The 57,671-nt window shown below is 63.3% G+C and carries 46 protein-coding genes and 1 pseudogene (1 of these 47 cut by a window edge); 9 read left to right on the top strand and 38 right to left on the bottom strand.

Annotated elements, in window-relative coordinates; translation table 11 throughout:
- The 6 genes from pstA to rpsA all read right to left on the bottom strand — a co-directional run.
- Window positions 1-817, bottom strand: the 5' portion of a protein-coding gene (gene pstA / locus CAP13_RS02960) for a phosphate ABC transporter permease PstA (RefSeq protein ID WP_245798874.1). Its footprint begins 191 nt before the window's first position; 817 of the gene's 1,008 nt are visible here — the first part of the coding sequence; the start codon lies at window positions 815-817; its stop codon lies beyond the left edge, outside the window.
- On the bottom strand, window positions 810-1,718 hold the full coding sequence (gene pstC / locus CAP13_RS02955; RefSeq protein ID WP_085830154.1) for a phosphate ABC transporter permease subunit PstC: 909 nt from the start codon (window positions 1,716-1,718) through the stop codon (window positions 810-812). The genes pstA and pstC overlap by 8 nt, the downstream gene beginning before the upstream one ends.
- A 1-nt stretch (window position 1,719) precedes the next feature.
- Window positions 1,720-2,661, bottom strand: a complete 942-nt coding sequence (locus CAP13_RS02950) for a phosphate ABC transporter substrate-binding protein (RefSeq protein WP_085830153.1) — start codon at window positions 2,659-2,661, stop codon at window positions 1,720-1,722.
- 224 nt (window positions 2,662-2,885) lie between these two features.
- Entirely contained in the window at window positions 2,886-4,319 is a 1,434-nt protein-coding gene (locus CAP13_RS02945; protein WP_085830152.1) for a Sapep family Mn(2+)-dependent dipeptidase, read from the bottom strand.
- Window positions 4,320-4,361: 42 nt separating this feature from the next.
- Window positions 4,362-5,021 (bottom strand): HAD family hydrolase, encoded by a 660-nt coding sequence (locus CAP13_RS02940; protein ID WP_085830151.1) that lies wholly within the window; start codon window positions 5,019-5,021, stop codon window positions 4,362-4,364.
- Between the two features lie 124 nt (window positions 5,022-5,145).
- A complete protein-coding gene (gene rpsA, locus CAP13_RS02935; RefSeq protein ID WP_085830150.1) occupies window positions 5,146-6,312 on the bottom strand; it encodes a 30S ribosomal protein S1 in 1,167 nt (388 codons plus the stop codon).
- 292 nt (window positions 6,313-6,604) lie between these two features.
- Here rpsA and CAP13_RS02930 point away from each other — a divergent pair, with 292 nt between their 5' ends.
- The gene (locus CAP13_RS02930; protein WP_085830149.1) at window positions 6,605-7,339 is read left to right on the top strand and encodes an HAD family hydrolase; all 735 of its coding nucleotides are present in this window, start codon (window positions 6,605-6,607) and stop codon (window positions 7,337-7,339) included.
- A gap of 170 nt (window positions 7,340-7,509) precedes the next feature.
- Here CAP13_RS02930 and ndk read toward each other — a convergent pair whose 3' ends face one another.
- From ndk to CAP13_RS02910, 4 genes are all read right to left on the bottom strand, one after another.
- Complete coding sequence (gene ndk, locus CAP13_RS02925; protein WP_085830148.1) at window positions 7,510-7,917, bottom strand: nucleoside-diphosphate kinase; 408 nt, start codon at window positions 7,915-7,917, stop codon at window positions 7,510-7,512.
- Between the two features lie 163 nt (window positions 7,918-8,080).
- Entirely contained in the window at window positions 8,081-9,478 is a 1,398-nt protein-coding gene (gene argH / locus CAP13_RS02920; RefSeq protein ID WP_085830147.1) for an argininosuccinate lyase, read from the bottom strand.
- Between the two features lie 70 nt (window positions 9,479-9,548).
- The gene (locus CAP13_RS02915; protein WP_085830146.1) at window positions 9,549-9,746 is read right to left on the bottom strand and encodes a hypothetical protein; all 198 of its coding nucleotides are present in this window, start codon (window positions 9,744-9,746) and stop codon (window positions 9,549-9,551) included.
- 44 nt (window positions 9,747-9,790) lie between these two features.
- Window positions 9,791-11,116, bottom strand: coding sequence for an argininosuccinate synthase (locus CAP13_RS02910; protein WP_085830145.1), 1,326 nt, complete (start codon window positions 11,114-11,116; stop codon window positions 9,791-9,793).
- 4 nt (window positions 11,117-11,120) lie between these two features.
- Between CAP13_RS02910 and CAP13_RS09845 the strand changes: the two genes are divergently transcribed.
- Window positions 11,121-11,357, top strand: a complete 237-nt coding sequence (locus CAP13_RS09845; protein WP_179184907.1) for a hypothetical protein — start codon at window positions 11,121-11,123, stop codon at window positions 11,355-11,357.
- 535 nt (window positions 11,358-11,892) lie between these two features.
- On the opposite strand, the gene CAP13_RS02905 is transcribed toward CAP13_RS09845, so the two are convergent.
- The 11 genes from CAP13_RS02905 to CAP13_RS02855 all read right to left on the bottom strand — a co-directional run bounded on the left by CAP13_RS02905 (window position 11,893) and on the right by CAP13_RS02855 (window position 23,301).
- Window positions 11,893-12,903 (bottom strand): LacI family DNA-binding transcriptional regulator, encoded by a 1,011-nt coding sequence (locus CAP13_RS02905; protein ID WP_085830144.1) that lies wholly within the window; start codon window positions 12,901-12,903, stop codon window positions 11,893-11,895.
- 187 nt (window positions 12,904-13,090) lie between these two features.
- Entirely contained in the window at window positions 13,091-14,020 is a 930-nt protein-coding gene (locus tag CAP13_RS02900) for a DUF7916 family protein (RefSeq protein WP_085830143.1), read from the bottom strand.
- A gap of 89 nt (window positions 14,021-14,109) precedes the next feature.
- A complete protein-coding gene (locus CAP13_RS02895) occupies window positions 14,110-15,477 on the bottom strand; it encodes a PTS transporter subunit EIIC (protein WP_085830142.1) in 1,368 nt (455 codons plus the stop codon).
- Between the two features lie 303 nt (window positions 15,478-15,780).
- On the bottom strand, window positions 15,781-16,248 hold the full coding sequence (gene rpiB / locus CAP13_RS02890) for a ribose 5-phosphate isomerase B (RefSeq protein ID WP_085830141.1): 468 nt from the start codon (window positions 16,246-16,248) through the stop codon (window positions 15,781-15,783).
- Between the two features lies 1 nt (window position 16,249).
- On the bottom strand, window positions 16,250-16,903 hold the full coding sequence (locus CAP13_RS02885; RefSeq protein ID WP_085830140.1) for a ribulose-phosphate 3-epimerase: 654 nt from the start codon (window positions 16,901-16,903) through the stop codon (window positions 16,250-16,252).
- A 211-nt stretch (window positions 16,904-17,114) separates the two neighbouring features.
- Complete coding sequence (locus CAP13_RS02880; RefSeq protein WP_085830139.1) at window positions 17,115-18,062, bottom strand: DUF7916 family protein; 948 nt, start codon at window positions 18,060-18,062, stop codon at window positions 17,115-17,117.
- A gap of 171 nt (window positions 18,063-18,233) precedes the next feature.
- Window positions 18,234-19,694: a glycoside hydrolase family 1 protein gene (locus CAP13_RS02875; RefSeq protein ID WP_085830138.1), complete on the bottom strand. Its 1,461-nt coding sequence runs from the start codon at window positions 19,692-19,694 to the stop codon at window positions 18,234-18,236.
- A 52-nt stretch (window positions 19,695-19,746) separates the two neighbouring features.
- On the bottom strand, window positions 19,747-21,234 hold the full coding sequence (locus CAP13_RS02870) for a glycoside hydrolase family 1 protein (protein ID WP_085830137.1): 1,488 nt from the start codon (window positions 21,232-21,234) through the stop codon (window positions 19,747-19,749).
- Window positions 21,235-21,280: 46 nt separating this feature from the next.
- Window positions 21,281-22,633 (bottom strand): PTS sugar transporter subunit IIC, encoded by a 1,353-nt coding sequence (locus CAP13_RS02865; protein WP_085830136.1) that lies wholly within the window; start codon window positions 22,631-22,633, stop codon window positions 21,281-21,283.
- Window positions 22,634-22,688: 55 nt separating this feature from the next.
- The gene (locus CAP13_RS02860) at window positions 22,689-23,009 is read right to left on the bottom strand and encodes a PTS sugar transporter subunit IIA (protein ID WP_085830135.1); all 321 of its coding nucleotides are present in this window, start codon (window positions 23,007-23,009) and stop codon (window positions 22,689-22,691) included.
- A complete protein-coding gene (locus CAP13_RS02855) occupies window positions 23,002-23,301 on the bottom strand; it encodes a PTS sugar transporter subunit IIB (RefSeq protein ID WP_085830134.1) in 300 nt (99 codons plus the stop codon). Before CAP13_RS02855 ends, CAP13_RS02860 begins: the two co-directional genes overlap by 8 nt.
- A 249-nt stretch (window positions 23,302-23,550) precedes the next feature.
- Between CAP13_RS02855 and CAP13_RS02850 the strand changes: the two genes are divergently transcribed.
- Window positions 23,551-24,570 (top strand): LacI family DNA-binding transcriptional regulator, encoded by a 1,020-nt coding sequence (locus tag CAP13_RS02850; RefSeq protein ID WP_179184906.1) that lies wholly within the window; start codon window positions 23,551-23,553, stop codon window positions 24,568-24,570.
- Between the two features lie 29 nt (window positions 24,571-24,599).
- On the opposite strand, the gene CAP13_RS02845 is transcribed toward CAP13_RS02850, so the two are convergent.
- The 4 genes and pseudogenes from CAP13_RS02845 to CAP13_RS02835 form a co-directional block, all read right to left on the bottom strand.
- A complete protein-coding gene (locus CAP13_RS02845) occupies window positions 24,600-25,337 on the bottom strand; it encodes a DeoR/GlpR family DNA-binding transcription regulator (protein ID WP_085830132.1) in 738 nt (245 codons plus the stop codon).
- Window positions 25,338-25,451: 114 nt separating this feature from the next.
- Window positions 25,452-26,555 carry a PTS sugar transporter subunit IIC gene (locus tag CAP13_RS02840; protein ID WP_342743207.1) on the bottom strand — a complete coding sequence of 368 codons (1,104 nt, stop codon included), beginning with the start codon at window positions 26,553-26,555 and terminating at the stop codon, window positions 25,452-25,454.
- 150 nt (window positions 26,556-26,705) lie between these two features.
- Window positions 26,706-26,762 (bottom strand): annotated as a pseudogene (locus CAP13_RS10390) (PTS transporter subunit EIIB); the annotation flags it as partial.
- 66 nt (window positions 26,763-26,828) lie between these two features.
- Complete coding sequence (locus CAP13_RS02835) at window positions 26,829-27,767, bottom strand: sugar phosphate isomerase/epimerase family protein (protein WP_085830131.1); 939 nt, start codon at window positions 27,765-27,767, stop codon at window positions 26,829-26,831.
- Between the two features lie 382 nt (window positions 27,768-28,149).
- Here CAP13_RS02835 and CAP13_RS02830 point away from each other — a divergent pair, with 382 nt between their 5' ends.
- Both CAP13_RS02830 and CAP13_RS02825 read left to right on the top strand, forming a co-directional pair.
- Window positions 28,150-28,992 carry a Cof-type HAD-IIB family hydrolase gene (locus tag CAP13_RS02830; RefSeq protein WP_085830130.1) on the top strand — a complete coding sequence of 281 codons (843 nt, stop codon included), beginning with the start codon at window positions 28,150-28,152 and terminating at the stop codon, window positions 28,990-28,992.
- A gap of 393 nt (window positions 28,993-29,385) precedes the next feature.
- A complete protein-coding gene (locus CAP13_RS02825) occupies window positions 29,386-31,602 on the top strand; it encodes a KUP/HAK/KT family potassium transporter (protein WP_085830723.1) in 2,217 nt (738 codons plus the stop codon).
- 828 nt (window positions 31,603-32,430) lie between these two features.
- Here the strand turns inward: CAP13_RS02825 and polA are convergent.
- Window positions 32,431-35,202, bottom strand: a complete 2,772-nt coding sequence (gene polA / locus CAP13_RS02820) for a DNA polymerase I (protein ID WP_085830129.1) — start codon at window positions 35,200-35,202, stop codon at window positions 32,431-32,433.
- A 165-nt stretch (window positions 35,203-35,367) separates the two neighbouring features.
- Between polA and CAP13_RS02815 the strand changes: the two genes are divergently transcribed.
- From CAP13_RS02815 to CAP13_RS02805, 3 genes are all read left to right on the top strand, one after another.
- Entirely contained in the window at window positions 35,368-36,759 is a 1,392-nt protein-coding gene (locus CAP13_RS02815) for an aminopeptidase (RefSeq protein WP_085830128.1), read from the top strand.
- A 93-nt stretch (window positions 36,760-36,852) separates the two neighbouring features.
- The gene (locus CAP13_RS02810) at window positions 36,853-37,365 is read left to right on the top strand and encodes a pyridoxamine 5'-phosphate oxidase family protein (protein WP_179184905.1); all 513 of its coding nucleotides are present in this window, start codon (window positions 36,853-36,855) and stop codon (window positions 37,363-37,365) included.
- Between the two features lie 2 nt (window positions 37,366-37,367).
- Window positions 37,368-38,216, top strand: a complete 849-nt coding sequence (locus CAP13_RS02805) for a YaaA family protein (RefSeq protein WP_245798871.1) — start codon at window positions 37,368-37,370, stop codon at window positions 38,214-38,216.
- Here CAP13_RS02805 and CAP13_RS02800 read toward each other — a convergent pair.
- From CAP13_RS02800 to uvrA, 10 genes are all read right to left on the bottom strand, one after another.
- The gene (locus CAP13_RS02800) at window positions 38,191-38,553 is read right to left on the bottom strand and encodes a GNAT family N-acetyltransferase (RefSeq protein ID WP_179184904.1); all 363 of its coding nucleotides are present in this window, start codon (window positions 38,551-38,553) and stop codon (window positions 38,191-38,193) included. The genes CAP13_RS02805 and CAP13_RS02800 overlap by 26 nt on opposite strands.
- Window positions 38,554-39,192: 639 nt before the next feature.
- Window positions 39,193-40,680, bottom strand: coding sequence for a YfcC family protein (locus CAP13_RS02795; RefSeq protein WP_085830126.1), 1,488 nt, complete (start codon window positions 40,678-40,680; stop codon window positions 39,193-39,195).
- 130 nt (window positions 40,681-40,810) lie between these two features.
- Window positions 40,811-41,908 (bottom strand): TIGR02452 family protein, encoded by a 1,098-nt coding sequence (locus CAP13_RS02790; RefSeq protein ID WP_085830125.1) that lies wholly within the window; start codon window positions 41,906-41,908, stop codon window positions 40,811-40,813.
- A 58-nt stretch (window positions 41,909-41,966) separates the two neighbouring features.
- Window positions 41,967-42,983 carry a ferrochelatase gene (gene hemH, locus CAP13_RS02785; RefSeq protein WP_179184903.1) on the bottom strand — a complete coding sequence of 339 codons (1,017 nt, stop codon included), beginning with the start codon at window positions 42,981-42,983 and terminating at the stop codon, window positions 41,967-41,969.
- Window positions 42,984-43,112: 129 nt separating this feature from the next.
- Window positions 43,113-43,895 carry an amino acid ABC transporter ATP-binding protein gene (locus tag CAP13_RS02780; RefSeq protein ID WP_085830123.1) on the bottom strand — a complete coding sequence of 261 codons (783 nt, stop codon included), beginning with the start codon at window positions 43,893-43,895 and terminating at the stop codon, window positions 43,113-43,115.
- 9 nt (window positions 43,896-43,904) lie between these two features.
- Window positions 43,905-45,272: an amino acid ABC transporter permease gene (locus CAP13_RS02775; protein WP_245798870.1), complete on the bottom strand. Its 1,368-nt coding sequence runs from the start codon at window positions 45,270-45,272 to the stop codon at window positions 43,905-43,907.
- Between the two features lie 94 nt (window positions 45,273-45,366).
- Window positions 45,367-46,197, bottom strand: coding sequence for an ABC transporter substrate-binding protein (locus CAP13_RS02770; protein ID WP_085830122.1), 831 nt, complete (start codon window positions 46,195-46,197; stop codon window positions 45,367-45,369).
- A gap of 1,218 nt (window positions 46,198-47,415) precedes the next feature.
- The gene (locus tag CAP13_RS02765; protein WP_085830121.1) at window positions 47,416-48,285 is read right to left on the bottom strand and encodes a deoxyribonuclease IV; all 870 of its coding nucleotides are present in this window, start codon (window positions 48,283-48,285) and stop codon (window positions 47,416-47,418) included.
- 203 nt (window positions 48,286-48,488) lie between these two features.
- Complete coding sequence (locus CAP13_RS02760; protein WP_425429826.1) at window positions 48,489-48,812, bottom strand: peptide chain release factor-like protein; 324 nt, start codon at window positions 48,810-48,812, stop codon at window positions 48,489-48,491.
- Window positions 48,813-49,122: 310 nt separating this feature from the next.
- The gene (gene uvrA / locus CAP13_RS02755; RefSeq protein WP_085830120.1) at window positions 49,123-52,002 is read right to left on the bottom strand and encodes an excinuclease ABC subunit UvrA; all 2,880 of its coding nucleotides are present in this window, start codon (window positions 52,000-52,002) and stop codon (window positions 49,123-49,125) included.
- 255 nt (window positions 52,003-52,257) lie between these two features.
- Between uvrA and CAP13_RS02750 the strand changes: the two genes are divergently transcribed.
- The gene (locus tag CAP13_RS02750) at window positions 52,258-54,483 is read left to right on the top strand and encodes an LTA synthase family protein (protein ID WP_085830119.1); all 2,226 of its coding nucleotides are present in this window, start codon (window positions 52,258-52,260) and stop codon (window positions 54,481-54,483) included.
- Window positions 54,484-54,503: 20 nt separating this feature from the next.
- Here the strand turns inward: CAP13_RS02750 and CAP13_RS02745 are convergent, their stop codons facing one another.
- A complete protein-coding gene (locus CAP13_RS02745) occupies window positions 54,504-56,153 on the bottom strand; it encodes an NAD(P)/FAD-dependent oxidoreductase (protein WP_085830118.1) in 1,650 nt (549 codons plus the stop codon).
- Between the two features lie 382 nt (window positions 56,154-56,535).
- The coding region (locus CAP13_RS09840; protein ID WP_179184902.1) for a BaiN/RdsA family NAD(P)/FAD-dependent oxidoreductase at window positions 56,536-57,671 on the bottom strand (1,136 nt) is incomplete at its 5' end.

The raw sequence follows: 57,671 nt of genomic DNA, 5'->3' as shown, positions 1-57,671 counted from the left end.
AGGACGGGCTCGTGAAGCCGAAGCTCAGGAAGTTGAGACTCACCGGGCTCGACATACCGGAGGTGAAAAGCAGGGCAGCGGCCTCACCGAACACGCGGCCGGCGGAGAGCACGACGCCCGTCACGATGGCCGACATAGCCGAGGGGACGAGCACGTGGACCGTGGCCTCCCAGCGCGTGAGCCCCATGGCCAGGCACGCGTCACGCTGAGCCTGGGGGACGTCTTCAAGGGCCTGCTGGATCGCGCGGACCAGGATGGGGATGTTGAACATCGTGAGCGCCACCGCACCCGAGATGATCGAGTACTTCCACCCGAAGCCGACGCTGAACACCAGGAAGCCGAACATGCCGACCACGATGGAGGGCAGGCTCGAGAGGGTTTCGACGGCGGTTGAGGCGATGCGCTTCACCGGACCGTTCGGCGCGTACTCGACCATGAAGATGGCTCCGCCGAGGGAGATGGGCACCGAGATGATCAGCGTCAGGAACAGCAGGTAGAAGGAGTCGAAGAGCTGGTAGGCTACACCGCCGGCCGTGCCGTTGGCGCGGGAGCGCTCGGTGAGGAAGCCCGGCTGCACGAGGGTGTAGGCACCCTCGATGAGGATGTAGGCGACCATGGCGACGACGATCAGCAGCACGAGGCCGATGATGGCTGTGAGCACGCCGGTCGCGAACTTATCCTGGTTGACGGCGCGACGGCGGAGCCGCTCGCGCTCGGCCGCGTCGGCGCGGGGGTCGACGACGGATGGGCTCGCGGAGGTGATCGACGGGTCGATGTCAGGTCCGCCCACCGCCGGGGTCTCAGTGGTCTCAGCCACGTTCCGTCGCCCCCTTTCTGCCTACGAAGTGAATGATCAGGATGAAGACGAGGGACATGCCCATGAGCAGCAGGCCAAGCGACCACAGGATGTCGGACTGGGGCGAGCCGTCGGCGTACACCGCCATGCTCGTCGTCAGCGTGGTAGTGATCGTGGAGGCCGAGTCGAGCAGGCCCGTGGGCATGACCTCGATACCGCCGATGACCATGCGCACGGCGAGGGTCTCGCCGAAAGCGCGGGTCATACCGAGGATGGTTGCGGTGATGAGCGAGGACTTGGCGGCATGGAGCACCACGTGCCAGATCGTCTGCCACCGCGTGCACCCGAGCGCGAGCGAGCCCTGGCGGTAGCTTGCGGGAACCGCGCGCAGGGCATCGATGGAGAAGGTGGTGATGGTTGGCAGAATCATCACGGCGAGGACGATGGAGCCGGGCAGGATGCCCAAGCCCGTGGGAGATCCGAGAACCGTCTTCATGAAACCGACGACCACATGGAAGCCGATCAAACCGAAGACGACCGACGGGATGCCCACGAGGAGCTCGACCATCGGCTGGAAGACGCGTCGGCCGAACTCGGGTTTGATCTCGACCGCAAAGATTGCCGAGCCGACGGCGATCGGCAGGGCGAGGAGCGTCGAGAGCACCATGACGGCGGACGAGGTCACGATCAGCGGCAGGGCGCCCACATAGGGCATGCCGTTCTCATTCGTGTTCTGCAGATCCCATTTGGTGCCCGCGAAAAACTCGAGTGGATTGACGCCATCTTTGAAGAACGCCGAGAGTCCTTTGCCTGCCACCATGAGGATCAAGGCAACGACCACGAGCGTCACAAGCGCAACACACGCGCCTGTGACGCTCAGACCGATCTTCTCAAGACGACGCTTTGGCATCGTCTGCGCCATATTATTTCTCCGTGACCTTACCGGAAGCGTCCTTGGTGACCTTCATCTCGGACACCGGGATGAAGCCCTGCTTCTCAACGAGCGAGCCCTGGACCTCGTCGGAGAGCATGTACTCGAGGAAGGCCGTGGTGGCCTCGTCGGCGTCCTTCGCGCAGTACATGTGCTCGGTGGCCCAGATCTTGAAGGAGTCGTCGAGGACGTTCTTGCTCTCGGGGGCCACGCCGCCGACCTTGATGGCGGTGAACTTCGTGTCGTCGAAGTGCGAGAAGTCCAGGTAGGAGATTGCGTTGTCGGTGCTGCCCATCTGAGTCTGGACGTCACCGGACTTGTCGAGCTCGGCGTCGCCCTTGAACTCGTTGGCCTCGGTGCCGAAGACGGCGGCCTCGAAGGTGGCGCGGGTGCCGGAGCCGGCCTTGCGGTTCAGGACCACGATGGTGGCGTCGTCGCCGCCGACCTCGCTCCAGTTGGTGATCGTACCGGAGAAGATGCCCTTGAGCTGCTCGAGGGTGAGGTCGTCAACGGTGACGTTCTTGGAGACGACCGGGCCCATGCCGACGACGGCGACCTCGTGGTCGACGAGGTTGGCGGCCTTGTCGGCGTCAAGCTTGGTCTCAGCGAAGACGTCGGAGTTGCCGATGGTGACGGTGCCCTCGGAGACGGCGGTCAGACCCTTGCCCGAACCGTTGCCGGAGCCGGTGATGGAGACGTCGGGGTTCTTCTCCATGAACTGCTCGGCGGCAGCCTCAACGAGACCGACGAAGGAGGAGGCGCCGTCGTAGGTCACCTCACCGGAGACGGTCGAAGCGGCAGAGGAGCCCTCGTCGGAAGTGGTGGTGCTGGTCGAGGCGCTGTTGCCGCAACCCGCAAGCCCGAGACCGGCGACGGCGGCAAGGCCACCAGCCAGACCGAGGAACTGACGACGAGAGAAAACAGACTGAGACATGATGCTCCTTTCGAGGACAGCGCACTATGCGCTTCTTCTTGAGAGCATAGGGGGTGGCCGACGAGAGGCGAGACCAGCCGGCCACCTATTACCGAGGATTGACCATTGATTACCGTTATCAAACGACAACTTTATAGTCAGCTTACATTTCCATCGTCCTGTTCGGAGATATTGGAGATCTTGTCAGCATCCCCCAAACGCCGAAGCGAGCGCTTGAGACGCTCCTAGAGATCGAGTGCGTCGAGGCGGAGGATCGCCAGGATGTAGATCTTCAGCGCCTGCCGCAGCAGGGCCTCGGAGGCGCACTCGTTCGGCCCATGCATGGGACCGCCGAAGCTCGGCAGTGCGAGCTCGCGCTCCTCGGGGCCAAATGAGACGGCCTGCTTGAAGTTTCGCGCGTACGTGCCGCCGCCGATGCTGAACGGCTCAGCAGCCTCCCCTGTGACCTCGTGATACGTGTCGAGGAGGACGCGTACGGCGGGGCTCTGTGCGGAAACCGAGAACGGGACCTTCGTGCGCGTCACCTCAAAGGCAACGCCGTGCGCCGCAGCCCGCTCGGACAGCGCTGCGGCAAGGAGATCTGCCGTCGTGCTGTCGGGGAAGCGGATATCGATCGTCTGCTCGATGCGACCGTCGTCGCGCACAGCGATCGTCCCGGCGTTGAGTGTGAGGGGCCCGAACGCATCGCTTGCGGTCGCGATGCCGGCGGCGGCACCGTCGGTGTCCGCATGCAGCACGGACAGGAGCTCGAGGAAGGCGCGCTCGCCGGCGGCCAGGAACCCCGGCCTCCCCGTCTCAACCTCCCGTAGATAGCCGACGACGAGCCCGATCGCGTTCAGCGTCCCCTCGGGAAGCGAGGCGTGGCCGCCGATGCCGCGCGCGGTGACGCGGGAGCGGCCCTCCCCCGCCGACTCTATGACGAGGCGGTCGGCGTGGGCGATGGGCGCTGGGAGCTCGGCGGCGTCGACGACGAGTTCCACCACCGACTCCCCGGGGATGGCGTTCGTCGCCGCGGCGCCGCTCCAAGAGAGGATCCGCCCGTCCTTGATCGCGTCGCTGACGAAGGTTGCACCGAACAGGCCCTTCTCAGCGTTGCAGACGGGGAACTCGGCATCCGGGGTGAACAGGAACGCAGGCTGCGGATGCCCCTCGAGGTAGTGGTGGACATCTGTCATGCCGACCTCCTCATCGCTCCCCAGCAGGGCGCGGAAGGTGTGGCGCGGCGTGATCCCGCGCCGCAGCATATACGCCCCGGCGTAGAGGGAAAGGACCGCGGGACCCTTGTCGTCGATGACACCACGCCCAAGGAGCCAGCCCTCCCGACGCCGCATGGTGAAGGGGTCGGCATCCCAACCGGGGCCGGCGGGCACGACGTCGACATGGGCGATCGTGGCGATCTGTCGGTCGCTGTCGCCGGGGATGTCGGCGATCCCCATGAAGCCCTCATCATCAGAGGTGCGGTACCCCAAACGCGCGGCGATGCCGAGCCCCGGGTCGAGGGCAGCGCGGGCGGCGGGTCCAAATGGGGCCCCGGGCGCGGCAGCGTCGGCGTCCGCAACCGAGGGATGGCTCACGAGCTCGGCGATGTCCGCGAGGACGTCATCCCAGACCTCGTCGATATACGCCTCGACATCGGCGTTCAGATCTTGGTTCTTCATAGGTTCTCCTTCACGCTGTCCGGACGACGTTGTGTGCCAAGCTTATACCCCGAGCAGGGCTGCGAGCTCGGCGGTTCCATGTGCGATGGCAGCGGCCCCTGCCCGCTCATGCTCCCCCGGGGCTGCCGCGCCGCCGTAGATGCCGATGCAGGGCATGCCAAGCTCGGCGGCACCCTCGACGTCATGGCGGCGGTCCCCCACCATCAGGGCATCCTCTGCATGCGCACCAAGGGCCTCGAGGGCGGCGGCGATGGACTCGGCCTTGGTGCTCCGCAGACCGGGCACGCGGCCGCGGATCGCGGAGAACTGGTCGAGCCCCTGCGCACGGGCCATCACCTTGGCTGTCTCCTCCATCCGGGAGGTCGCGACGGCGAGGCGACGGCCCGAAGCCTTGAGACCATCAAGCAGCTCGCGCATCCCGGGCAGAGGCGGGCAGTCCGCCGGCTTCACCGTGGCTTCAAAGATAGCCCGATACGCGGCCATGAGCTCGCAGGCTTCCTCGTACTCCACGCCCGCCACGAGCATGAAGCCCTCCTCAAGCGGCGGCCCCACCATGGGAAGCAAGTCGGCGGCCGCGGGCTCTGGATACCCGTGCTCCACCAGGGTCCGAGCGGCGGTTGAGAGAATGGCGGACTGCGTATCGACCACGGTACCGTCGAAATCGAAGATGACGACGGGACGGTCCCTGAGCTTCTCGATCATGCGGCTCCTTCGTTTCAAGGATGTGAAGAATAGGAGATAGTCACGGGGGCGATGTGAAATGAAAAAGCCCCGCCTCCCGAAGGGGACGGGGCCTGATGCGTCATACCGAAAGAGCGGGAGCAGCCTACTCGGCGGCCTCCTCGCCCTCCTGCTCCTCAGAGGGAAGCGGCGTGACGTCGATCTCGATGCCCAGGGTCTCAGCAGCGGACTTCATGGACAGAGAGATGCGGCGGCGATCGAGGTCGATCTCCATGACCTTGACCTGGACCTTCTCACCGACGTGGGTGACCTGGCTGGGCTGGTCAACGTGCTTGGAGGCCATCTCGGAGATGTGGACCAGGCCCTCGATGCCCTCGCCCAGATCAACGAACGCACCGAACGGAACGAGCTTGGTGACCGTGCCCTCGACGATGGCGCCGACCGGATACTTCTTCACCAGCGCGCGCCACGGATCCTCGGTGGTCTGCTTGAGGCCCAGCGAGATGCGCTCGCGGTTGAGATCGACGTCGAGCACCTCGACCTCGACCTCCTGGCCGACCTTGACGACCTCGGAGGGGTGGTTGACGTGGTTCCAGGAGAGCTCGGAGATGTGGATGAGGCCGTCGATGCCGCCCAGATCCACGAAGGCGCCGAAGTCAACGATGGAGGAGACGGTGCCCTTGAGGCGCATGCCGCTCTTGAGCTTGGAGAGGATCTCGGAGCGCTCGGCCTTGCGGGACTCCTCGAGCACCACGCGACGGGAGAGCACGACGTTGTTGCGGTTGCGATCCATCTCGATAACGCGGGCCTCGATGGAGGTGCCGAGGTAGGAGGTGAGATCCTTCACGCGGCGAAGATCGACCAGGGAGGCGGGCAGGAAGCCGCGCAGGCCGATGTCGAGGATGAGACCGCCCTTGACGACCTCGATGACCTCGCCCTCGACGTTCTCGCCGGCGTTGAACTTCTCCTCGATGCGGTTCCAGGCGCGCTCGTACTCAGCACGCTTCTTGGAAAGCACGAGGCGGCCGTCCTTGTCCTCCTTCTGAAGGACCAGGGCCTCGATGGGATCGCCCAGGCTCACCAGGTCGGACGGATCGGCATCCTTGCGGATGGAGAGCTCGCGAACGGGGATGACACCCTCGGACTTGAACCCGATGTCGACGAGGACCTCATCGCGCTCGATCTTGACGACGGTTCCATTGACCAGATCACCCTCATCGAAATCCGTGATGGTGCCGTCGATCAGGTTGTTCATCTCCTCTTCGTTGACGTCATCAAGGGAGAAGATGGACGAGTTCTGAATCTCACTCAAAGGTGGACCCCTTTCGAACTACGGGGCCCCGATTGCGATACTCTCGGGGGCCGACAGATACGGTAGCGACTGCGTCCACAGTCACGTCTTGTTAGATTACGTTGAAACGCCCCCGAATTCAAGGGAAAACTTTCATATTTTACGTGGGCGGTCAAGTGTTTTTTGAAAAGCGTACAACCCCCTCTCGCGCCGTCCGGGTCGGGGAGCCCGAGAGGACCTCCCCGCTGGAACGGGTACGATGGGCTCGTTGGCCCGCAACGGGTTGACGGGTGTACCCGAGGGGAGCGAATCCATGCTGAAGGCCGTCACGTTCGATATGGACGACACGCTGTTGGACATCAACTTAAACGCATTCGTCGTCATGCTCGCCCGTGACGAGGCGTCGCTCCTCGCCGATGCGGGCCGTCGTCGCACCTGGCCCGTGCTCGCCGGCTACGCCCGCGCCCTGATGGAGCTCAACCAGGCGGGCCGGGACGGCGCCCGCACCAATCGCGAGGTCTTCGACGAGGCAATCGAACGGAACACCGGCGTGGTACTTGCCGATCCCGTGATTCGCGACATGATCGAGTACTATGAGCGCGAGGTCCTGCCGACGAGGAATGACCGAATCATCCGCGCCCGCCAGATGCCAGGGGCCGCCGTGGCGGTGGACGCCGTGCTCGCCCGCGGCCTCCGTGTTGCCCTCCTCACGAACCCGAGCTTCTCCGAGACCTGCATCGCCTGCCGCATGCGCTGGGGCGGCCTCGATGAGATGCCGTTCGAGCTTGTCACCACCATGGAGAACAGCCGGCACTGCAAGCCGGATGCCGCGTACTACCATGAGAGCCTGGAGGCACTCGGCCTCTCCCCTGCTGAGGTCCTGATGGTGGGCAACGATCCCAAGCGAGATTTCCCCGAGCCGGAATGCGGGCTGAGGACCGCCTACGTGGGCAAGGGGGCGCCCGAGCGGGCGATCTGGACGGGGACCATGGCGGAGTTTGCTGAGAGCTTCGATGAGGTGGCCGAGGGGTTCGAATCAGCCAGTTGAGGTGCGCCCTACCGTGGCCCCGCCCAACCGGGCCCGAGAGTGAGCCCCGCGCGCCGCAAGCTCAGGTTTTTCGCGATTGCGCCCGAGTCGGGCGCGCGCCGGCCCACCCTCGGTTCACTTCACATATATATAGGGGGACAAAGAAAAACGCGCCGCCGGGGCGACGCGTTTTAGTCGAAGAACAGCTTGATCTCGCGCTCGGCGTTCTCGGGGCTGTCGGAGCCGTGGATGACGTTGGAGTTGACATCCAGTGCGAAGTCGCCGCGAATCGTGCCGGGAGCCGCCTCGAGGGGATCGGTTGCCCCCATGAGCGAGCGCATCTTGCGCACCGCCGCAGGACCCGCGACCACTATCTTCACAACGGGGCCGCTGGTGATGAAATCGATCAGATCCTGGTAGAACGGCTTGTCCGCGAGGTGGCGGTAGTTCTCGGCGGCCTGCTCGGGGGTCACCTGCGCAAGCTCCATGCGCTCGATGACCAGACCGCTGCGCTCGATGCGCGTGATGATCTCGCCCATGTGGCGGTCGCGAACGGCATCCGGTTTGATCATGGAGTAAGTGCGTTCAATTGCTGCCATGACGCTCCTTTCGGTTGTCGGCGTTCCCCATAGTTTAGCAAAGCGAACATCCGGACGCCTGAAACCGATGGATCGTACGCATGGGGCAACATCATGGCCGCCCTATGACGAGCAGGCAGGCTCGAACGAGCCCTCGCCGAGGCTCCGTCACCAACCCGTTGCCCTACAGCCCCGCGAGCACGGCCTCTTCGGTGATGAGCGAGTGGCGCACGAGCTTCGCCTGCTGCTCGACGGCATGCGGGGCGGTGCCGCCCTCGGTCACCCGGGCCGCCACGATGCTCGGGATGTCGAGCGCTCCCACGATGTCGTCCGAGAACAGGTCGCTTGCCGCCTTGAAGTCGTCGATGGTGAGGTCGGCGAGGCCGCATCCGCGCTTCTCGCAGGTGAGGACCAGATGCCCCACGACCGCATGGGCCTCACGGAAGGGCATCCCGCGCTTGGCGAGGTAATCTGCCACGTCGGTGGCGGCAAGGTGGCCGGTCTCGCACGCCTTGAGCATCACGTCTTCATTGAAGGTCGCCGTGCCCACCATGCCCGCCATCACCCCTAGGCTCTTGATGATGGTGTCCGCGGTGTCGAGCATCCCCTCCTTGTCCTCCTGGAGGTCCTTGTTGTAGGCGAGGGGCAGTCCCTTCATGGTCACGAGCAGCTGGACGAGGTTGCCGTACACGCGCCCGGTCTTGCCACGGATGAGCTCGGCGAAGTCCGGGTTCTTCTTCTGTGGCATGATGCTCGAACCCGTGGAGAACGCGTCCGAGAGGGTCACGAAGCCGAACTCCGAGCTGCTCCAGAGCACGATCTCCTCGGCGAGACGCGAGAGGTGCATGGCCGTAACCGAACCGGCATACTGCAGGTCGAGCAGGAAGTCGCGGTCGGATACGGCGTCGAGCGAGTTGGGCACCACGTCGGAGAACCCGAGCGAGAGGGAGGCCATGCGGCGGTCGAGCGGGTAGCTCGTGCCGGCGAGCGCCGCGGCGCCGAGTGGCGAGACATCGGCGGCGCGGTAGGCCTCGTGCAGGCGGTGGAAGTCGCGGTGGAACATCCACGCGTACGCAAGCAGGTGGTGAGAGAGGAGCACCGGCTGGGCGTGCTGCAGATGGGTGTAGCCCGGCAGGATCGCCGTGGCATGGGCCTCGGCTGCGCTCACGAGGGCCCGGCGGAGCTCGAGCGTGGCCTCCATCATCTCACGGCTGAGTCGCTTTGCCGCGAGCCTGGTGTCGGTTGCCACCTGATCGTTCCGGGAGCGCCCCGTGTGCAGGCGCTTGCCCGCCTCGCCGATGCGGCGCGTGAGCTCGCTCTCGATCGCCATGTGAATGTCCTCATCGCGGATGTCGAAGGTGAACTCCCCCGCTTCGATATCCGCTTGGATGGCGTCGAGGCCATCGCAGATCTCGTCGCGATCCTCCTCGCTCAGGATTCCCTGGGCCGCGAGCATCGAGGCATGCGCCTTCGAGCCGGCGATGTCCTCGCGGTACAGATGGCGGTCGACCGGCAGCGACGCCCCGAACTCCTGGGTCCCCTCGGCGACGCCCGCCTCGAACCGTCCTCCCCATAGTGCCATGTGCGCAGTCCTTTCTCAGTCACGCGGCGGCTGCATCGCCGGCGGCCTACACCTACGAAAACGGCAGGGCTCAGGAGATGGCGTACGCCGCCGTGCCCAGCGCGTGCCGGTACTCCTTCAGGGAACACCCCATATCAACCTCCGGCACCGGTGGGACGCACAGATCGGCGACCAGGGCGTGCGGGCCCTTATGCCCCTGGTCGCACCATCCCTTCAACGTTGAGGGGATCTGCTCAGCCTTTTTCACATCAATGTATGTCTTGAACATGCTTCCGTTCCTTTCGAGTTCTTCGCAGCTGGCAACAGGGTGGCTTAGCGCGCTGCGGCGTGAAGGGGGCCGGCGGAGCCCATCGTGAGGGGCATCGTTGCCGCAGCCGAAGCATGAGGCGCCGCGGACACCGATGCCGCAGACGCCTGCTTGAGCGCCCAGGTCTTGATGGAGAGCGCCTGGATGTTGATGAAGCCCTTGGCATCCGTCTGGTTGAAGGCGTCGTCGTTGTCGTAGGTGGCGAGGTTCAGGTCGTAGAGCGACCAGGCGCTCTTGCGGCCGACCACCACGCAGGAGCCCTTGTAGAACTTGAGCTTGACCTCACCGGTCACGTGCGTCTGGGTCGAAGCCATGAAGGCATCGAAGGCCTGCTTGAGCGGGCTGAACCACTGGCCGTTGTAGACGAGGTCGGCCCATGCCTGCTCGAGCTCGAGCTTGTAGTGGAGGACGGAGCGCTCAAGCGTCAGGTCCTCGAGGGCCTTGTGGGCATTGATGAGCGCGAGACCGGCCGGCACCTCATAGCATTCGCGGGACTTGAGGCCCACGTAGCGGTTCTCGATCATGTCGATGCGGCCGTAGCCGTTCTCGCCGGCGATCCCGTTCAGGGTTCCGATGAGCTCAGGCAGGGGCAGGTGCTCCCCGTTCAGGCTGACCGGAACGCCCCCCTTAAAGCCGATCTCCACATAGGTGGGGGTGTCAGGCGCGTCCTCGGGCGCGGCGGTCATCGTCCAGATGTCCGCCGGGGGCTCGGCCCAGGGATCCTCAAGCACGCCAGCCTCGATGGCGCGGCCCCAAAGGTTGTCGTCGATGGAGTACGGCTTCTCGATGCTCGCCCCCACCGGCACGCCATGTGCTTTCGCATAGGCGATCTCATCGGGCCGCATGCCGAGATCCCACTCGCGGACCGGTGCGATCACCGTGAGCGAGGGATCGAGCGCGAGGATGGAGGTCTCAAACCGGACCTGGTCGTTGCCCTTGCCCGTGCAGCCGTGGGCCACGCAGGTGGCACCGTGCTTGTGGGCGGCCGCGACGAGATGCGCCGAGATCAGCGGCCGGGAGAGGGCCGAGAGCAGCGGGTACTTGTTCTCGTACATGGCGTTGGCGGCTATGGCGCAGGTGAGGTAGTCCTCGCAAAACTCCTGCTCCATGTCCACGACCTCGCAGGCGACGACACCGAGCGAGAAGGCCTTCTCCTTGATCTTTTCAAGGCCGTCGTGCTCCTGGCCCACGTTGCCAAGGACGGCGATGACGTCGAGGCCCTTCTCCTCCTGGAGCCACTTGATGCAGACGGAGGTATCGAGGCCGCCGGAGTAGGCGAGCACGACCTTCTGCTTGTCGGATACGGTCTGGGGTGCGGTTGCGTTGCTCATGGGGATGTCCTTTCGATTCATGATGGGTACCCGGATGAGCCACGAAGGCGCGCGATGCGCGATCGGAAGATTTCGTTGTGGGAAAGGCCCGACGCCCATAAAAAATGGTCCGTCGGAAATCCTCGACGAACCAAACGTGGACCCGGTGAAGGCCGATGCCTTCGCGAAGCTGGGCGACGTTATCGTCGTCGAGAAATCGCGCGGCGGCGTCGGTCGGCGCTATCGGCAGCGTTCTGGCTGAGAAGGATGGCCTGGACCATCATGCTCTCATATGTTGCCAGCTCGTTCTGCAAAGCGACTCCAAACCGAATGCCCGCCCGTGCGGGACGCGACGCGGGATGCGTACGCGTTGGAAGGCATGATACGTGAACGGCGCGCGGATGCGGTTGGGAATCTTGAAATGTTTCGCGTGGATTACAAGGCGTGGATGCGAATTGGCGGAACGCTCGTTGGCGGCTTCCCGTTTCTTGCAGCGGTTCCGCACGTGTTCTTGCAGGTCGCGACATGCGCTCCATCATCGGCAGGCCCATGCCCGCACGAGAGTCTCCTTTCTAGATGTGCGTGTCGTCTTTCATGCTTTTCCGACAAGATGGTCAAAAACCTCAACTTCTTGGGCATTCACAGGCAACAGGAGCCTGAACACGACTAACTATATGTATTCTCTCGACGGTGAAGCATAATTTCAGTTATGCACCAAGCTTAAGAAGCGAGGCCAGGAGCTGAGATATAGGCCCTCTTTTGCCCAAGAAGTTGTGGGTTTTGGCCACAGTCGGCTTCTAGCGCGAGGATTCGCGCTCAACGAGCTCCGTCGGAACGAACGTCTCGAGCGGGGGAACCTCGCCGGACAGGAGGGTGAGCAGCGCCTCGCAACCGCGCGCGGCGAGTTGGTCAGTGTGGCGCTGCACACTCGTGATCTGCGGGGAAGTAAGGCGTGAGTACACGGAGTCGTCGTACCCCACGAGGCGAACCTGCCCCGGAACATCGATGCCGGCTGTGCGGAGGGCGTTCAGGCACCCCACGGCCGCATGGTCGCTCGAGGCGAAGATGCCGTCGAAATCGCAGCCATGTTCGTCGAGGTAGCGCGTGATGAGCTCTTCGGCCTCCACCATGCTCGGTTTCGCACCGGTGATATAGATGAGATCGCTTTCCTTCGGCGCCCGGCCATGGGCTGCATGGGCCTCACGGTACCCGGCCTCGCGGTCACGGCGACCGTAGTCGACGGTGAAACTCGACATGAACAGGATGTGCCTGCAGCCACGGTCGATCAGATGCTCGGTCGCCATCCGCGAGGCCTTGACATCGTCAGAGGATACGCGCGGGACAAACCGCGCGCTATCGGGATACCGGTCCACGCAGACCACAGGGATGCGGGAGGTCAGCAGATCGGCGTTCAGCGAATTCAAGCCGCTGATGCAGATGATGCCGTCCACGAGCTTGCTCGTGAGGGTGCGGAAGTAGTTCTTCTCGCGCTCCGCGTCATTGCCGCTGTTGCACACGAATACGGAATAGCCCTGCCCTGCCAGCTCGCGCTCCACATGAAGTGCGACACTCGAGAAGAAGTCGTTTGAGATGTCCGGCACGATCATGCCGATATTGCCTGACTTCGAGCTGCGCAGGCTGCGCGCCGCCATGTTGGCGACGTAGCCGCTCTCGTCGATGACCTTCAGGACCCGCTTCCTGGTCTCCTCGGAGAACCTGCCATTATCGTTTATGACGCGGGAAACGGTTGCAACCGAGACACCTGCCAGCTGTGCGATATCGCGTATAGACGGCCTGCCCGATGCCATCGCTGCCTCCCGATCGATCTAGACCGGCCATAGCCCCGGTCACCTCTTGGAATCATAGTATAAACGGTTTTGAGGAAACGATTACTCGTTTCCCGAGCGGCCCCGCTGCATATGAAGAGCGGGCGAAGCCCCGCGGGTAAACCCATCGGACTCCGCCCGCATCCGCCCCTCGCTCAGACGGCAACCGCTACCGGTTGACGCTCGCCATACGGAAATAGGTGTACGGCTTGCCCTTGAGCGAGATCGAAAGCTGCTGCACGTTCTCAGGACTCGTGCACCCCGCGAAGCCGCCATCTCCGATCGCGTGGATGTCCGCGCCAGTCTCCTTCATCTTCAGCGCGATCAGCCGCACGGTATCGGGGTCCGCGCCCTCAACCGAGCTGTTCAGGAACGTCATCGCCAGCGTACCGGGCTTATAGGTATGCACGTACTGTACGAGCTCCTGAATCATGTGGGTCGAGATGCCGTTGCGGGAGCCGGGCGCCGGCAGGTCTATCACATCTGCACCGGCGTCGATGAGCCGACGGATCACATCTTTGGCATCGTAGTCTGCCAGCGGATCGCCGAGCACGCGCTCGTTCACGCCGTCCTCCCACTTCCCCGCGAAAAGCAGGACGCGGTCGCCATACCCCTCCTTGATCCATGCCGTGGTGGCGATCACGTCCTCAATGCTTGTCCCCGACCCAGGATTGCCGCCGAGCACGATGAAGCTCGCACCCATCTCGACAGCACGGTCGACGTGCTCCAGCGTCGCCAACATGCCCTCAGGGTCATAGAGCTTCCGCTGATCAGGCGCGTTCTTCCCCGGGCAGCCCAGGTACACGCCGATCGGACGTCGGCAACGGGCCTTGAGCTCAGCAAACGTGAGGCCCTGGAGTCCTGGGTTATCCTCCTCGTTGTTGAAGTTGAACGTGTTGAGCATCACCATGTCAGCACCGAAGGCAAACAGAAGCTCGGAGTTGGTCACGCCGCGCACCAGGCCCTGGCTGGCGAAAAGCAGGTGCTGGCCCATGACCACGCGCCCCTCGCTCATGCGGATCGACTCCTTCAACGTCATGGCATCCCAGCCTTCAAAGTCTGAGGCGGATGCGGATATCAGGCGAACACGATCGGACATGATTATTCCTTTCGAAGGTTCCAGGGGGCACAACTATCAAATGCCGCTGCGGCCCACCCGAACGGCGCCCGCAGCGGTCGGAAGCAGGCTCAGCCTTGGTCGTTGACGGCGTCATAGCCGAACAGGTACGTGAGGATGGCGGTTCCAAGGAGCGCCACGACCATGGCGATGCAGAAACCGACGAAGCCCTCACCAAGGAAAAGCGGGAAGGAGAGGATACCCACAGGGCCGCCCGCCGTCGCGGCGGCATTCGAGAAGCCCGCGATGGCGCCCGCAATCGCGCCCATGCCCACTGCGATGTAGAACGGCTTCTTATACTTTAGGTTCACGCCGTAGATGGCGGGCTCGGTGATGGAGAAGAAGCCGGTCACGAAAGCCGAGAACGCCGTCTCCTTGATGTCAGGATTCTTGGAGCGCAGGGCCCCTCCCAGCGCGGCCCCGGCCTGCGCCCAGTTCGAGGGGCCGGTCACCGCGTTGATGGTGTTGCGCCCGTAGGCCGAAAGGTTCATCTGCCCGATGGGAATGATGCCCCAGTGCAGGCCAACGACCACGAGCACCTGCCAGAGGCCACCGAGGACGGCGCCGCAGAGGATGGGGGAAAGATTGTAGATCCAGGTGTACGCGTCCGTGAGGCCGTTCTGCAGCAGCGACATGACGGGACCGATAACCATGAACATGGCCGGCCCCACCAGGAGCAGGGTGAACAGGGGGTTCAGGATGTTCTTCACATACGGGTGCAGCACCTTGTTGAGGAAATGCTCCACGACGCTCATGAACCAGATCGTCACGATGATGGGGATCACCGTCGAGCCGTAGCCCTGCGCGGGGCCGACCACGGGGAATCCGAAGAAGGCCAGCTGCGGGTCAGCACCAACGACGGCCTTTGAGCACATGGCGATGCCGAGCATAACGGCGATGATCGGGTTCGCCTTGAAGCGGCGCGCCGAGGTGAACGCGAGCGCGATGGGAAGCGAGGAGTAGATGGCATCCCCCACCGTGTTGAGCATGATGTACTCGCCGCTCGTATTCGACAGGCCGAAGAACGTCGTCGCAACCATCAGGAGCGCCTTCAGCATACCGCCGCCGATGAGGGCGGGAAGCACCGGCGTGAAGATGCTCGTCACGAGATCGACCACACGGTCGATGGCCTTGCCCTTCACCTTGAGATCGTCTTTGCTCACCACATCATCGTCAACCGAACCGCCCAGCGTGACCCCCTGGGCCCCGATCGCGTCATACACGTCGCCGACCGTGTTACCGATGACAACCTGGAACTGGCCGCCCTGCTCCACCACGGCAACGACGCCCTTGGTCTTCTCGACAGCGGCCTTGTCCGCCTTCGCGCTGTCTTTGAGCTTGAAGCGCAGACGTGTGGCGCAGTGCGCCAGCGACGCCACGTTCTCCTTGCCGCCAACGCCCTTGAGGACGTCGGAGGCGAGCTGGTCGTATGAACTCATGGTGTACCTCCTTCAAGGGCTCCCATCCAACGTGCGCCCACTCCGCAGATTGAATGGGTAACCGTTTACACAACAAAGGATACGACATGTTGGGTAAACGTATACTCAATCAATGGGGGCGTCAGGTGAACGGCTATATTCCGCCGAGTAACCGGATGGGAAGACGGTTACCCGCCTGCGTTACCCACACCTCCGACAGCCGCATTCAGACACCACCAAACGCGGCACCGTGCAAGCGGCCCGCACGAAAGCGCCCCCGCCACACCATGGCAGGGGCGCCGAAATACATGATGTGCGGGGGCACTACGCCTTGTCTACGGCCTCAAGATGCTGGGTCTCCCCTATCTCGGCGATCATGTCGATGCGGGTCTGATGGCGGCCGCCCTCAAATTCCGCATCCAGCCACTCATCGACGATCATCTTCGCGAGCTCGGAGCCGACCACGCGGGCGCCAAATGCGAGAATGTTCGTGTTGTTGTGCTCGCGCGAGAGCTTGGCCGTGTACGGCTCCGAGCACACCACCGCGCGCACGCCCTGGATTTTGTTGGCGGCGAGGCTGATGCCGACGCCCGTGCCGCAAATGAGGATCCCCAGGTCGACCTCGCCGGACGACACGGCCTTCCCCACGCGGTACCCGGACACGGGGTAGTTGAAGCGCTCCGTGCTGTCGGTGCCGAAGTTCACGACCTCAATGCCGCGCTCCTTCAGGTGCTCGGAGATGATGTTCTTGAGCTCGACGGCCGTATGGTCGTTGCCGATTCCGATCTTCATATCAATAATCCTTTCCCTGGCGAAGGTCCTCGAGGCACTCCGCATACGGTTTACCCTTACCGAACAGCGCGCTGGTGCCGAGGACGAATCCGTCCACGCCCCGTGCGGAAAACTCGCGCACGCGCGCTGGGCTGCAGGCGCCGTCGATCATGAGCTTGAATCCATACTCATCCTTGAGCGCCGCTAAGCGATCGATTTTCTTTGCGGTGAAGTCAATGAACTTCTGACCGGCGAACCCTGGATTCACGGTCATCACCATGACGTAATCCGCAAGGTTGAGCATCTCTGAGACGGTCTCGATCGAGGTATCGGGGTTGATGACCAACCCAGTGGACGCACCTCGCTCTTTGATGTGCGCGAGCGTCTTCACCACATAGCGCTCAGACTCAGGGTGGATGTAGATGATGTCGACGCCGGCGTCGAGGAAGAGATCCACCTTGGCGCTCGGGTTCTCGACCATGAGGTGGCAGTCGATGGGCTTGTCCGTGGCGGCGCGGATCGCCTTCACGTCCATGAGCCCCATGGTGATGTTGGGCACGAAGGTGCCGTCCATGATGTCGCAATGGAAGATGTCGACGCCCGCGGTGTCAAGCACCTGGACCTCATCACGCAGCGCGCCGAAGTCTGCGCACATCATGCTCGAACACAATAGCATGGCAGTGCTTCCCTTCTGTTGAATGACCTGTTGACAGGCGATGGCGTCTTGCCTCCACCGCTGTTCGATTGCCAGAACAATACGTAGGTAATCGTTTACGCAATTGATGATACCACGAGATGAGAAAACGTATACTCAAACAGACCGCAAATTTACCGAACAGGTCGTTTCACCTGATCCGACCCAAGAGGGCGCCCGGCAGCTGCAACCCCTATCGGTTGGCGCTTGCCATACGGAAATAGGTGTATTGCTCACCTTTGAGTGACACGGAGAGCTGGTGGATGTTTTTAGGCATCGAGATACCGGTGAAGCCGCCGTCGCCAATCGCATTGATATCGGCGCCCGTCTGCTTCATGAGCAGTGCGATCTGACGGATCGTATCCACATCGGCACCTTCAACTGAACTGTTGAGGAACACCATGGCGAGCGTGCCGGGCTTATACGTGTGCGTGAGGGTCACGAGGTCCCGGATGTCCGAAACGGTGATGCCGCTCCTGGTTCCAGGGCACGGCAGGTCGATCACATCGGCACCGGCATCGATCAGACGCTTGACCATCTCACGTGAGTCGAACGAAGCCGTAGGGTCACCCAGGACCTTCTCGGTCACACCGTCCTCCCACTTGCCGGCGAACACGAGCACCTCGTCCCCATACCGCTCCTTTATCCAGCGCGTGGTCTCGATGATGTCCTCGAGCTTGGTACCCGTTCCGGGATCACCGCCGAGCACGATGAAGTCGACGCCCCACGCAACAGCTTGCGCCACGTGTTCGGGAGATGCGTGCATGCCCATGGGGTTATATCGCCCCTCATCTTGCGCACTGGGCACGACATATGGCGAGCAACCTAGATAGATGCCGATAGGTCGGTAACCGCAGCGCTCCTTGAGCTCGGCGTAGCTCAAGCCATGCAGGCCAAGATTCATGGACGGGTCATCGAAGTCGAAGGCGTTCAAGAGCACCATATCCGCACCGAAGGCGAACATGAGCTCTGAGTTGGTCACATGCTGTACAAGACCCTCCCCCATCGCATTGATGAGACAGTGCTGTCCCATGACAGCACGACCTTCCGACTTTTGAATGGAGAGCTTGAGATCTGCCGGGGTCATATGCACAAAATCACGCTTTGAAGCCGAGATGAGACGAATCATGTCGTGTGACATGCTCTCTCCTTTCACGTACAAAACGATTAACAGTTGCATGAAAGCGAGCTGGGGCACGATAGCTCTCAACCGTTGCACCGCACCCGAAAACAGGAGGCCCGTACGCAACGAGCCTCCCTATCGAGCAGTGGCCTCCGGACCATGTGGCCTGAAACGCCACGCCGGAACTTCCTACCCCAGGGTCTCACCGTTCGTGGCTATAACACGCTGGTACCAGAAGAAGCTGTCCTTACGGTGCCGGGCGAAGTCACCTGTGCCGTCATCGTGCCGATCCACGTAGATGAAGCCGTAGCGCTTCTTGATCTGGCCCGTTGTGAACGCCACCAGATCAATGGGCCCCCAGGTGGTGTAGCCGAATATGTTGATACCGTCCTCCTCGATGGCGGCCTTGAGGTTGGCGATGTGATCGCGCAGGTAGTCGATGCGATACGTGTCGTGGATCCGCAGCTCGCCGTCCTCGATAACCGGCTCGTCAACTGCGCCGAGACCGTTCTCCACATCGAACAACGGCACATCGTATCGATCATTCATGACGTTCAGGAAATAACGGAAGCCCGTGGGGTCCATCTGCCAGCCCCAGGCGCTCGCCTTGACGTAGGGGTTCTTGACACTGGTGGACAGGTTGCCGGCCACCTCATCGTCCGTGAGCTCGTGCGTGGTCACTACAGCCGAGCTGTAGTAGGAGAACGCCATGAAATCCGACTTGCCGACAGCGAGAACAGCAGCATCCTCATCTGAGCAAGTGAAGTCAGCGGCACCGTGCTTGGCCTGCACACGCCTGGCCCAGCTGGGATAGCGCCCGCGCACCATGGTGTCTGCGCAGTAGAAGAAGCGCTCCTGCATGGCCTGCTGGTTGGCGAGAGCATCGGCCGGATCGCAGGTATACGGGTAGGAGCATTGACCGGCGATCATGCAGCCCACGCGCAGCTCGGGATCGATTTCGTGAGCAGCCTGCACCGCCAAGGAAGAGGCGACCATCTGGTTGTGCGTCTCCACGATGCGCCGTGGGTTCTCAGGGTCGAACATCATGAGCACGTTGATCTCGTTGAAGGTGACCCATTTGTCGATGAGGCCGCGATACTCGGTGAAGCAGGTGCGCGCGAACGCCACGAACTCATCGATCATGGCGCGGTTGTCCCATCCGCCGTAGGTCTCCTCGAAATAGATGGGCTCGTCGTACTTGTACAGGGTGATGACCGGGTCCATACCTAGGCGCCGCGCCTCGGTGAACACCTGTCGATAGAACTCAACACCTTCCCTGTTCACACCGCCGGCCACGCCCTGCGGGTAGATGCGCGCCCATGACACCGTGGTGTTGAACGTGGTGAGCCCCATCTCGGCGAACAGGGCGAGATCCTCGCGCCAGTGATGGTAGAAGTCGGTGGCATCATGGTTGGTGTAGCTCACATCGTCGAACAGCTCGTAGCGTGCGCCCTCGGGAAGGCGGTCGAACTGGCGCATGACCCCTCGGGCGCCGTCGGCGGCGCGATAGTACACCGGACGGTGCCCGATACCGGCATCCGGACCGGCGTAATCAATCTGGACGGGGCTTTTGCCGCCCTCGTTCCAACCGCCCTCAACCTGGGCGGCGCTGATTGAACCGCCCCATAGGAAATGCTCAGGAAATGACATGATGAAATACCTCGCTGTAGCGAAAACGAATTGACGAACATGAGTTGGCGAGCTATCCGAGGTCAGCGCCGTTGGACTCGCATACGCACTTATACCAGTGGAAGCTGTCTTTGCGGTAGCGCTTGAAGCTGCCCTGGGGCGTGCCGTCATCCGCCGCGTCCACGTACACGAAACCGTAGCGTTTGCGCATCTCACCGGTGCCGGCGGAGATCAGGTCGATGCAACTCCACATGGTGTAGCCGATGAGGTTCACGCCCTCATCAACGGCCTCGCCCATCTTGGCGATATGGTCGCGCAGATACTCGATGCGATAGGGATCGTGGATGGTGCCGTCGTCCTCAAGCGTGTCGATGGCGCCGATGCCGTTCTCAACAATGAGCAGCGGCGTGTCGGGATAGCGATCGGACAGCATGTTCAGCGCGGTCTTGAGACCCTCGGGGTCGATCTGCCAGCCCCAGTCGGTCGCGCTCACGTAGGGGTTCTTCACGCCGTGCTGCGTCATATTGCCGGCGCCGCTCTCTCCCTCATCGGCATGCGTGGTGGCGCAGCTCGAACTGTAATAGGAGAATGCATAGAAGTCCGCCTTGCCGGCCATGAGGTCCGCAGCGTCTTCGTCGGAGACCTCGAGCGTCACGCCATTCGAGGCGAGCAGACTTTTCGCATAAGAGGGATAGGCGCCGCGCACTTGCGTATCGCCGTAGAAGAACATCGTGTCACGCATGTACCTCTGCGCGGCGGCGACATCTGCCGGGTCGGGCGTGAGAGGATAGCAGAACGTGCCGGCGATCATGCAGCCCACCTGGTTGTCGTGATCGATCTCATGTCCAAGCTGCACCACGCGCGCGGCGGCGACCATCTGGTTGTGCGCCTCCTCATACAGACGCTGACGTGCGGCCTGATCGACATCAGGGTTGCTCCGCTCCATGAGTTTCAGAATATTGAGCTCGTTGAAGGTGATCCAGTGGTGCGATAGGCCCTGGTACTCGGTCATGCACACACGGGAGAACTCGACGAACTCATCGATGAGTTTGCGGTTGGACCAGCCACCCCAGTCGGAGATGTAGAAGAACGGCATGTCGTACTTGTACAGCGTGATGATGGGCTCCATGCCCAGTCGGTTGCACTCCGTGAGCACATTCCGGTAGAACTCGACGCCCGCTTGGTTCACACCGCCCGCCACACCGGTCGGGAAGATGCGCGCCCACGAGATGGTGAGGTTCAACGCCTTGAAACCCATCTCGGCGAGCAGGGCGAGATCCTCCCTCCAATGGTGGTAGAAGTCGGACGCCACATGGTTGGAGTAGTTCACCCCGTCCTTGATGATCATCTTGGCTCCCGCGGGCAACTGACCGGAGAAGAGCATCATCGTTCCCTCGGTGCCATCGGGCATCTCGTAGTACCCATAGCGAAGCGCGCTGTTGCGGTCCACGCTCACCATGTAGTCGACCTCGGTGGGCGACTTGCCGTCCTCGTCCCATGCACCTTCGATCTGCGCGGCGGAGATGTCCCCGCCCCACAGAAAACCATCTGGGAATGACATGCGTTGCGTCCTTTCATTAGATGAGTTGCACTGACGAGCGAACGCTCTATTTGGCCTCGATGCCGGATGCGGCGTCCCCCTGAAGCTTTGCCGCCTCCCGAGCCGCTTTGCGAGCCGCCTTCTTCGCGGCCTTCTTCTCCTCTTCCTCAAGCAAATGCTTCTCGAACATGCGCCAGAAGGGGATGTAGATGAGCAGGCCGATGATGAAGCAGCCGGCGGTCACGATGAGCGCGCGGAAATCACCGGTGCCCAGCGGGCCCAGGATGAACGGCGGCGTCGCCCAAGGCATCGTGACGAAGAACTTCGCACAGAGCCCCAGGGCGAAGAACCCATACGAGAATACGGCGGAGACCAGGGCGATGATGATGAACGGGATGATCAGGAACGGATTCAGCGCCACGGGAAGGCCGAAGATGACCGGCTCGACGATGGTGAACACGGCGGCGGGCAGACAGGCCCAACCGAGGGTGCGGAGGTATTTGACCTTTGAGGTCACCATAAGGAAGATCAGAGGCCAAACCAGCGCAGGCCACGTGGAGATGCGGTCGATACCGGAGTTGGTCCAGATGTGCGGCAGAGCCTGGCCGGCGGCCATGGCAGCCGCGTTCTCCTCCGTCCACATGAGCGTGAACGGCTGGAAGATCGGGGTGGTCCACATGTTGTCGCCGTGCAGGCCCACACTCCACAGCAGGGCGGAGACGGTGCGATCGAGCACATAGACGCCCATATTATCCGCTGCAGACACCAAGGGCGTGAGGGCCGTGGTGAGGAAGGCGACCAGATCAAAATCAAGCAGCGTGCGGATGAACCAGCACACCGTGAGGACGACGGCGAACGGGATGAGGGAGGTGAACGCATTGCCAATCGCCGGCGGCACAGACTCGGGCATCTTGATGGTGATGTTGCGATCAGTCACGAGCTTGTACAACCGCACGCCCAGAAGCGATGAGATGATCACGGCGAACAAGCCCGTCGCGGAGAACGCGGTCACTGAGATCTGCCCGTCCACCACGCCGTTCAAGGTGAAGACGAAGAAGATCGCCAGACCGAGCACGCCGCAGGTCTTCTGGTTCTCGCCGAGCTTCTCGGCGTAGGACATCGGGATCGCCACGGCACAGTAAGCGGACAGGAAACTCATCGTCAGGCTGTTCATGACCAGAAGCTTCTCAGTGAAAGGCGATATGAAGGGCAGCAGCACGACACCGCCAATGGCATCGGTGCCGAGGAGCGCGATGATCAGGAACAGCGAGCCGATGATGATCAGGGGCATGACGGCGATGAGGCCGTTTTGGACGGCCTGAATCGCTGGGAGCTCGGCGAATTTCGCGACCGGGCCGGAGAATTTCATCATGAGGTCGGTGAACGCCTCCATGGGAGATTTCTTGGTCTGCTCTTCCATGTCGGTCCCTCCTTTACGTTGGGGAAACAAGTGCTTTGTCGGACGTCAGGTGAAATCAGCCGCGCACGGCCTTGTACATATCCACGAACTCCTCAGCCAAGATGCCGAAACCTTCGGCGCTCATGAGCTGATCCTCGGCATGCGTCAACATGAGGCACATGGGCGTTGGATCACCTGATGCCTCCTGCTGGATGAGGCCGAGATGGGCATGGTGTCCGGTGGCGTACAACTCTCTGCCCTGGGCGATGGATGCGCCCGCCGCTTCGAAGTCTCCGTTTTTCGCCTGATGAATGGCCTCGATGTAGCAGCTGCGCGCAGCGCCCACAGCTGCGATGATCTCGAAACTCGTGGAAGTGAGTTCCTCGAAGCTAGTCATCGAGCACCTCCTGGACGAACTCGAGGATGGCCTCTCCGTCCATGCGGCCATAGGCGCTCATCTCGATGGGCTCAACGGGGCAGGACGCCAGGGATCGGACCTTCTCCAGGTTGAAGCGGACCTGGGGCCCTAGCAGCACGATATCGGCGCCCTCCACAGCTGTTGCAGCCTCAGCCATGGGATAGGCGTCGATCTCGCACTCATAGCCCTCCTCTGCCGCCGCGTTGCGCATCTTCGTCACCAGAAGACTGGTGGACATGCCCGCAGCGCAAATCAAAACGATCTTTCTCATAGTGCACCCCTTCTTTATTCGGCCATGTGTGGTCATTCACTTGCGGCAGCCTTTCTCTCTGCCGCATGATTTATCGATAAAGCAACCATACTCATTTCTCTTGGAGAATTTGAGCAAACGTTTTCTCACTTCAGTTGAGCGGTAGGAAATCTTCGGTAAATGGTTTATCGATAAATCAACTGTGGAAACTTCCGTTACGACGCTTTGGCTATCATGAGGGGAAACTTCGTCACCAAGGAGCCCCTCCCCATGATCTCAATCTACGACCTTGCGAAACTGACCGGGGTGAGCGCCACCACAGTCTCAAATGTCCTCAACGGACGAGGAAGGTTCTCCGAAAAAACGCGCAAGCTGGTGCTCGATGCGGCTGCTGAACACGGTTATGTCACCAACCTTGCGGCACGCGGATTGCACAGTGGCATCTCGCATACGGTCGGCATCATCACCACCGACGTGAGCAACGAGTACTTCTCGTCCATTGTGTTGGAGATAGAACGCCTCATGCGGCTGAGTGGATACACCTCGTTCATATGCAACACGCTCTATGACTCAAGACAGCTCGAGGAGTACATTCGCGAACTGAGGAGGCACAACTGCGACGGCATCTTCATTGTGGGCGGATCTGGCCCCAAAGACATTGCTTCGAACTCCACGCTGCCGCATGTGTTCATCGACTTCACAAGCAGTTCTACATCTGAAAACAGCGTGAGCATCGGCACCGATCTGGAGAAAGCAACCCATGATCAAGTCGACACGCTTGCCCGCCATGGATGCAACCGAATCATGTTGCTCCTGCTCGACGCTCTTCGAGCCTTCAGGCCTGAGCACCCAATATATGAAGGGTATCGAGCGGGGCTTGAGGCGCACGGCCTGGAATTTGATCCAGATCTGGAAATCATCGGCCCGCATCTCAAGAAGAGCCGCGTGGAATCAAGGGAGCTTGTCCTCGGCGCCCTCGATCGCGGGATCGAATTCGATGGAATCGTGGCAACGGGAGACCGCCAAGCATTGGGCGCAGTGGAGGCCCTACAGGAACGCGGCCTCATCCCGGGGAAGGATGTGCTCGTCATCGGCTTGGACAACTCGGTGTACTCGCAGCTGTCCGCGCCACGCATCTCAACCGTCGAACGCGACACAGACGAGATGGCGCGGCTGGGCGCAGTAGCCATGCTTGATTTAGTAGCCGGAAGGGAACCGGACTCTCGACGCATTGTTGTGCCTTATCGTGTCATCGAGCGTGAAACCACCCTGGGCAAAGCCGACCGATGACCCGCATGAACGACCATGTGCGAGCTCAACTACGGAGTTAGGATCCTCGCATATTTGCGCAAACGCTCGTCGTCCTTCTCGGAGATGATGGTAAGGCCTTTGAGATCGAACACCTTTACGTTTGAAACCTGATGGAATTTGCTGCTATCGCAGAGCACGTACACTTCACTGGAATTTTGCTTCACGATGCGCTTCTTTGCGACCTCATCATATCTTGGGTTGGTTATCCCACGCTCGGAGCTCACCGCATTCACGCCGAGAAACGCCTTATCGAAGTAAATCTCGCCAAGGATCGTCTCAGCGATGGGGCCCGTCATAGACGACGTGAGCGGGTTGAAATCTCCACCGATCATCACGATATGCGCGCGAACATCGCTGCTCACCAAGCACGCGGATCCATTTCCCGTGTAGATGGTCACATCTCGATCAAGCAGGTGGGCGAGGAGCATGGTGCAGCTCGAGCCTGAATCGATGTAAACGGTGTCCCCATCTTCCACCTCCCGGGCAGCCCTCACTGCGATGGCTTCCTTCTCGGCAGCGTGCATCGCGCTGGTCACCTGAACGCCACGCTCGTGTGAGACCGCATTGAGCTTGACTCCCCCACCCGAGAGCATCTCTATCTTGCCGTCGCGCTCCAGCTCCTTCAGATCTCGGCGCAACGTTGAGACGGACACGTCGGGCAGCAGCTCCTGCAGCTCGTCAATATGGAGAAACTCCGCCTTGCTCAAGTGCTGTAGCACGAATTTACGCCGCTCGTAGGGAATCATGTGGCCCTCCAGCTCATCTCACCCCGCTATTCGAAAACAGTGTATGACAAGACCGGGGCGAGCACCCGATCAGAGCGCTCACCCCGGTCAACCGGCTCCATGCATCAGCCTGCTCTACGCGAGCTTATCCTCGCGGCCCGTGAAGATGAACCCGAGCACGGCGCCCACGACCAGTGAGATCGCAAGGCCGATCATCGCAAACCCAAAGTTCGCGGCATCCGCGCTCACGAACGCGGGGAAGGTGGTGACGGACCCGAACACGAACGACGTCGCAACGACCTTCGTCAGGCCGAGGAACGCACCGCCAGCTGCACCGGCGATAATCTGAGCAGCAAACAGCTTCTTGTTATTCACAAGCATGCCGAACAAGGTGGGCTCGATGATCGCCGAGAGCGCAATGGTGACGACACCGCTCATCGCAAAGCTCTTATATTGGCGATTCTTCGCCTTGAGGAAGACGCCGAGCGCGACACCGATCACCGCAAAATTGCAGGCAAAAGTAAATGGGCAGATGTAGTCGAACCCGTTCTGCGCAATGTTGTTGATCATGATGGGGTTGACCGCCCAGTGGATCCCCATGGAGACGAGGACCGACCAACCGCCGCCGACGAGGACGCCGGCGAGAATCGCGCTCCGCTCGATCAGCCAATTCACCACGAATGCGATGCCCTCGCCGACGTAAACTCCTGCAGGACCAATGACCATGATGGTGAGGGGGACCATCACGAACAGCGAAATCGCAGGCAAAAGGACGAGCTTCAGCGTCTCGGGAATCCGATCGTCAAGGAACTTGTACAGGAAGGAGTACACCCAGATGGCGAGGATCGCCGGAACGACAGTCGAGTTGTAACCCATCAAAATGACCGGTATGCCGAGGAACTCGCTCACCGCACCGTTACCGATATCGCCCATCAACTGAATGAAGTCCGGATACAGAAGGCATGCACCGATGAGCGCCGAAAGGTATGGGCTCGCCCCGAAACGCTTTCCCGCAGAGAAGGCGAGCAAGACCGGCAGGAAGTAGAACACGCTCATGGACAACGTGTCCCAGATCACATAGGTACCCGATCCCTCTCCGACCAGGCCGAGCTGTACAGCGAGGATGAGCAGACCGCGCAAAATACCAGATCCCGCCATCGCCGGAAGAAGCGGGGCGAAGATGCCTGAGACAGCGCTGAAGACGCGGGCGACCGCACCGCCGCCGTTATCCTTTGCCACCTCGTTGCGGCCCTTCCCTCCCACGAGGGATTCAAAGCGCTCGTAGAGCTTCGGAACCTCGGTCCCGATGAGAATCTGATACTGTCCGGCCTTGCTAACAGTGTTTATGACGCCATCGACCGCTTTCACAGCGCCATCGTCAACCGCAGATTCATCATGCAGGTTCAGGCGCAAGCGGGTTGCGCAATGCGTCATACCGGCAATGTTCTCCTCCCCCCCCTACCGCCGCTAAAACGTCCTCCGCCATCTTTTCCCAATCACGTTTCACCGCACTCACCTTCCCATCGCGCAAAACAGCTCGCGCACCAAAACCGCCGATTGAATCGCATCGTTGCTGTCGATCACCTGCTGTATCTTTTTCTCTCCAACTGAATCAAGCGCTTTGAGAAGAAGGCGCAGGGTCTCGATGTTCTGCCTGCATTCATCCGAGGCATCCTCGATCACGGGGAACGTGTCGAAGTACAGTGTGTGGTCGAAACCGTGCTTCTTCAGGTAATACAGCAGCTCGAGCGTTTTGACCGGTGTAGACATTCCGACCATGAGGCCGTCATCCATAGTTCCGTATCCATCGTTCAGATGGATTCCGAAAAGCTTCCCACGCGCGCCGAAAAGATCGGCGGCCATTGCCGGGTTCTCGTGTTTCATGAGCATGTGGCAGTAGTCGAGTGTCACGCCCAAATTTTTGCGATCGACCGACGACACGATCCAGGACACCAGTCCCATACTGTCAATAAACGCATAGGAGCGCTCTTGGAAAGGCTTATATTCGATCGAGATGTGCAGATCAGGAGCGTAGTCACAGATATCTTGGAATTGGTGGACCAGCTGCCTGAACACACGGTCGTAGTCGATCTGGAAACTATAGTCGAAACCATCGAACCCAAGCCATATCGTAACGGTGTCACCGCCGGCGATGCGACAATAATCACATGCCTCGTGGCAGAGCTTGAGTGCAGAACGAGCCACCTCGGTATCGGCGTTGCCGAGCTCCCCGTTGATGAACTTCTCACGGAAACGCAGGGCGACTCCGTTTAGGGTCAGGCCATAACCGTTCAACAACCCTTTCATTGCCTCGGCATCAATGCCCGATACATGCTCAGGGTAGTTGAGGTCGACGTGGGTGAGCCCGATTTCGCTGAAACGGGCAAGCACCCGCTTGAGATCTCGGTCCCCTTCCCTGAAAAACGAATTGATGCGTGTTGCGATTTTCATGTGTGCAAGCGCCCTCCCAGTACTGCCGTCAAAACCGTGTTTGCAAGGGAGTCCGTTCGCGACCGTCCTGCTCCTTGGTGGTCACAACATATCATTTTTTTCCAAATATTTTTATATATTTTGAAATTTTTGAACCAAGTTATGGAGAGTAAGACTATAAAAGTGCACAGTTAACGAACAGAAAATGGAAAGTGACCGAAATATCGCTTGTTTTTCTTTGAGGTCTCCGCTTGAAACAGCTTGAGAACCAGCAAGCGAGACCAGCGACATCTGAATGGGTTTGCAAAGCTTGCGCTCTGGAAATCCCAGAACGCACTCGTTTAAGCTCATCCTCTACACTATGCCCGCACACGGGCACTGCGCAATGGAAAGGATGCATTTGATGCTCCCAAGCTTCGAAACCGATACCGATCTTGCCTCGGTCAAGCTCATCGCATGCGACATGGATCTCACCCTGCTCGCCGACGACGGCTCGATGCCTCCCCATATGGCCGAGCGTATCCGAGCGCTCGACGCTGCCGGCATAACCTTCTGCGCCGCCAGCGGACGTCCAAGCTATACGCTTTGCGATATGTTTCCAGAGGTACATCATCTGATGGGACTCATTGCCGACAACGGCGGAGCCATCTTCGACAAGGATGTGCTCATCGATAAGAGCCTCATCGACGTCGACGCCTACCGCGAGCTTGTGGGCTTCACAGCGAGGGACGGGCGGGGGTGCTCCTGCGTCTGCGGCATCGACACCTGCTATCTCAGCCGTAAGGACGAGCGCTTTGAACCATACTTCAAGATCTTCTACACAAGCCGGATCTATGTGGATGATTTGACCGCGGTCAGCGCTGATGTGAATAAGTACACCGTCTACTTCCCCGACAACAACTCTGAAGAAGTCTTCGCCGAGGCCTATGGGCCCACGTGGAGCGATCGTTTCAGCGTAACGAACGCTGGGAAGCAGTGGATCGACTTCATGAACAAGGGCGTGAACAAGGGCTCGGGCCTGCGCGGGCTCTGTGCGCATCTGGGCATCAACCCTGCGGATGCGATCGCGATCGGGGACACCTACAACGATATCCAGATGCTCGAAGCCGCCGGGCACGGTTATGTGGTGGCCAACGCCGAGGAGCACATGCACGCGCACGGGACGCACCTGGTACCGAGCAACAACGACCGTGGCGTCGCCCAGGTGATCGACGCCGTGCTCGCCGCTGTCGCGTCGTCGCGCTAGGGCACGCGCCCACCGCAACCGGGCGCTGACGCGCGAGCAGATATCCCTGACGGTTCCCTGACAAGTGAGCCGACTGTGAACGGATCGTGACGGCAGACCGCACGATCCGATCGCGTCAACACGCGGGCAAAGGGGCACACGCCAGCGCATGCGCAGTTAGACGCAGGTAAAAGGCCCTTTTTCGGATGCCTCCACCACCTCTAGCCTCCCGGGGCGCAGCCCCGCATGCGCGCACGCAGAGGCGTGCCGGGGAAATCAGCTTCCCCACTAGACGCAGACCCTGAGCTTGCCTAGAATGCCCACGCTATAATGTTGAGCACCTCGCGCCACACCCGCCGGCTCAGTTGGTGTGGCGCACCTGCGTTCTGAGACTGTGAGGAGCGTATGAAAGACATGATCGAGCGCGGCGTCGCCCCAGATTCCACCGGTATCAGGCGGAAGGCCCCGCACAGCGCCATCCCGCTCTCCGTCGGCATGGTGCTGGTGACGCTCGGCGTCGTCTACGGCGACATCGGCACGAGCCCCATGTACGTCATGAAGGCCATCGTGTCGGGTAACGGCGGCCTCGCCACGGTCAACGAGAACATGGTGCTCGGCGCCCTCTCGCTGGTCATCTGGACCCTCACCCTGGTCACCACGGTCAAGTACGTCCTCATCGCCATGCGTGCCGACAACGGCGGCGAAGGCGGCATCTTCGCCCTCTACAGCCTCGTGCGCCGCTACAGCAAATGGCTGATCCTGCCCGCGATGGTGGGCGGCGCCACGCTTCTGGCCGACGGCATCCTCACCCCCGCCGTGACCGTGACCACGGCCATCGAGGGCCTGCGCACCATCGAGCTCGGACAGACCCTCATCGGCGCCGACCAGGGCAAGGTCGTCTTCATCACCATCGTCATCATCTGCGTCCTCTTCCTGGCGCAGCGGGCCGGCACCTCGAACATCGGGCGCGCCTTCGGCCCGGTCATGACGGTCTGGTTCACCTTCCTCGGCGCGGCCGGCGTCTACAACATGCTCATGGGCGACCTCGGGGTGCTCCGCGCGCTCAACCCCATGTACGGGATCATGTTCCTCGCCTCCCCCACCAACCACGCCGGCCCGATGATCCTGGGCTCGGTCTTCCTCGCCACCACCGGCGCCGAGGCCCTCTATTCCGACATGGGGCACGTGGGCAAGGCGAACATCTACGCCTCCTGGCCCTTCGTGAAGGCCTGCCTGATCCTCAACTACCTCGGCCAGGGTGCCTGGCTCCTCGCCAACTCGAGCAATATCGAGCTCCAGAGGATCTCCGACCTCAACCCCTTCTTCGAGATGCTCCCCGAGGGCCTTCGTCCCTTCGCCGTGATCCTCTCCACCATTGCCGCGATCATCGCCTCGCAGGCCCTCATCACCGGCTCGTTCACGATCGTGTCCGAGGCGGCGCGTCTGAACCTCATGCCGCACCTCAAGATCAACTACCCGAGCGACACCAAGGGCCAGCTCTACATCCCGCTGATCAACAAGGCTATGTGGATCGGCTGCGTGGGCGTCGTCCTGCTGTTCCAGACCTCCTCGCATATGGAGGCGGCCTACGGGCTCGCGATCACGCTCACGATGCTGATGACGAGCATCCTGCTCTGCTTCTACCTCTCCCATCAGCTCGGCCGCCGCATCCGCGCCGTCATCTTCCTGCTTTTCTTTGGCCTGATCGAGATCGGCTTTTTCCTCTCGAGCCTGACCAAGTTCATGCACGGCGGCTACGTGACCCTGCTGATGGCGACCGCGCTCCTCGCGGTGATGCTCATCTGGCGCCGCGGCACCGCGATCGAGCGCACCCAGACCGTCATGCTGCCCATCAAGGACTACGTCGGGCAGCTCGCGCGCCTGCGCAACGACGAGAACTACCCGCTCTGCGCCGACAACCTCGTCTTCCTGCTCAATCGCTCCTCAAAGGGCTGCGTCGACCGCGACGTGCTCTACTCGATCCTCGACAAGTACCCCAAGCGGGCGCGAGCCTACTGGTTCGTGAACGTGCTCGTGACCGATGAGCCCCACACGCGGCTGTACTACGTCAACTCGGTGGGCACGGACTTCGTCTTCCATGTGACGCTCAAGCTGGGCTTCAAGGAGAACCAGCGCGTGAACACCTACCTCCGGCAGGTGGTGGGCGACCTGATGACCTCAGGGGAGCTGCCGCCCCAGGAGCATGAGTACTCGGTGTACCACGAGCCCTCGCGTGTGGGCGACTTCCGCTTCTGCATGCTGCGGAAGGCCCTGACGCCCGAGTCGGATCTCCTGCATATCGACCATTACGTCATGACGGCCAAGTACGCGATCCGCCGCGCCTGCGGCTCGCCGTCTCAGTGGTTCGGCCTGGAGAACTCCTCGACCCTCATCGAGTACGTGCCGCTCTTCGTGCGGCGGCGCGCGGCGGCGCACTTGGAGCGCATCTGCGCGGCGCCCATGCTCGGACCCGTGGGCAACACCGGGGTCATGCCGGTTGCGGCCGTCGCGCCTGAGGCTGCCGAGGTCGCCGCCGACGAGGTCGATCTCGAGGATGAGACGGAGGAGGAAGAGGAGAGCGGCGAGGACCTCTTCTCCGAGGGTCTGCCGAGCGCCGAAGAGGGAAAGTGACCCCGGAACTCCAAGGGTTCAGACTCCAAGGTTTCATTGAGCGTGTTCAACGGGACGCGGGGTATGGCAAGGGCCGCCATACCCCGCGTTTTGTTCTTCGGTCGAGCGGGGTGCCCCCCGGATGCATGGTTTTCGACCTCGGACTGCAAGATGCCCTCTGGATGCGCGGTTTTCGAACCTGAGTTTCAAGTTGTCCCCTGGATGCACGGTTTTCAGTAGGGGGCAACGGAAAACAGCCGGTGGCGCCCTGTCCTGACCTGCGTGTTTGCAAAACAGAACAAGGCATTGTGCAGGATCTCCCCTGGATGACCGTGCATCCAGCGGACATCTTGAAAACAACCCCCTAAAAACCATGCATCCAGGGGACGACTTGAGTGCAGCCCTCCAGAAACCCATGTGATCAGAGGGGCGCGTGCAGCTGCTCGTGCGTCCAGAGAGCATTCGGTAAAACAATCCCGCAAGCCGCGCATTCAGGGGACGTCCTGCAAAAGAGACCTCGAAAACGTACTCTCGACTGCGCACTCAGGCAAATCTCCTGCGGAACCGCCTTCAGATGACGTTTTGCTCTCATCCCGCGCACGCGATCATGCGCGGGATCACGACCCGGCATCCAGTCCACCGGCCGCCGGTTCACATGGCCTCGAGAACGTACTTTCAACCGCACTTCCAGGCAAATCTCCTGCTAAACCGCCTTCAGATGACGTTTTACACCCATCCCGTGCATGCGGTCGCGCAGGCAACTGTGCCTCGGCCGAGCCCCGGCGCACCCGAATCCAGCCGCGCCCCGGCGCCCGGTGCCCGGTGCGCCCGGACCTGAGTACCGCGCCCTTACTTAGCCTCAGCCCAGGTGGCACCGCAGGAGGCCTCGGCTATCAGGGGCACCTTGAGCTCGACGACCTGCTCCATGACCTCGCGCACCATCGCCGAGAGCCGGTCGACCTCGGGAATCGGGCACTCGAAATCGAGCTCGTCGTGCACCTGCAGGATCATACGGGCCGAGAAGCCCTCCTCGCGCAGGCGGCGGGCGACCTGGATCATCGCGAGCTTGATGATGTCCGCCGCAGACCCCTGCATGGGGTGGTTCATGGCCGTGCGCTCGCCGAAGTGGCGCAGGTTGACGTTGCGCTGCTTGAGCTCGGGAATGGGCCGGCGCCGGCCGAACATCGTCTCCGCATAACCCGTCGCCTTCGCGGACGCGACCGTGCCGTCCAGGTAGGTGCGCACACCGGGATACGCCTCGAAGTACCGGTCGATCATCTCGCGCGCCTCAGCCTGGGGGATGTCGAGCGACTGGGAGAGGCCGTAAGCCTGCTGACCGTATACGATGCCGAAGTTCACCGCCTTGGCGCGGCTTCTGAGCTCAGGCGTCACCTCGCTGACCGGGACGCCGAAGACGCGGGCCGCCGTCTCGGCGTGGAAGTCCTCGCCCTCCTTGAAGGCAGCCACGAGATGTTCATCGCCCGAGAGGTGCGCAAGCAGGCGCAGCTCGATCTGGCTGTAGTCGACCGCGACGAAGACCGAGCCCTCCCCCGCCGAGAACGCTGTCTTGACCGTATGCCCGAGCTCCGAGCGAGTGGGAATGTTCTGCAGGTTGGGGTTCGAGCTTGAGAGACGGCCCGTGGCGGCGATGGTCTGGTTGTAGGTCGTGTGCACCCGACCGTCACCCGCGCGGAGCGGCCCCAGGGTGTCCAGGTAGGTGGACTTGATCTTGGTCTTCTCGCGATACTCGAGGATCAGGCGAACGAACTCGTGCTCATGCGCGAGCTCCTCGAGCACCTTGGCGTTGGTGGAGTAGTATCCGCGCTGCGTCTTCTTGAGGCCGCGGGTGGGCAGGCCCATCTGATCGAAGAGGATATGCGAGAGCTGCATGGGGCTGGAGATGTTGAAGGTGGGGTCGCCGGCGAGCTCGCGGATCCGGACGGCGAGGGCGTCGATCTGCTCGCCGAGGACCCGCGCGAGATCCCCCAGCTTGACCGGATCGACGTACATGCCCGTGCGCTCCATCTGGGCGAGCACAGGAACGAGCGGCATCTCGATCTCGCGGAATACGCGCTCAGAACCGCCCTCGGCGAGGGCGCGATCGAGGGGCTCGCGTGCGGCACGGGCCACGAAGGCCGAGATCGCGGGGGCCGGGAGCGCGTCCGCGGCGGCACCCTCCTCCCCCTTCGCAACCGGGAGCGGGGAGCCCAGGTAGGTGTCGGCAACGTAGGCGTCCCCGAAATCCGATCGAGCGGAGTCAAGCAGGTAGGCTGCGATCACGGTGTCGAAGAGCCGCTCGGGGTCCAGATCGAGGGGATCGAGGTGGGCGGGGGTGGCCGAGTCATACGGCGCAAGCGCATGGATGAGGATCTTGGTGTCCGGCGAGGCGATCCGGCCTGAGGCGAACAGGGACGCGAGCACACCTTCGACCAGTCCGATCGAGAGGTCGATGCCTGCGATCTCCCGGGGCGCCGCAGCGCCCTCGACGGCCCCCTCGAAGCAGATCAGCGCCTCATCCGTAGCGACCCAGAGCTGGCGTGCGGGCCCGAAGAGCGCTGCGGGGTCGGCCTTGTCCACCAGGACGGCACCGACCCAAGCCCCAGCGTCAAGGGCGCGGGAGACCTCGGCCACCGCCTCTTCCACAGCCTCCCAAGACGCCTCATACGCGAGGATGAGCCGCTCGGGGATGACGAGCGCCGGGGCAGCGGTGGATGCGGCGACCGACTCACCCGAGAGCAGGGCGAGGAAGCGGTTCTGCATGGCGTTGATGCCGAGCTCCCCCAGCGAGCGGGTGACGTCATCGGCGTTGAAGGCCGGAAAACTCACCGCCGCGAGGTCGATATCCACCGGGGCGTTGGTGAGGATGGTCGCCACCTTGCGCGAGAGCAGCGCATCGTCGATATGGGCGCGCAGGTTCTCGCCCATCTTGCCCTTGACCTCGTCAGCATGAGCGATGACCTCATCCAAGTTCCCGTACTGCATGATCAGGGCCGCGGCCTTCTTGGGTCCGATACCGGGGACGCCGGGAATGTTGTCCGAGGAATCCCCCTTCAGGCCGTAGAAGTCGGGCACGAGCTCGGGCGTGATGCCGCCATAGAGGTCCTGGACCGTCTCGGGGGTCATGACCTGGACATCCGACAGGCCCTTCTTGGTCCCCACGATCTTCACCCGATCGGTGGAGAGCTGGTACATGTCGCGATCGCCGGTGATGAGCAGAACGTTGAGGTCGGCCTCCTCACCGAGGCGGGCGAGGGTACCGAGGATGTCGTCCCCCTCCCACCCCTGGGCCTCGAGGATGGGTACTGAGAGGCTGCGCAGGAGGTCCTTGATCATGGGGAACTGCTCGTGCAGGTCGGCATCCATGGGTGGGCGCTGGGCTTTGTATTGGGGCAGCATGTCCATACGGACCTGTGGCTTCCCTTTGTCGAACGCGCAGACCACGGCATCCGGGTGGAAGCTGTCCACCATCTTCAGGAACATGTTCAGAAAGCCGAAGACGGCGTTCGTGGATCGGCCATCCGGAGCCGTCATGGTGGGGGGCACGGCGTGGAAGGCGCGGTGCATGAGTGAGTTGCCGTCGATGACGGCGACGGTGCGGCGGGTGTCAGGGGTGCTGGCCATGGGTACCTCGCTTTGTGAGACGGTTCGCTCTCACACCAGTCTATGACACCGCGCGGACAGAGGGTGCGTCATATACCGGGTGCCCGAAACCTCTAGGTCTGCCACATGCCCTACCCCGTGCTACCATGACCTGCAGGTAACGCATGATCAATGAGGAGGCACGCCATGGAGCGCCCGAACGCCTGGAAGAACCTGACCGAATCCCAGCTCGAGGAAGTTGAGTCCCTCGCTGCCGAGTACCGTACCTTCATCAGCGAGAACAAGACGGAGCGCGAGTGTGCGAGCGCCGCGGTGACCCTCGCCCGCGCCGCGGGCTACGTCGACCTCGCCTCCTGCATCGAGGAGGGCCGCCCGCTCGCAGCCGGTGACAAGGTCTACGCGGTCTCGCACGGCAAGACCATCATGCTCGCGCACATCGGCAACGCCCCGATCGAGCAGGGCATGAACATCCTCGGAGCGCATATCGACAGCCCGCGCCTCGATCTCAAGCAGAACCCCCTCTACGAGGAGGCCGGCATCGCGTATCTGGACACGCACTACTACGGCGGCGTCAAGGCGTACCACTGGGTCGCGACCCCGCTCGCCCTGCATGGCGTGATCTGCAAGAAGGACGGCACCACGGTCTCGGTCGCGCTCGGCGAGAACGCGGACGATCCGGTCTTCTGCGTCTCCGACCTCCTGATCCACCTGGCGTCCGATCAGATGAAGAAGCCGGCGGGCGAGGCGGTCGAGCACGAGAATCTCGATGTCATCGTCGGCGGACGGCCGCTCGTGATCGAAGGAGACGAGGAGCAGAAGAGCCCGGTCAAGCAGCTCTTCCTCAACCTGCTCTCCGAGCGCTACGGCGTCGAGGAGGAGGACTTCCTCTCCGCCGAGATCGAGGTCGTCCCCGCCGGCCCGGCCCGCGACATGGGTCTCGACCGCTCGATGATCCTCGGCTACGGGCACGATGACCGCGTCTGCTCGTTCCCCTCGCTGAAGGCCATCCTCGACGCCGATACGGCCGAGCGCACCTCCGTCTGCCTGCTGGTGGACAAGGAGGAGATTGGATCCGTAGGCGCCACGGGCATGACGAGCCGCTTCTTCGAGAACACCGTCGCCGAGATCATGGAGCTCGCCGGCGAGGGCGGGCAGCTCCGCCTGCGCCGCGCCCTGGCGGCCTCGCGCATGCTCTCAAGCGACGTCTCCGCTGGGTTCGACCCGCTCTACGCCGACCGCTTCGAGAAGAAGAACAGCGCCTACCTGGGACACGGCCTGTGCTTCAACAAGTACACGGGTGCCCGCGGTAAATCGGGTTCCAACGACGCGAACGCCGAGTACATGGCCCTCGTACGCGACATCATGGACGAGGCGGGCGTCGCGTTCCAGACCTGCGAGCTCGGGCGCGTGAACGCGGGCGGCGGCGGGACCATCGCCTACATCCTCGCGGAGTACGGCATGGATGTCATCGACTCCGGTGTGCCCGTCCTCTCCATGCACTCGCTGTGGGAGGTCGCCGACAAGGCCGACATCTACGAGGCGTACCGCGGCTATCGCGCCTTCCTTGCACGGGCCTAGGCTCATCCCAGCGGCAGGCGGTGCCCACCGCCCCGGTCGACCAGATATCGCGATCCGCGCCCGGCACGGCACCGGGCGCGCAGGGAGGTTCCCATGCGGGCCATGCGTTTGGCAAAACGTGAGATCACCGATTCTGAGGAGTTGAAGTCCGTTGTCGAGGCCTGCCAGGTCCTCCGCCTCGGCCTCCTGGACGATGACGGCGTCTACATCGTACCGGTGAACTTCGGTATCGACTGGCGGGTTGACGCCGAGGGGCGACCTGCGCCCGCGTTCTGGCTGCACTCGGCGGGCGAGGGGCGCAAGGCCGACGCCCTTCGCGCCAGCAGTGTCGCCGGGGCGCGCATCGCCGTCGAGATGGACATCGATGACGGGGTCATCGCGGGCGCGTACGCCTGCTCCTATTCCCTGGCGTTCCGCAGCGTCATGGGGTTGGGGATCGCGCACGAGGTGACTGACCCCGCAGAGAAGGAGCACGGGCTCGCACGTATCATGGAGCACGCCGCACCCGGCGCACCGGTCACCTTCACGGAGCAGGCGCTTGAGCGTGTGGGGGTTTGGCGCATTGACGTGGTCGAGCTAACCGGCAAGCAGCGGAAGGCCCGCTGACGGTGGGAGCAGGAGGCCTCAGGGTCATCATCTCCCCTGCCAAGAAGATGCTCGACGGGGTCGACGGCTTCGCGGTGCGGGACATCCCGGCCTTTCCCGAACGCAGCGCGCGTCTGCTCACCGCCCTCTCCAAGCTTACCGACAATGAATTGCAGCGGCTCTGGCAGGTGAGCGACCGGCTCCTGAAGCCCTGCCTCGACATCCTGCACCTCCTCAAGGAGACCGGGATACCCGCCTCAGCGGACGAGCTCGCGGACCCCGCCTTCTCCCGTCGCATCTCCCCTGCCCTCTTCTCGTATGTGGGGCTGCAGTACCAGAGCATGGCGCCTGCCGTGCTCGACGAGAGCTCCCTCGCGTGGCTCCAAAGCCATCTGCGCATCCTCTCGGGGTTCTACGGATGCGTGCGCCCCTTTGACGCCGTGCTTCCCTATCGCCTGGAGATGTGCGCGCCGCTCGCCGTAGACGGGAGGCGAAACCTGTACGGGTATTGGGGTGGGAGTATCGCCGACGCGGTCTGCGCACCCGACGGAGATGGCACGACCCACGAGGTCATCAACCTCGCCAGCGCCGAGTACGCGCGGGCCGTCCTGCCGCACCTTCCCTCAGGCATCCCCGCGGTGACCTGCCTGTTCGGGGAGTTCATCCGCAACGGCAGACCCGTGCAGCGCGCCACCGCGAGCAAGATGGCGCGTGGATCCATGGTGCGCTGGATGGCCGAGCGGCGTCTTGAGCGTGCCGCCGACCTTACGGCCTTCGACGTGGGGTATCGCTTCGATCCCGCCCTCTCGCACTACCGCGGGGGCGGCGCCTTCAGCACCCTGGTGTTCATGCGCGCGACTGAGCTGACCTGAGGTCGATTGCGAGCACTGCCTCGTCGCGGACAACCCCGATGAGCGGGAACTCGACCGCCTTATCGACACGGATCGGCGTGAGACCGCAGCGCACCATGACCCGGTGCGAGCGCTCGTTATCGGTTGCATGGGTGGCCCAGATCTTGGTGACGCCCAACTTGGTGGGACCCGATTCGATGAGCGCGGAGAGCGCCTCCGAGGCGAGACCGAGGCCCCAGTACGGTTTCCCGATCCAATACCCGGCCTCCCGCTCATAATCACTCACGATGAACCTGCTCACATCTGGACCTTTGAGACCGATGGCTCCCACCAGGGTACCCGCGGGGATCTCGCCCACCGGGCATCCGAGCTCGATGGCGAATTGATTCGGGGCCGGCGAGCACGGTGCGGATGGCCTGGCGACTCATCTCAACGCTTTCATGGGGCGGCCAGCCGGCAGCGGGGCCGATCGCCGGGTCGCAGGCGAGCGCAAAAAGCTCCGGGGCGTCGGACTCATGCCAAGAACGAAGCAGCAGTCGACTGGTTGCGATCTTCATGGTGCACTCCTCCCGCTCGGTGGCGTTATGCAGAAAAGAGGGTATGGCATCCGATCAATTCACCATGATAGGACGTGCGAGCCGACAGTGCCACAAAAACCAAACCGACTGGCCAAAAAGTGCTCTGAGGATGTGATCTATCGGGTCGGCGCATCGTCTGCGAGCTTAAATTGACCAACTTCTCCTATGCATTTCTTTGCCGCGGAGAGCCTTTCGGCTTCACATGCCATGGAAGCTCACTGCCATTCGCGCCTGAAATGCAGCCTCGAAGCTTTTTTGGCCATCACTTCGACGGACCATGTGAGGTGTCTGCCGTCTGCCCGCGCACCGGGGCGCTGGAGCCGGCAGGTAGATGGAAAAGACCCCGCCCTCCGAGTAGAGAGCGGGGTCGTGTAGAGCAACTCACCCCTGCCGAGCGCAGCGGCCTGCAAAGGGGGTGCCTATAGGATCAGCAATGCGGCGGTTGTGACCACCACGCTCGCCACCGCGATCATGATGATGGGACGGGCCGCCCACTTCAGCCAGGTGGGATACGTGACACGTGCGAGCAGAAGACCCGGCAGGAAGACCGCCGTCGGGCTGAACAGGTTCGCGAGGCCGTTGGCAGCGGAGAAGATCGCGATGATCACCTCGGGCGAGAAGCCCAGGTTGTGGGCGAGCGGACCCAGAATCGGCATCGAGATGTTGGCGAGCGCCGAGGTGGAGGTGATGACCACGGAGAGCCCGAGGTACACGAGGTAGCTCAGGGGGCCGAAGACGAGCGCACTCGTGCCCTGGAGCGCGTGCGAGGCGCTCTCGAGGATCACGCGGTCGAGCCCGGTCTGGCCCATGAGGATCGAGATGGCGCGGGAGAGGCCCACCATGAGCGCGACACCGATCATCTCGCCGGCGCCGTCGAGGAAGCCGTCGACGATCTCGTTCTCGCGCAGACCACCGGACACGCCGATGACGATCGCCATGATGAAGAACCAGACCGAGGCGTCGTTGAAGTACCACTCCCCGATCGGGTGGCCGGTGATGAGGCCGCTCCAGGGCATCTGCGTCCAGGTCTCCGTCGCCGCGTCGTAGACACCGCCCGCGGTGAAGATGTTCACACCGAAGTCGCTCCACGGAACGAACCCGCAGATCATGACCAGGAACGAGATGCCGAACATCGCGAGGGCGATCTTGCGCTTCCGGGTGAACTCGGGCATGGCCACGGCCTTGTCCCCGGCCCTCTCGCCGTAGGCCTCCTCGCTCTCCTTCTGCTCCTGCAGGCTGAGGATCGTCGAGCCCTTGTCGCGGCGCACCTTGTTGCCGTAGGTGAGGATGCAGGCGAGCGAGATGATGTAGGAGACCACGGTCAGAATCGCACCCAGGATGATCACGATGCCCTGGTTCGCCTCGATGCCGACACTCGCCAGTGCATCGATGGCGGCGCCCACGGCGAACGGGTTCACCGTTGAGCCGAGGCAGCCGACACCGGCGCCGAACAGCACCGTCGCCGAGGCGACCACGGTGTCGAAGCCCGCCGCAAAGAGCGCAGCCGAGAGCAGAGCGTAAAACGGGATGGTCTCCTCGCAGAATCCGTAGGTCGAGCCGAGGATGGCGAACACCGCCATGACGGCGGCTATCAGCAGGTTCTCCCTACCGTGCAGGGATTTCACGAGGGCCGCGATGCCGGCATCGAGGGCGCCTAGGCGGTTCACGATGCCTAAGCACCCGCCCATGATGAGCAGGAAGAGCGAGATCTCGATGCCATCGAGGAAGCCCGAGATCGGCGAGACGAGGATGTCCGAGATGGAGGCCGGCGTGATCCCCGGGATGAACCGGGAAAGGACGATGGTCGCGAGCCCGATCACCACCGTGATGATGATCAACAAGGTGTATGAGGAGATCATCACCCGCTGTTTGCCAGACCCGTTTGACGTGTCCGCTTCTGATGCCATGCCAGCCTCCTTGGAATCCGCGACGACAGACGTGACTGCCATCCTAACAGACCGCGTGCATAACGCCATAAGAAGATTCATGAACGGTCGGTTTTTAGGGGTGCCTGAACGAGGTTTCACACAGGGAGTCTCAGAGGTAACGACGCCAGTCATCCTCATCCTCGTCGTCTTCTTCGGCTGCTGAGGCCTCGCGGGCCGATGCCGCGCGGGCGGCCGCGTCCGCATAGGTCTCGGGGTTCCGCTCCGGGAAGGTCGCGAAGGCGTGCTCGAAGACAGCGAGGTGCTCCTCATAGCTGGTGCGTGGGATCGCGAAGATGACCTCGGTGGCGACATGGGTCCCCCGGGCGAGCTCCGCGCGGAACGCCTCGGCGACCAGCTGGGCATCCCACCCGAAGACGCCGCAGCCGAAGGCGCCGAGGATCAGCTTCTCATGACCGAGATCGTCCGCGATGGCGAGCACGAGACGGATGCGCTCGTTGAGAGCGGTGATGAGGGCCGCGTCGTCGACGCGGTACTCCTCGCGGGCGCGACGGGCGTTGGGGGCCGCCGCCACGATCACGTCGGCATAGGCGTGCACCTTGTCGCGGGAGAAGCGCACCGCGGGCACCGCGAGGGCGCGGTTGCGGTAGAGCTCGCAGTTGATGTTGCGGCGCCGGTTCTCGCCGTACCAGGACCGCTGGGTCGTGAGCACGTTGTAGAGGAAGGACTCGCCGCAGAGCGCCTCCTCCTGGGCCCAGGCCCCGCGATCGTAGCCGCCGCCCGGACTCACGAAGGAGGCGAAGTCGAGGACCGCGAGGTCGCAGAATTGGGCGCGGCCGCGGCCGCGCTCCAGGATGGCGGTGACGCTGTCCTGAGCAACGACGGAGATCTTCGGGAGGGGCAGCGCAGGCTCGGCGGGCACTGCCTCTGCCTCGGTTGTCGGGGTCTCCCCTGCAGCGGGGACCCCGGTCACGGAGTCCTCGGCGGCAAGCGTCGACACCTCGAGCGCGCTCGCGGCCTCAGGTTCGCCCTCGACTTCGGGCGCGACCGGCGCGGCCACGGGCCGCGGCGCGTTCTTCCCCCGCGGGATGCCGTCGTAGGCGCGGATGCCCGCCACAGAGGACTCGATCTCCCGGCCAAAACGCGACGCCATCGCGGCGATGTGCCGCTCCGCCTCACGCGCCCGGGTATCGCGCCGTCCACTCGCCTGACCCCGGTTGCCCTGCCTGCGCCTGCGATCCTCCGCCATGGTGCCCCCTTCATCGAAGTCGGTATGAACCCGATGGTAGCACGGACGAAGGGCGGGGTCAGCGAAGCCCCGCGGCGCGGGCCGCCAGATCCGCCATCAGCCGAGCGGCGGCATCCGAATCGTTCAAGCAGGGCACGTACACGAAACCGTGACCCCCGCCGTCCTTGGGAAAGGCCGCGCGAGCGCGCTCGCTGAAAACATGCTCAACGTCGTAAAGGGTCTCCAGGCAATCGATCGAGAAGCCCGGACAGATGAAGAACAGCCGCCCCTCGCAGCGCGCGGCCACGTCCTCCAGGATCTCCGTCGTGAACGGACCGTGCCAGAGCCGGCCGTCGGCGAACGGGGATTGAAAGGAGAGGGTCCAGCGACCGGTGTCGATACCGAGGCGCGCCGCCACGGCCCGGCAGGTTTCCCGCACCTGATCGGGGTAGGTGTCACCGGCCTTGATATCAGGCTGGGGCACGGCATGGAAGCTGAACATCAGGCGGTCGCGCGCGGGATCGAACCCCACCTCCTCAATCCTTGCCGCCAGGGCGTCAAGGTAGATGGGGTTGTCGCCGTACGACGACACCTCGTGCACAGAGGGTTTCCAGGCGATCGCCTCCAGAGCCGACCGCACCCGACGTAAGACCGCGCCGGTGGTGGAGGTTGCACTTTGCGGGTAAAGCGGAATCACGACGAGCCGGGTGCAGCCCGCCGCACGAAGCTCCACGAGGGCATCCGCGATGCTCGGCTCCCCATAGCTCATGGCCGCCCGCACGAGCGGAGCGGCGTCCTGCGGGGCGAGGTCAACGGAGACCAGCGTCTCCTCGGCGCGTGCGGCAAGGTTCCGCGCACCGACGATCAGCGGGGCGCCTTCCTCCCGCCAGATCAACCGGTACTTGGCGGCGGAGCGCCTCTTCCGGGTCGGCAGGATGCAGAGATGCAGGATCGGCCACCAGATGGGCGCCGGGCAGGGGCGTACGCAGGGGTCCATAAGGAACTCGGCGAGGTAGGCCTTGACCGCCTCTGCCTCCGGGGCCGACGGCGAGCCCGTGTTGACGAGCAGCACGCCGACGCGTCCCCCTGTGCGCATGTATCCCCCCTCGCTGCCCCTTTGGGCCGCGCGCACGTCGTGCGCGCATAAAACCGCGCGGGCACCGTACTCTGGAGTCCGCTCGTTCATGTGGTAAAGAGGATGATACCCCCACTGGGCGCAGCTGTCCTACGCGATATGGCCTATGAAGTCACGGGTCCGCTCTGAAGCCGGATGGTCGAAGACCTGATCCGGGGTCCCCTCCTCCACGATCACGCCCCCGTCCATGAAGATGACGCGGTCAGCCACCTCACGGGCGAACCCCATCTCATGGGTCACCACGATCATGGTCATGCCCTGACGGGCAAGGTCGCGCATGACGGCGAGGACATCGCGGACGAGCTCGGGGTCGAGCGCGCTGGTGGCCTCATCGAAGAGCATCACGCTCGGGTTCATGGCCAGGGCGCGTGCGATGGCGACGCGCTGCTGCTGGCCGCCGGAGAGCTGGGACGGCATGAAATCGATGCGGTCGGCGAGGCCGACACGCGTGAGCTCCTCGATGGCGACGCGACGGGCCTCCTCGGCGCTGCGCTTGAGCACCTTCTGCTGGGCGATCATGACGTTCTTGCACACGTTCAGATGGGGAAAGAGGTTGAACTGCTGGAAGACCATACCGAGGCGGCGCCTGACGGCGTTGATGTCAGTGCCCTTCGCCGTGATGTCGGTCCCCTCGAAGATGATCTGACCGGCTGTCGGCTCCTCCAGCCGGTTGATGCAGCGCAGCATCGTCGACTTCCCCGATCCGCTCGGGCCGAGGACCACCACGACCTCGCCTGCATGGACGTCGAGGTCGATTCCGCGCAGCACCACGTTGCCGCCGTAGCTCTTCTCGAGCCCCTTGATGCTCACGATCGGGTCGGCGGTCTCCCCCGGCGCAGACACGGTGGATTGCAAACTGCTCATCTGGCTCATCTCATCCTCCTACAGGCTCGAGATCTGATCGGGCGTGGCGCCCACGGCCACTGCCGGCGCCTGCTTGGCGAGTTTCCCCGGGCGCGGGCCGCCACGGCGCAGCCGGATCTCCAGACGCCCCACCATGTGCGCGAGCGGCAAGGTCACCACCAGGTAGAACAAGGCTGCAACCACATAGGGCGTGATCGACCCCGTGGTGGCAACGACGGTCTTCGCATACATCACGATCTCCATGACGCCCACGGCGGCAAGAAGCGAGGTGTCCTTGTAGAGCAGTATGAACTCGCTGGTGAGGGTCGGGATGACGTTCCGGAAGGTCTGCGGGATGATGATCGAGATCATGGTCTGCGCGCCCGTCATACCAAGCGAACGGGCCGCCTCACCCTGCCCTACAGGCACCGCCTGGATGCCGGCGCGGAAGATCTCGCAGAGGTAGGCTGCGGAGTTCATCGCCATGACGATGACGCCGAGTGGGTAGTTGTCCATGTTGAGTCCCGCCAGCGGCAGGCCGAAGAAGGCGATGTAGATCTGCAGAAACGCCGGCGTGCCGCGGATGAGGTTCACGTAGAGGCCGGCGACAAGACGCAGGATCCGGGACTTTGAGATGCGCATGAGCGAGAGCAGGAACCCGAAGGGGATCGCGAGCGGGAAGGCAACGATGACGATGGCGAGCGCCATCAGGAAGCCGGAGAAGATGATCGGCAGGCTCGTGACGATGAGCAGCGGGTTCAGGAACAAACGCAGGAACCGGTTGGCGTTCCATGCCTGGACCAAGGGCTGCGCCTCGAGATAGCTCTCGAGCTGCTCGGTGAGCGAGGTCTCGCGCACCTGCAGGGTCGGCATGCCGGAGACGTCCTTGTTGCCGCCATCTTCAAGCTCATAGCTTCCCGAGAGCTGCATCGCGCCGCCGGAGACGGGGAACTTGACGCCGTAGAGTTCGAAGCGGATGTAGGATCCGGCAGGCGCGGGCTCGGGGAAGCTGACGTGCAGGGTCTCCCCCGCCTCGTCGTAGGTCGCCTTTACGAAGGTGCGGTCCATGAGGTCGGCGCCGGAGAGGATGGTCACGCGCGCGTCCTCAGTGGTGTAGGCGGTGCCGGTGGGCAGGGCGAGAAAGAAACCAGTGAGAGACTCATCTGGATCGGCTTGGACCTCCCAGGTGATCCGCGTGTCGACCCCACCGACCACGTCGCTGCCCGCGTCGGTGTTTGGCTGGGCGCTGAGCTTCGCCACCTCGAGGGCGGTTGCCGGTGCGGGCGCGCACAGGAGGAACGCGCCGATGAGCGCGAGGCCGAAGATGAGTGCGGCGAGGCGGCGTCGGATCCCCCCACCTGAGGGCGCCGTCCATCTGCTCCATGTCATCCCGTACGTCGTGTCCACGATGTCTCCTTCACTCCTGTTCATGCGCGCGGCCCGCACAGCTGCAGTGCGGGCCGCCTTGATCCTTCTCGTGAGGTCTCGTTTGGCGCCCCTGTTACTTGATGTTGTACTGCGCCATCAGGGCATCGATGGTGCCGTCGTCGGTGAGCTCCTTGATCGCGTCGTTGATGGCATCCTTGAGCGCAGTGTTGTCCTTTCCGACGGCGATCGAGTACTCCTCGCCGGTCGAGATCTGCTTGATCACCTGCTCGTTGTCGAAGTTGCCCGCAACCATCTGCCCGGCGACGGAGCGGTTGGAGACGATCGCGTTCGCCTGGCCGGCCTGGAGCGCCGAGTAGCAGTCGGTGGCGTCCTTGAAGGGCACGAGCGTGGCCTTGAGGAAGTTCTCCTTGGCGAACGCCTCGGCCGTGGAGCCGGACTGGACGGCGATCTTGACATCGGCTGAGTTGAGAGCCTCGGCGTAGTTGTCGGCCGTGACGGCGGTGTCGCTCTTCATCGTGACGATGGCCTGGTCGTCCATGTAATAGGAGTCCGTGAAATCGACCTGCTTCTTGCGGTCCGGCGTGACCGTGATGGAGGCGACGCCCACGTCGTACTTCGCGCCCGAGGCCACTCCCGGCACGATGGAGTCGAAGTCAACGTTCTTGATCTCGACCTCGAGGCCCAGCTTCTCGGCGATCTTGGTGATCAGGTCGAGATCGAAGCCCTTGTATTCGCCGTCTTCCATGTACTCGAAGGGCGCGTAGTCGGCCGAGGTGCCCACGGTGAGCTTGCCATCGGTCACCAGCGTGTACCCGCTCGCACTTGACGTGTCCGCGCTCGAACCGGATGCAGCGGTCGTGCTGCCACCGCATCCGACAAGCGCGAGCGATGCGACTGCGGCGACACCCGCCACGAACGCTCCGAACTTCTTATGCTTCCCCATGTCTGCTCCTTCTGGTTCCTGATGCGTCTTGATCAGGTCGATTAAAACGCAAACGATTATGCTTATATTTGGATTTACTGGCAAATGGGATCTCAAATTGTTTCGATCGTATGTCAGATGATGAGGTTTATGGAGCGATCTTAGTACGCATAAACGCATATTATTAGATTTAGAGCGGTAAAATTTGGATTTTATTTGCTCGAGCCCGTGGTTGCCCGGCTCCCGAAAATGGGAGGGATTCCCCCCTGCATCGCTGGCATTCACTTGAGCGGGCATGAACGTGGAGGAGGCGGTGAGCACCCGAACATGGTGAATATTTCCGATACAGGGGTGACGCGCATGGTCAACCGCACCGCCCGCTCCATTTCACTTATGGGCGTGACTGATGCGTTAACCCGCCCGTGGTCGGCCGCGCATGCAAGCTGACAGCAATGTGCCGCCTGCCCAATTGAGGATGCCTACATCGGCTTAGCGTCCTTTTGTCTTACAGCTCTCGTTTACAGGTCTGTCGGCGCACGTCCGTCATGCCGAAGCGGCACCGCATAGGAGTCGATTGGCAAACCGCTCCACATCTAAAAATTGCATTTTCTTGAGATATGAATAGATTCACGGCGGAAAAGGCCGAGTTATGAACCCTCTTATGCATAACGCACGATATTGCACCATGGTTGACCTGGTCTTTTCTCTTTCCAACTGAGACCGTCCTCAAATGCCTATGCATAGCTCAAAGAAATGCAATTCTGCCGCCCGCGCTGGCCTCTGATATGACTTCGCGAGCACGCGCGAATCCCACAGGGCCCGCCCGATCGCTTCCGAAATCTTGGAGACAAGCGGGTCCATGACCGACGGCGAAGTCCAAGGCCTCTTGAGATGCCAGCGGACCAACAACGCACCCAAAACTAGTCGAGCCGCCAACGGAGCGTCCAGGACCGGTCGAGCTGCCTGCGGATCAATGGAGCCGAGCATGTGACCAGTTGAGTTGTCCGCAGATCAATGACAGCGCCTTTGGCCGGTTGGACTGCCAGCGGATCAATTAAGCCCCACGCGGCCGGTTGAGTCGTCTGCAGATCAACGGATCCGCACTGGCCGGTTGAATCGCCCGAGGGCCAACGGCGCCGCACCTGGCCGATTGGGCCGAACACGGATCAACAGAGCCACCCAAAGCCTGCCGGGCTGCCAACAGGCCGACGGAGCTGCTTCCGCGCCGGATCGCGCGCCTTATCCCGCGAGACCTCGTAGGAGCTCGATCTCACAAGCGTACCCCGCCAGCTCATCATGGGGCGTCTCCAAGATGAAGGGCAGGTCGCGAAGGGCGGGGTGGGTCACGATGCGCTCAAACACATCGAGGCCGCCGCCCAATTCAGGGGATCCCAGGTAGCCCTCACCGATCCGTGCATGCCGGTCCTTCGCCGCGCCGCACGGATTCTTCGAGTCGTTAATATGAATGGCGCGGAGGCGATCGAGGCCGATGACGCGGTCAAACTCCGCGAGCACGCCGTCAAGGTCGTGCACGATATCGTATCCGGCATCGTGTACATGACAGGTGTCAAGGCAGACGCCGAGCTTGTCCGCAAGGGACGGTGCAACCGCCCCCACCCGCGCGATGATGGCCGCGAGGTCCTCGAACCGCCCACCGACCTCAGTCCCTTTCCCCGCCATGGTCTCAAGGAGGACGGTCGTGCGCTGGCCCTCGAACATGACCTCGCACAGTGCCTCGGCGATGAGCTCGATACCGCGCTCGCGACCCTGCCCGGTGTGGGCACCCGGATGGAAGTTGTAGTAATTCCCCGGCAAGGACTCAAGGCGACGCAGGTCCTCGGCCATGGCCTCGCGGGCGAACTCGCAGGCACGGTCCTTGGCTGAACAGGCGTTATACGCGTACGGAGCATGAGCGACAAGCGGTCCGAACCCCTGCTCTCTGAGCGTCGCGGAGAGGGCGGCCACGTCATCGGGGTCCAGAGCGCGAATGCTGCCGCCACGCGGGTTGCGCGTGAAGAAGGCGAAGGTGCTGGCCTTGATCGAAAGGGCGGCGTCGCCCATGGCCGCATAGCCCTTCGCTGAGGAGAGATGGCATCCGATGGTGAGCATACGGGCTCCTTACGTAGTGCGAGACGAGGTGCGGAACGTGCTGCCCCGCTCATGGCGGAGGCGGGGGTTACCCCCACGCATGGTGCTGGCCAATCGAAGCGGATCGCGCACCGTGAGCGTTGTGGGTCGATGAAGAGCTCGAACCCATCACGCGACAGAGGCCAGGCGGGCGCCGATGATCTGAGGCTGAAACACTCCGCACGTCATTCATCCAGGGGCCTACGCCGTAAGCGCTTCACCTCTGATCGGCGGTGTTTGCCAGCGAGACGGCGCTCTTGGGACCCGCGGCTGGGTTTGGTGGCGCGACGCGGCGTTGGCGGGACGGCGCGACGCTCGAGGATCTCGCGCAGCTTTCGCAGGGCTCGTTGGCGGTTCTGCCACTGGCTGCGCGACTCACGCGCCATGACGGAGATCCCCGACGGCCGATGGGTGAGTCGCACCGCTGAATCCGTGGTGTTGACTCCCTGGCCACCGGGGCCCGTCGCTCGGAACACTTGCAGGTCGCAGTCCCGGGCGAGCTCCTCCATCGGGAGGGCCGCCCAGACAGCGTAGTCTCGGTATGTGAACGCCTCGTTATCCATGCCGTCCATCCTACCCCAGGTACCGATAGCCTCCAGGCTCCGGAACCCGCGGGCGCGATACAGACCGATGAGATAGGCCGGACCGCCATGCGACCGGCCCATACCCAACTCGATCCCACGCACGCCCGGTCCAACAACCAGGTTTCCCGTCCACCTGGCTCCAAGACGCCCTGGCCCTCTGTGAGCCCGGAGCCGCGTCATCTGGAGAGACGGCGGCGGCGCCTGTGTCTGCTGACGCCGCCATCCCTCACGGTCCTTACTCCGCCAGCGCTTTCTGCCGCTCACGGTCGCGGGCGAGCAGCGGCCCCAGGAACCGTCCCGTATAGCTCTTCTCGCACTTCGCCACCTGCTCAGGCGTCCCCGACACCACCACGGTGCCACCGCCCGAGCCGCCCTCGGGGCCCATGTCGATCAGGCGGTCGGCGACCTTGATGACATCGAGGTTGTGCTCGATCACGAGGACCGTGTTGCCCGCGTCTACCAGGCGCTGGAGCACATCGATGAGCTGACGGACGTCGTCAAAGTGCAGGCCCGTGGTGGGCTCGTCGAGGATGTAGAAGGTCTTGCCCGTCTGCTTGCGGTGCAGCTCCTTCGCGAGCTTCACACGCTGGGCCTCACCGCCCGAGAGGGTCGTGGCCGGCTGGCCCAGGCGGACGTAGCCCAGGCCGACGTCGAACAGGGTCTGCAGCTTGCGCTTGATCTGTGGGATGCTCCCGAAGAAGCCGAGCGCCTCGGTCACGCTCATGTCGAGCACGTCGGAGATGGACTTGCCACGGTAGGTGACCTCGAGCGTCTCGCGGTTGTAGCGCTTGCCGCCGCAAACCTCGCAGGGGACGTAGAGGTCGGGCAGGAAGTGCATCTCGATCTTGATCTGACCGTCGCCCTTGCAGGCCTCGCAGCGACCGCCGGACACGTTGAACGAGAAGCGGCCCGGCGAGTAGCCGCGCGCCTTCGACTCGGGCACGCTCGCGAAGAGCGACCGCAGATCGTCCCAGAGCCCGATGTAGGTGGCCGGGTTCGACCGTGGCGTGCGTCCGATGGGTGACTGATCGATGTCGATCACCTTGTCGATGTTCTCGATCCCCTCGAGCTTCTTGTACTTCCCCACGGGGCGGCCGGACCGGTGGATGGCGTTGGTGAGCGCCGGCGCGATGGTGTCGGTGACGAGGCTCGACTTGCCTGAGCCGGACACGCCCGTGACCACCGTGAACGTTCCGAACTCGATCTTCGCCGACACGTTCTTGAGATTGTTGCAGGAGGCGCCTGTGACCTTCAGGGCCCCGCGACCCGGCTTCCGGCGCTTCTCGGGCACGCGGATCATCTGCTTTCCGGTGAGGTAGCGCCCGGTGAGCGAATCGGGGCAGGCCATGATCTCCTCGGGCGTTCCGGCTGCGACCACCTTGCCGCCGTGCTCGCCGGCACCCGGTCCCATGTCGATCACGTAGTCGGCCGCGCGAATGGTGTCCTCATCGTGCTCGACGACGATGACGGTGTTGCCGATATCGCGCAAGCGCTCGAGCGTGGCGATGAGCCGCTCGTTATCGCGCTGATGGAGACCGATCGAGGGCTCATCGAGGATATAGAGTACGCCCATGAGGCCCGCGCCGATCTGTGTGGCCAGGCGAATGCGCTGGGCCTCGCCGCCCGAGAGGGTTGCCGAGGCGCGATCGAGCGTGAGGTAGTCGAGGCCCACGTCGACCAGGAAGCGGAGGCGCTCGATGATCTCCTTGACGATGCGCCCACCGATGAACTGCTGGCGCTCGGTGAGCTCAAGGTCCTGGAAGAAGCCGAGGCTCTCACGGCACGACATGCAGCAGACCTCGTAAATCGACTTCTCCCCCACCGTGACAGCAAGCATCTCCGGGCGGAGACGGGCGCCGTGGCAGGAGCTGCAAGGCTCCTCGCGGATGTACTTCTCAAGTTTCGCCTTGGTGTTCTCGTTCGTGGACTCGATGAAGCGCTCGTAGAGGATGTTGCGCACGCCCGAGTACTTGGTGAACCAGTGCGTATCACGGCCGTCCTGAGTGTGGTAGTCGACGCGCATCTTCTTCTCGCCGAGGCCATCGAGGAAGACGCGGCGCACGCGGGCCGGGAGGTCTTTCCAGGGGGTGTCGGGGCTAACACCCAGGTGCGCGCAGAGGGCACGGAAGATCTGAGGGTAGTAGTTCGACTTGCCGAAGAAGCTGCCGAAGACGCCCTCGTTGATTGAGAGGCCCGGGTCCTCGATCAGGGCCTCGGCGTCCACGATCTTCTTGAACCCCAGGCCATCGCACTCGGGGCAGGCGCCATAGGGGGCGTTGAAGGAGAAGTCGCGCGGCTGGAGGTCGTCGATGGAGTGGCCGTGCTCGGGACAGGCGAGGGCGAGGGAGTACTGGAGCAGCTCCCCCTCGGTGCCCTCCGGCGCATCGCGGCTGGGCAGGAGGTACACGGCCACATTGCCCTGGGCGAGCTTGGTTGCCTGCTCGACGGACTCCGCGATGCGGCCGAGGCTGTCCTCGCGGATGACGATGCGGTCCACCACCACCTCGATGGTGTGCTTGAACTTCTTATCGAGCTCGATGGGATCGTCGAGCTGGCGCACCTCGCCGTCGATGCGCACACGCGAGAAGCCCTCGCGGCGCAGGTCGTCGAGGAGCTTGGTGTACTCACCCTTGCGGCCTTGGACGACCGGCGCGAGCACGAAGGCGCGCTGACCCTGACCGGCCTCGAGGATCTTATCGGCCACCTGGTCGGTGGTCTGGCGCTCGATCACGCGGCCGCACTCAGGGCAGTGCGGGGTGCCCACCCGCGCGAACAGCAGGCGCAGGTAGTCATAGATCTCCGTGACCGTGCCCACCGTGGAGCGCGGGTTCTTGGAGGTGGTCTTCTGATCGATGGAGACAGCCGGGGAGAGGCCGTCGATGGAGTCGAGGTCCGGCTTGTCCATCTGGCCGAGGAACTGGCGGGCGTAGCTGGACAGCGACTCCACGTAACGGCGCTGGCCCTCGGCGTAGATGGTGTCGAAGGCGAGCGAGCTCTTACCCGAGCCGGAGAGACCCGTGATGACCGAGAGCTTACCGCGCGGGATTTGGACGTCCACGTCCTGCAGGTTGTGCTCGCGGGCGCCGCGGATGACGATGTTTGGCGATTCTGGCATGTGCGTGCTCCCCCAAAAAAGAGCTAGATATCAGCGTTTTCCTATCGTTGAACCAGTCTACCCCATCGTGCGGACATATGTTCGTAGGAGGCCGGTGCTCACGGGAAGTGCAAGGGATGTTCGCCCCACTGGCCTACGCCTTGGAGCACCTCGCCGAATCGCCAGGCCCTTTTGTTGACAAGTGACACCGTACTCGAGGAGGATATTGAGCAATTGTGTGACCACGCCCCTAGGGCCCTACGAACTGGACGCCGCATGCCCGAGACAACCTCGACCGCCTACACCGCCATCCCTCTCATCGCGCTCGCCGTCTTGATCGCGATGGTGGGGTTCGCCGTTGCGCGGGGCCTTGGCGTGCGCGGGGCGGGGCTCCCCAGGCTCGATCGAACGCGTGGAGCTCATGCGGCCGCGCAGCCTGCTCCACCCAGCAGGCAACCGCGGCGGGGCCTACGTGCCGGCCTGTTTCTCTGGCCCCTCCCCTTCGCCGGCTTCCTCGTCTTGCTCGCGATCATGATCTCCCAAGGCTCCGTCGAAGCCGATGCGGGCTGGCTCGATATCGCCGGCCGCTCGGCGCTGATCGCGCTCTTCGGGGGAGTCACGCTCCTGTGCGGCACCGCGGATGACCGGATCGCGTCGCTCGCACCAAGGCCCCGGGTGGCCCTTGTGGCCGTTCGCGACATCACGATCCTCATCATCGTCGCCCTGATCGGGGTCTTCGTGCTCGACTCGAGTTGGAATGCCGAGGAGATCAGGGAGATCGGCATCTTCTACTACGTCTTCTCGCACATCGTGGTCCTCGCCCTGCTTGCGATCGCCTACTTCCTTGGACAGCGTACGGGCATCCTCTGCTGCCTGGTGCTCATCGCCTGCCTTGGATTCGGCGTCGCCCAGCACTTCGTCGTCGAGTTCAAGGCCGCGGCCATCCTGCCGAGCGACCTGCTCGCCATCGGAACGGCGGCCGACGTGGGGGCTGGCTACTCCTACCTGCTCACCATCCCCATTCTTGACGCGATCACGCTCACCGCTGCGGGGCTCGGCCTCCTTTCGTTCATTCGCCCGGTCAAACGCGTGGGGCTGCGGGGCATCGCCGTGAACGCCGGGGCCAACCTGGCTCTGGCGGGCGCTGTCACCGCCTGCTTCTTCGGCTACTTCAACGCCACCAGCCTCGAACGCGATCTTGGGATCTCATATAACCGCTGGCAGCCCATCGAGACCTACCGCAGCATCGGGTTCATCCCCGCCTTCATCACCGTCCTCCAGGATCTCGAGATCCCCCGACCCGATGCATACAGCGACGCGCAGGCTCAGGAGCTTGAGGAGGGGCTCTCCGCCGCCTACGATGCCGGCGAGGGCACGAGTCCCGAGCGTGCTGAGGCCTCGGTCCAATTCGGCGTCGAGCGGCCGGCCGTCATCGCCGTCATGAACGAGACCTTCTCGGATCTCTCGATCTACGATTCCGTCCGGGCCGCAGGCTACGAGGGACCAACGTATTTCAACAGCATCTCAGACGGCCTGGTCAAGGGCACCTTCATGGCTCCCGTTCACGGCGGGGGCACCGCGAACTCGGAGTTCGAGTTCCTGACCGGCAATTCGATGGCCTTCATCGGAGGCGGCAAATACCCCTACCAGCTCTACGATTTCACGACGGTAGACAGCCTGCCCCGTCAGCTCTCCCAGATCGGGTATGAGACGACGGCAATCCACCCCATGCTCGCCAGCAACTGGAACCGCAGAGGTGCCTACCATACCCTCGGTTTTGACACCTTCCTGGATGCGACGGATTTTGAGGGGGCGCCCGGTTACCACGCGGGAGCGACAGACCGCGTCACCTACGACCGGATCCTCCAGATCCTCCGCGACGACGCCGACCCCCAGTTCATCCTCGACGTCACGATCCAGAACCACGGCGGCTACTGGCCCGGCTCCGTACCTGAGGAGGACCTCCCCGGGATCACGCCGGAGGGGCTCTCGGATGACATCGTGAGTCAGCTCAACACCTATCTTGCCTGCATCAACCGCTCCGAAGCCGACCTCGCCTACTTCATCGAGGAGCTCCGGTCGATCGGGAGGCCGGTCGTCCTCGTGTTCTTCGGCGACCACCAGCCCACCTTCAGCAGGGACATCAACGATGCGACGCACCTCGGCGAAGACCAGGTAACCCACGAGCAGCGCATCTACCAGACGCCGTTCCTCATCTGGGCGAACTACGACGTCGCAAGCCGGACGCAGGAGAGCGGGTATGACGAGGTCGGGGGCAACGCCCTCGGCGCGCTCACGCTCGACCTCATCGGCGCCCCGCTGACGGACCGCCAGAAGGCAACCCTCGCCGCCCGCAGCGAGGTCGTCTCCACCAACGCGAACGGCTACCTCGGAGCCGACGGGCTGCGCTACGCCATCGACGACCCGAACAGCCCGTATGCCGCGATGGTCGACGCCCAGCAGCGGATCCAGTACCTCGAGTTCGCACGCAAGCTGCGGTAGGACTCAAGGACCGGCTCCCCCTACCGCCGTTCGATGATCGCCGTCGCGACGCGGATGCCGTCGGTGGCGGCTGACATGATCCCGCCTGCATAGCCCGCACCCTCCCCACAGGGGAACAGGCCCGGCGTGCTCACCGAGGCGCAGTCGGCACCGCGCGGCACCGAGATCGGGGAGCTCGACCGCGATTCGACACCGGTGAGTACCGCGTCCGGCGCCCCGAAGGCGCGCAGGCGGCGCGCGAGCTCAGGCAGGCCATGGCGCATGGCGTCGACGATGTAGACAGGCAGCGCCTCCTCGACGCTCCCCCACGCGACCCCGCGCGGATAGGTGGGCTCAACGGCCCCGGCCCCGGTGCTCGGCACGCCTGCGAGGAAGCCGCCGACCAGCTGGGCGGGCGCGCGGAAGACACCGCCGCCGAGTTCGAAGGCACGGCGCTCGCAGGCGCGTTGGAGCTCGACGCCGGCCAGCGGGTCATCCCCCGGGAGGTCCTGGGGGTTCACGTTCACCAGCAGGGCCGCGTTGGCGTTCCTCCCCGCGCGGGCGTGCAGGCTCGCGCCGTTGGTGACCACGCCGCCCGGCTCGCTCGCCGCGGCGACGACCTCGCCGCCCGGGCACATGCAGAAGGTGAACAGGGAGCGACCGGTGTCCGTGTGCGCCACGAGCTTGTAGGGGGCCGTACCGAGCGCCGGATGGCCAGCCGCGCTCCCATATTGCGAGCGGTCGATATCGGCCTGGAGGTGCTCGACGCGGGCGCCCATGGCGAAGGTCTTTCGGGCGAGCGTGACACCGCGGTCGCGCAGGAGCTCGAAGACGTCGCGGGCCGAGTGGCCGCAGGCGAGCACGAGGTCGCGGCAGGCGACGCGCTCCTCACCGGAGGCCGTCTGCAACCGGATGCCAGCGATCGCACCCCCGCGATCCCGCTCGATGTCGACGAGCCGACAGCGGAACCTGACCTCTCCGCCACGCGCGCGGATGCGGGCGACGATGTGCGTGACGACGGACGGCAGGATGTCTGAGCCCACATGGGGCTTGGCCTCCCAGAGGATCTCGCGCGGGGCCCCGCCGTCCACCAGGGTCTCGAGGATGAGGCGGTGGGCCGGGTTCTTGGTGCCCGTGGTGAGCTTCCCATCTGAGAACGTGCCCGCACCGCCGAGACCGAACTGGATGTTGCTCTCCGGATCGAGATCGCCGACGGCGTTGAAGCGCTCAACAGCCCCCGTGCGGCGCTCGGCGTCGTCACCGCGCTCGATGAGCAAGGGCTCAAGGCCGGCTTCGGCGAGGGTAAGGGCCGCGAAGAGCCCCGCGCAGCCCGCTCCGACGACGACGGGCCGGAGATGGGCGGTGGTGGGCAGCGCCGTGGTTGCAGCGGGTCTTGGCCAGGTGGGCGCGTTCTTCTCCGCGAGGCGGACGCGGCGCGCATCGCGGTCGGGCAGTGCGGCGACTGCGATCTGCTCAGCCCGTGGATCCGTGAGCGCGAGGTGGACGCTCACGGTGAAGTGGACGTCGGACTTCCTGCGGGCGTCGACGGACACCCGGTGCAGCTCGATCTGTGAGAGCGATGAGGCGGGAAGGCCCAACGTGCGCAGGGCGTCATCGCGCGCGGCGGCGAGCAGGGACTCCTCGGAGCCGCCGCGCCCCAGGGGGACCCGTATATTCGAAACCTCGATCATCTACGCCGCCTTTCCACGCCTTCAAACCGGCGCCCGTATCTCCATCTTAGGCACCATACGGTACGCCCGGTCTTCACATGGTATGCCAGGCTCCTATGCCCGGTTCCGCTGCCAGGGTCTGCGCCACCACTTGAGCGTACCTTTTCACGCCGCGCACCTTCGCCACATTTCCCATCCGGCCGTCTTTCCCCATGCAGCTACCTTTCCTCATGTGGCCGTCTCAAACTACAAACTTCCGCCGTAAGCCTTCGCCACGTTGCCCATGTTGCCGCCTTTCCCCATGCATCCGTCTCAAACTACAAACTTCCCGGTTTCCGTCATTTTCATTGAAATTAACCCCCTGTTTTTGACGGAAAACGGGAAGGGTCCCACATCAAGATGGTTAGACGATGGCTGTGTTGCCGGCAGCTCTGGCGGCGGAGAAACCGGCACACAGACCGGTGAGCCAGGCCCAGGCGAGGTTGTAGCCGCCGCAGTCGGCGTCCATGTTCAGGGCCTCCCCGCAGGCGAAGAGTCCCGGTCCTTCATCGTGCTCGCCATAAGAAGCGGTCGTCTCAATAGAAGGTATATTGCGGGAAGGCGCGGGCATCTTGGAGCCTGTCGGTGCGATATAAGACGCATTGCGGATAAGCTCAGACGGCTCGGAAGTTATAGGGGTACCGGACGGCGCGTTGCAGGAAGCTGCGAGCGTCCCAGAGGGCGCGCCGCAGGGGGACTCAGCTTTACTGAGAGCTACAGACGTGCCGCAGGGCGACGCAGCCCTACCGGGAGCTACAGACGTGTCGGACGATGCTCCGTGGGAAGCCGCAGACGCACTGGGCGACGTGTCGCGGGAAACCGTAGGCGTCCCAGAAGATGTATCGCAGGGAGCCGTGGGCGCGCCGAACGTCACGCTGCGGGCAACCGCAAGCGTACCGGGCTCCACGGCCTCGAGCGGGATCCCACCGCGCCGAACCTGGGCCTGGCCGGTCTCCGTGAGGCCGGCCACCGTGAGCGGAAACGCGTGGCAGAACCGCGCGGTCGCTTCGAGCGATCCTCCTGCGAGCTCGTTGATGAGTCCGGCCAGAGGACGCGCGAGCAGCCCATCGAACCACGTCGCATCGGCGGCTGCATACGGGCCACGCAGTCCCTCACGGCGGCTCAGGTGCTCTCGCAGCTCCTCCGGAGAGATAATCGGCAGCAGATCGACCTCGAGAAGGTCGCCCGCACGCGCCCGTCGCGAGATGTCGAAGGAGACGATCCCCGATATGCCATAGGAACGGAAAAGCACCTCCCCCTCCTCACGGAAGGGTTTCTCGCCATCGCGCTCCAGCGTGAGGGCGCCGTCCACGCGCAGGCCGTCCACCCGGCTGAGGGAGCCGGACGGCAGGCCTGGCACCTCGCAGGCAATCGGGCAAAGAACCGGGGTCTCGGGGACATGGGGGATGTCGAACAGCGCGCACACGCGCTCGGATGAGCCACCTGCGGCGAGCACCACGCTTCGAGCGGCCACGATGCGCGTGCGACGCGGGGCGGCGG

Source organism: Collinsella vaginalis (genome assembly GCF_900176655.1).
GTDB lineage: Bacteria > Actinomycetota > Coriobacteriia > Coriobacteriales > Coriobacteriaceae > Collinsella > Collinsella vaginalis.
This window is presented reverse-complemented; position numbering and strand designations above follow the sequence as displayed.

Bases quoted from the DNA above. Each gene is read 5' to 3' on its own strand.
- pstC (WP_085830154.1), bottom strand. From the start codon at position 1,718: ATGGCGCAGACGATGCCAAAGCGTCGTCTTGAGAAGATCGGTCTGAGC.
- CAP13_RS02870 (WP_085830137.1), bottom strand. From the start codon at position 21,234: ATGTCATTCCCAGATGGTTTTCTGTGGGGCGGGGACATCTCCGCCGCG.
- CAP13_RS02885 (WP_085830140.1), bottom strand. From the start codon at position 16,903: ATGCTATTGTGTTCGAGCATGATGTGCGCAGACTTCGGCGCGCTGCGT.
- CAP13_RS02835 (WP_085830131.1), bottom strand. From the start codon at position 27,767: ATGAAAATCGCAACACGCATCAATTCGTTTTTCAGGGAAGGGGACCGA.
- CAP13_RS02770 (WP_085830122.1), bottom strand. From the start codon at position 46,197: ATGGGGAAGCATAAGAAGTTCGGAGCGTTCGTGGCGGGTGTCGCCGCA.
- argH (WP_085830147.1), bottom strand. From the start codon at position 9,478: ATGGCACTATGGGGAGGACGGTTCGAGGCGGGCGTCGCCGAGGGGACC.
- CAP13_RS02930 (WP_085830149.1), top strand. From the start codon at position 6,605: ATGCTGAAGGCCGTCACGTTCGATATGGACGACACGCTGTTGGACATC.
- CAP13_RS02910 (WP_085830145.1), bottom strand. From the start codon at position 11,116: ATGAGCAACGCAACCGCACCCCAGACCGTATCCGACAAGCAGAAGGTC.
- polA (WP_085830129.1), bottom strand. From the start codon at position 35,202: ATGGCCAGCACCCCTGACACCCGCCGCACCGTCGCCGTCATCGACGGC.
- CAP13_RS02845 (WP_085830132.1), bottom strand. From the start codon at position 25,337: ATGATTCCCTACGAGCGGCGTAAATTCGTGCTACAGCACTTGAGCAAG.
- CAP13_RS02815 (WP_085830128.1), top strand. From the start codon at position 35,368: ATGGAGCGCCCGAACGCCTGGAAGAACCTGACCGAATCCCAGCTCGAG.
- CAP13_RS02745 (WP_085830118.1), bottom strand. From the start codon at position 56,153: ATGATCGAGGTTTCGAATATACGGGTCCCCCTGGGGCGCGGCGGCTCC.
- CAP13_RS02855 (WP_085830134.1), bottom strand. From the start codon at position 23,301: ATGAGAAAGATCGTTTTGATTTGCGCTGCGGGCATGTCCACCAGTCTT.
- CAP13_RS02790 (WP_085830125.1), bottom strand. From the start codon at position 41,908: ATGGCGGAGGATCGCAGGCGCAGGCAGGGCAACCGGGGTCAGGCGAGT.
- CAP13_RS02810 (WP_179184905.1), top strand. From the start codon at position 36,853: ATGCGGGCCATGCGTTTGGCAAAACGTGAGATCACCGATTCTGAGGAG.
- CAP13_RS02825 (WP_085830723.1), top strand. From the start codon at position 29,386: ATGATCGAGCGCGGCGTCGCCCCAGATTCCACCGGTATCAGGCGGAAG.
- CAP13_RS09845 (WP_179184907.1), top strand. From the start codon at position 11,121: ATGTCCTTTCGATTCATGATGGGTACCCGGATGAGCCACGAAGGCGCG.
- CAP13_RS02795 (WP_085830126.1), bottom strand. From the start codon at position 40,680: ATGGCATCAGAAGCGGACACGTCAAACGGGTCTGGCAAACAGCGGGTG.
- CAP13_RS02875 (WP_085830138.1), bottom strand. From the start codon at position 19,694: ATGTCATTTCCTGAGCATTTCCTATGGGGCGGTTCAATCAGCGCCGCC.
- CAP13_RS02895 (WP_085830142.1), bottom strand. From the start codon at position 15,477: ATGAGTTCATACGACCAGCTCGCCTCCGACGTCCTCAAGGGCGTTGGC.
- CAP13_RS02880 (WP_085830139.1), bottom strand. From the start codon at position 18,062: ATGTCACACGACATGATTCGTCTCATCTCGGCTTCAAAGCGTGATTTT.
- CAP13_RS02850 (WP_179184906.1), top strand. From the start codon at position 23,551: ATGATCTCAATCTACGACCTTGCGAAACTGACCGGGGTGAGCGCCACC.
- CAP13_RS02750 (WP_085830119.1), top strand. From the start codon at position 52,258: ATGCCCGAGACAACCTCGACCGCCTACACCGCCATCCCTCTCATCGCG.
- CAP13_RS02830 (WP_085830130.1), top strand. From the start codon at position 28,150: ATGCTCCCAAGCTTCGAAACCGATACCGATCTTGCCTCGGTCAAGCTC.
- CAP13_RS02950 (WP_085830153.1), bottom strand. From the start codon at position 2,661: ATGTCTCAGTCTGTTTTCTCTCGTCGTCAGTTCCTCGGTCTGGCTGGT.
- CAP13_RS02940 (WP_085830151.1), bottom strand. From the start codon at position 5,021: ATGATCGAGAAGCTCAGGGACCGTCCCGTCGTCATCTTCGATTTCGAC.
- CAP13_RS02900 (WP_085830143.1), bottom strand. From the start codon at position 14,020: ATGTCCGATCGTGTTCGCCTGATATCCGCATCCGCCTCAGACTTTGAA.
- uvrA (WP_085830120.1), bottom strand. From the start codon at position 52,002: ATGCCAGAATCGCCAAACATCGTCATCCGCGGCGCCCGCGAGCACAAC.
- rpiB (WP_085830141.1), bottom strand. From the start codon at position 16,248: ATGAAGATCGGAATCGGCAACGACCATACGGCCGTCGAGCTCAAGAAC.
- CAP13_RS02860 (WP_085830135.1), bottom strand. From the start codon at position 23,009: ATGACTAGCTTCGAGGAACTCACTTCCACGAGTTTCGAGATCATCGCA.
- CAP13_RS02905 (WP_085830144.1), bottom strand. From the start codon at position 12,903: ATGGCATCGGGCAGGCCGTCTATACGCGATATCGCACAGCTGGCAGGT.
- ndk (WP_085830148.1), bottom strand. From the start codon at position 7,917: ATGGCAGCAATTGAACGCACTTACTCCATGATCAAACCGGATGCCGTT.
- hemH (WP_179184903.1), bottom strand. From the start codon at position 42,983: ATGCGCACAGGGGGACGCGTCGGCGTGCTGCTCGTCAACACGGGCTCG.
- CAP13_RS02945 (WP_085830152.1), bottom strand. From the start codon at position 4,319: ATGAAGAACCAAGATCTGAACGCCGATGTCGAGGCGTATATCGACGAG.
- CAP13_RS02765 (WP_085830121.1), bottom strand. From the start codon at position 48,285: ATGCTCACCATCGGATGCCATCTCTCCTCAGCGAAGGGCTATGCGGCC.
- CAP13_RS02865 (WP_085830136.1), bottom strand. From the start codon at position 22,633: ATGGAAGAGCAGACCAAGAAATCTCCCATGGAGGCGTTCACCGACCTC.
- CAP13_RS02760 (WP_425429826.1), bottom strand. From the start codon at position 48,812: ATGGAGGAGCTCGCCCGGGACTGCGACCTGCAAGTGTTCCGAGCGACG.
- CAP13_RS02915 (WP_085830146.1), bottom strand. From the start codon at position 9,746: ATGTTCAAGACATACATTGATGTGAAAAAGGCTGAGCAGATCCCCTCA.
- CAP13_RS02780 (WP_085830123.1), bottom strand. From the start codon at position 43,895: ATGAGCCAGATGAGCAGTTTGCAATCCACCGTGTCTGCGCCGGGGGAG.